The organism is Metabacillus sp. GQ13 (assembly GCF_059758525.1).
Map to the genome: position 1 here is coordinate 57672 of NZ_JCAXET010000012.1, position 57671 is coordinate 115342.

A 57671-nucleotide genomic window follows, 5' to 3' on the forward strand; every position below is an offset into this window, starting at 1 on the left:
CTATGTTTTATCCTGTACAGTTTGTAGATTCGCTTGGGGATTCGCTACGAGATGAGCCTGTCGCAGCAACAAAAATTGATGTTCATTTTTCTAGTGAAGATGAAAAGGAAGAAGCTGCGGAATTAATAAAAGATGCATTTGAAGCAATAAATGTGAAAATAGAAGCGAAAAAATTAGAAATCGTTCGAAATGGTGTCTCAAAAGAAAATGGGTTACGAGCTTTAGTTAACCATTTAAATATTCCATTGGAAAAAGCAGTAGCTATAGGTGATGCAGAAGATGATGCGGGAATGATATCGGCCGCAGGTTTAGGCGTAGCGATGTGGAATGCTCCTTTTGAAGTGAAGCGAAAAGCTGATTGGGTGACACGATCGAACAACCTAGAAGGCGTTGCCTACATGGTAAAAGAGCATTTCCGTAAGCAACAAAGAGAAGAATTTCTACGTGAAATAAAAGTAAATACAGCAGCTTCTAAGTTATCAGATCGATAAACTAATGGAATAAGATCAATAGAAAAATAACCAATCAAATTGATAAATGAATTGGTTATTTTTCTTATGCATTTTTACCTTCTGAGTTTTTAATGAGTGTGATGGCAAATGAGATAACTGCATAAAATTGCTTCTGGTTGAAGTAAGAGTTTTAGAGAGTTTAGTAAATAGAGTTGTTATCCATGCGCTTAGCTCTTTTTAATAGGTTCGTATTCTACTAATTTTCCTTCATAAACCAATGTCATCTGTTCGCTTTTTCTAAAATCATCTGGCGTAACTAAAGCCGGCAATTTATCCCATAGCTTAATACCTGAGCGGTGGAATACTTCAGCAACAAACTGCGAACAAAAGTAAGAATTGCTAAATTCAACTGGCTCATTTAAGGAGACACCAAGGACACCGATTAGATTATATAAAAACTTCTTTTGATTTTTTTTAAATACGTTTAGAACCCGTTTCATTTTTTCTACATCTCGTTTTGATACCTCAAGCTTATAGATGACACAGGTTGTTCCAGGGTATTTACTATATGTGCCCTTTAAGATATCTTCCTTTACAAATCCGCCAATTAGCGGGTTGTTTGGATGCTTTCTCCCAAAGCTATACATATCGGTTAATTCTGCATTAAAAGAGATCGATGCATGATTATAAGGTGCTCTTGTATATTTCTTGATTGACTTTGTGAAAAGAGTTCCTGTATCAGTAAGAATGATATAAACATAGGTTTTAAGTATCATTGAAATTCCCTCTTTATTATTCTTCCATTATATTCTATTCTAAGTATACATTACTCTTCATGTGTCGACATACTCTATTTTACCAAGAGTCTAAAAAGAGCCTAACTAAAGGAGGTGTGAAATTTGGTTACAACACTGTGGACCCTTTTTATTATATTTTCAAGTCTAACTTTCGTCACGATTTCCTTTTATATTGTGAAGAAAAAAGAGCCAAATAAAGACTTTTCAGCTGTTCTATTTAAGGTGAAAACCTGGTGGGGTATGTTCGTGGTGTTTTGTTTGGCTACATTATTTAATCCAATTGTCTCATTATTATCATTAATGGTTTTATGCTTTTTTGGTTTAAAAGAATATTTTTCAATGATGAAAACGAGGAAAGCAGATCGTCGAATTTTCCTTTGGTCTTACCTTGCAATTCCGGTCCAATTTTATTGGATCTATATAGGATGGTACGGCATGTTTATTGTCTTTATTCCTGTTTATGTTTTTCTGTTTCTGCCGATACCAAGACTATTAGGAAAAGGAACCAGTGGCTTTCTACGATCTGTTAGTTCAACACAATGGGGACTTATGTTAATGGTGTTTGGTCTAAGTCATTTGGCTTTCTTTCAAATTGCATCACCCGAATATGGTGCTAACCTAGTGTTATTCCTTGTTCTATTAACACAAATCAATGATGTCGTTCATCACTTGATCTCCATTTATCTTGGAAAGAGGAAGGTTGTTCCTTCTGCCAATCCTCATATTACATGGGAGGGTTTTCTTGGAGCAACAGTGGTTACAACAGTTGTCTCTTACTTTATTTATTCTTATTTAACACCTTTTGATGTAACATTTGGAATTCTTTCAGGCGTGATGATTAGCATAACCGGCTACTTTGGTAGTTTAACAATATCTGTATTGAAAAGAGACTTATTGATGGGTGCTAATGAAAAATTTAATGCATTGAAAGATAGTTATTTAAATCGTGTTGATAGTTTAACATATACTGCTCCTGTGTTTTTACATGTGATAAGGTACTTTTTTGACTTTATGTAGTTTCAACGGATTTATAAAAGACTGTTTTCGCAAAGATTGTTGTTTTTCGTACAAGTACTATTGTACATGTTTAAAATATATCATCGTGTTCTTTTCGCAAAATCACTTTGATAAGCCTTTAGAGATCGCTTTAATTTACATCATAAATATCGAAAAGCCGATTTTTATTTGTACTAGAGCAACAATCTTTTAGAAATGAGCCTAATAAAAAGAGGCTGATCATGTATCAGCCTCTTTACTACTTTATTCCTTGTATCGTAAGTATTGATAATTTTCTGTTGGAATACGCTCAATAATCTCGCCTTCGTCATCTTTATATACTTCGAATTCACGGTATACCTCAACAACATAACCTGCATCTTCTGTGACATCAACAAGCTTAGTCTCAAGGATAGGAAGTTGCTTAGGCTGCTCACTTTCTTGATCACTAGTGGCATTTGCAGATGTTGTCACTTCTGTCGGTAACGAAAAACTAGTAATTGCTGCTTCTTTCTCAGCAAATTGAGAGGAATCGAAGTATCCAATGATTGCAATAACTGCAACGATCAAAAAAATAGGAGTGAATTTTTTCAATGGTACTGCCTCCTAATATAAGTTAAGTTACTTTTATTGTATGTTTGTCCTATGAGGGAATATGACAAACATTCTGCATTGAGTGTGGGAAGCTACTATTTTCTAACATTGACCGATATGGAGATTTTTCTGTACACTAGAGAAAGTCAAAATAGAAGTTAAGGTGGATCTAATGAAAATATATATTAAAGGTATAGAGGATGAGCGTTTCCATAGACCGCTTCGTTTAATTGGTAATTTATTTTTTGAAGAGACTGAGCTTTGCTTTGCGGAAGGCGATGCGGGCCTTAAAGCAGAGTTTATCATGGAAGAAGAGAATGAGAGTATTTTCTTTAAAGGTACTTTGTATACGCAAGATGGGAAGGAATACGTTGCAAGCAAAAAACAAACTATCGCTTCACATATTGAAGGAAAGGATCGCCTAAGATTTATTAAAAATACACTATCCTTTGTGTATTTGACGATTCTTCAAGATTATACAGGAATGGTTCAAAAGTGGGGAATTCTCACAGGGATACGACCTACAAAGTTATATCATAAAAAGCGACAAGAAGGAATGTCAGAGCAAGATATTCATCGAATGTTTAGAGAAGAATACTTACTCTCTGAAGAAAAGATTCAGCTTATGCAACAAATTGTGGAAAGACAATTACAAGTGATTCCAGACTTGGATTCTCTTGCAAATGAAGTCAGCATCTATATTGGCATTCCGTTTTGTCCGACAAAATGTGCCTACTGTACATTCCCTGCGTATGCAATAAACAACCGCAATGGAGCTGTCGATTCATTTCTCGGTGGATTGCATTTTGAAATGAGGGAAATTGGTCGTTGGTTAAAGGAAAAGGGAATCAAGATTACCACAGTTTATTATGGTGGAGGAACACCAACTAGCATTTCTGCTGAAGAGATGGATATGCTTTATGAAGAAATGGTTGAGTCCTTTCCAAATGTTAAAAGCATCAGGGAAATAACAGTTGAGGCTGGACGTCCTGATACGATTACCAAGGAAAAACTAGAAGTTTTAAATAAATGGAAAATTGATCGGATAAGCATTAACCCACAATCTTACACACAAGAGACGTTAAAGGCAATTGGTCGTCATCACACAGTAGAGGAAACAATTGATAAGTTCCATCTCGCTAGAAGTATGGGTATGAATAATATTAATATGGATTTAATTATCGGTTTACCAGGTGAAGGTATTGAGGAATTTGATTACTCTCTCGAAGAATCAGCTAAGTTAATGCCAGAATCATTAACAGTTCATACTCTTTCTTTTAAACGTGCCTCTGAGATGACCCTGAATAAACATAAATACAAGGTTGCAAATCGGGAAGAAATCACGACGATGATGGATCATGCTATTTCATGGACAGCAGATCACGGCTATGCTCCTTATTACTTATATCGCCAAAAAAACATTCTAGGAAATCTAGAAAATGTCGGCTACTCCCTTAAAGGACAGGACAGTCTATATAATATTATGATCATGGAAGAGCAACAAACGATTATTGGAATTGGTTGTGGTGCAGCAAGTAAATTTGTTCATCCTGAGACAAGGAAAATTACTCACTTTGCTAATCCGAAAGATCCTAAATCATATAATGATGGCTTTAAGCATTACACGGATGAGAAAATTAACATGTTAGAAGAGTTATTTATAAATGAATAAATGAGTTAGTTAAACGAATATGCGATTGTTACCAAGACTAGTAGAGATACTGGTCTTTTTTGACGTGTTGACCACTATACAAGAAGTAAGCGACAATTTTTAGAAAAATAGAGGATTCTGTAACCGTCCTTCCGAAATGGTCTTTAAACAAGGCTTTTCTCTAAAAGTTTGTTGCTCTAGTGCCTATAAAAATCAGCTTTTGGATTTTTATGAGTAAATTAAGGTTATCTCTAGAGGAATAACAGTGAGATTTAACGAAAAGAGCAAGAAGATATACTAGAAAGTGTATATTTGTACTTTGTGGAAAAAAACAACCTTTGCAAAAACAGCTTTAAACATGAATAAGGGGTGAAGAGGATGAGTTATCAAACAGTCGAATTAGTTAAAGAGGGAAACACTGCTACTTTATATTTGAACAGAGTAGAATCATTAAATGCAATGAATGTGCCGATGTTAGCGGAATTAGCACATAGTTTAAAGGAAATCGCAGAATCAGACGTAAAGTTATTGTTCATTACGGGTAAGGGGCGAGCGTTTTCAGCCGGTGGTGACCTAAAAACTATGGTATCAAATAAAGATGAAACTGGCTTTCATTCTGTAATGGAGAATATTAAAAATATGATTGTTACTTTATATACGATGCCTGCAGTAACGATTAGTCTTCTTAATGGTCCTGCAGCAGGGTTAGGACTGAGTTTTGCATTAGCATCTGACATGGTGATCGCACAAACAGAAGCAAGGGTAGCGATGAATTTTATCAATATAGGACTTGTGCCAGATGGTGGCGGTCATTTCTTCTTAAAGAAGAGACTGGGTGAACATATGGCAAAACAAGTTATTTGGGAAGGGAAATCGATGAATGCAACTGAAGCACTAAAATTAGGGCTCATCGATGAACTATATAAAGAGGATACTGCAGAGCAAATCGATGTAATGAAAAAAAGGATGGAAGCAAGACCACTTTTAGCTATGATTGCCTCTAAATTAATTTATAGTAAGCAAGAGACTTCTTTATTAATAGATACACTAAATGCGGAAACAACAAAACAGCTTGAGATGAGAAGCACTAAAGATCATCACGAAGGAGTTCATGCTTTCTTAGAAAAGCGGTTGCCACAGTTTAGAGGCCATTGAAATTTAATAAGCTTAATGTCTAGAGTTATGTATAATTAAGGGATATTACATATCTAGGAGGACATTTAAATGGAGTGGGATCTAATTTGGATTGGCTTAGGAATTGCCGCTGCAGGCTACTGTATTGGTGACGGACTTAAGAACTTTAAAAATCCATATGCAAAAAATCTAATCGATTCATTAGATGATGATGATGAACATGAACTTATAAAAGAAAACGCAGTACATCATTTTATAGGTATTTCTAAAGAAGATGCAAAATCACTAATTCAAGAACATCCGGGTATTCCTCATATTGTTATAAATGGCAAGGTTTATTATCCAAAAGCAAAACTTAAGGTATGGCTATTAAATTTAGGGAGTTAGCTTACTTTTTCAGGTAGCGGATGCTATAGGGAAAGAAGCAACTATCAAGGATTGGATCCTGTACTCAACAGGGCCCAATCCTTTTAGTTTATCCTTATACGCTTGTGATTGTAACACTTGATATATTTTTCTAATTCTATTATAAAATGCTTTCAAACTCTTCTAGATAAAGAAATTCAGACTTTAATAAGTCAAAGAAGTTGTCCATAACTAAGTTATCTAATAATTAACTAAAATCAGCTTTCCAGAAGCTGACGTACAACGATAGATTTTATCAGAGTAATTTTTATCAAGTAGCTTCTGTTGACTAATTTCTTTTGCCTCTAGTTCAGAATGTGCTTGAAACCCTTCATCTAGTAATTTTTCCCCATCAGTCTCAAATACGGTTAAATAATAGATGGTCAATTCTTGATTCCTCCTTAATAGTGTATTCCTATTCATATAGGATTCGTATTTCGTTTTGGTATTCCTGCATAAAGATGAAACCTTCTCTTGCGTTATCCGTATTACTAAACTGGAAGGGAGTGGGAGTATGAGTCTTGACATTAATAATGTAACAAAGCGTTTTGGAACACATGCAGCTGTTGACCAGTTAACAATAACAATTCCAGACCAAGAGATTTTTGGATTTCTAGGAGCGAATGGTGCAGGGAAAACAACAACCTTTAGAATGATCTTAGGTTTGTTAAATCCAACCGATGGCTCAATTAAATGGAATGGGAAGAAAATTTCATATGATGATAGTGATCAAATCGGTTATTTACCTGAGGAAAGAGGTCTGTATCCCAAGCTTAAGGTGCGGGATCAATTAATTTATTTAGGTAGATTAAAAGGAATGTCGAAACAAGAAGTTTTAAAAGAAATGGATTATTGGCTTGAGCGGTTCAAAGTCCCGGAGTATGCAAACAAAAAAGTGGAGGAACTCTCTAAAGGAAACCAGCAAAAAATTCAATTTATCACAGCTGTGCTTCATAAACCAAAATTACTCATTTTGGATGAGCCTTTTAGTGGATTAGACCCACTGAATGTTGAATTATTAAAACAGGCTGTTGTTGATCTAAAAGAATCGGGTACATCTATTGTATTTGCAAGTCATCGAATGGAGCATGTTGAGGAGCTTTGCCAGAATTTATGTATAATGCATCAAGGAAAGCCTGTTTTACATGGATCACTTAGAGAGATTAAGCAGTCATTTGGCAAGAAGAATGTATTTGTTCAAGGTGATTTTGATATGGGCTTTTTAGAAGGAATACAAGGAGTAACGAAGTTCAAGAAAACATCTGAGGGTGTAGAGTTACAAATTAAGAATGAGGATGTTGCCAAGGTTATTTTTCAAGAGTTGCAAGGTAAAGGTTTTGTCCGTAAATTCGCATTAGAAGAGCCATCATTAAATGATATTTTTATAGAAAAGGTTGGTGCATCCTATGAGTAAATTCTGGATTATGGTTGCACATACGTATCTAAATAAAATTAAAACGAAATCATTTATTATTACCACATTGTTAACTGTTTTAATTCTATTTGGTCTCTCAAATATAGCAACAATCATGGAAACCTTTAATAAAGATGAGGAAGCGAAAACATTTGCAGTACTAGATGAAACGAATGAACTCTATACGCTGTTTGAAAAAAATCTTGAAATTAGTGAAGTTCCAATTACAATCGAAAAATCAACCAAATCAGAAACTGAGGTAGATAAACAAGTAGTTGGAGAAGAAATAGATGGATTAATTGTCTTAGCAGTTGATCAAAATCAATTGCCAACAGCAACGGTAAAAACGCTGTCAATGACAGATAGTCAAACCTTTACACAAATTCAGCAAGTACTACAAGCAACAAAACAAGAGATTGGCAGAGAAATGTTAGGTTTAGAATCAGATGAGTTAAATCAATTGTTTACTCCTGTTGAAATAAATAAAGTAGCACTTGAGGATAATGCGAAAACAGAGGAAGAACTAAATCAGGCAAGAGGGCTTGTCTATGTCTTGTTATTTGTCATTTACTTTTCTGTGATCTTTTATGCTAGCATGATTGCTACAGAAGTAGCGACAGAAAAGGCTTCAAGGGTTATGGAAATTTTAATTTCAAGTGTTTCTCCAGTGAAACAAATGTTTGCAAAGTTAATCGGAATCGGATTATTAAGTATCACGCAAATGCTAGTGATACTTGGGTTTGGATTTGTCTCTATTAAGTCTAAAATTGATGAAATAAGTGCGATGACAGGAGGAGCTATCGGGTTTAGTGATATTCCTACTTCAACGTTTATTTATGCAGGAATTTACTTTATTTTAGGATACTTCTTGTTTGCAACACTAGCTGCTTTTCTTGGTTCGCTCGTCAGTAGAATTGAGGATGTCCAGCAATTAATCTCACCAATGATCTTCATCATTGTTGGAGCATTTATGATCGCGATGTTTGGATTAACTAATCCCGACACACCATTTATAACGATAAGCTCGTATATTCCTTTCTTTACACCAATGATTATGTTCCTAAGGGTTGGAATGTTGAATATTCCGGCATGGGAAATTGGTTTATCGATTGCAATCCTGTTAGCTTCGATCATTATTTTGGCTGTGTTTGGGGCCCGAGTTTATAAAGGTGGCGTTCTCATCTATGGGAAGTCTTCATCCTTCAAGGACTTAAAAAAGGCTTTGATGATGTCAAAAGATAAATAAGTTGGTATACACCTTACAGATTTGTAGGACTGAGCGTTACAATGTTTACTAAATAGTGTGAAAAGACTCCGATATGTTCGGAGTCTTTTTGCGCGGATTTTTTTAATAACGATAAAAGGTACTTACTTTGTGAGATCTCCTATATATTTAGCGAGTTACCCGAGTTTTCTTCGATTAATTAGTTTGTCATCTTTACCGATTTGAGAGCAACCGACTTTAGAAACGGGCTTTCTTAATCATCTACTGTTTGAGAACGTGCATTCGCATGTCGATGATGGTAAAATAATGAAAGATAGTTTAATGTAAATGGCTAAAATAAAGGGTGAACATAATGAAAAATACAATTCGCTTTATCCATGCAGCAGATCTACATTTAGATAGTCCGTTTGTCGGTTTAAAGTACTTGCCTTCATGGTTATTTGAAAGATTGAGAGAAAGTACATTTTTAGCGTTTTCTAGGCTGATTTCCTTTGCAATCAAGGAGCAGGTAGATTTTGTATTGCTTTCCGGAGATTTATATGATGGTGAGGAAAGAAGTCTTAAAGCACAGCTCCGATTAAAAAAGGAATTTGAACGATTACAGCAGGCTAGTATTGATGTGTTTGTTATTCATGGAAATCATGATCATATGGGTGGTAAATGGCTAGACTTACAATGGCCAGATAATGTTCATGTGTTTTCTAGTAATCAGGTAGAGATGAAAATTTACCATAAAAACAAGAAACCAGCTGCTTATATTTATGGCTATAGTTACCCAACGCGGTCCGTAGTCGAAAATATGACGGCTAATTATAGAAAGCAGGATAATTCTACTGTCCATCATATTGGAATGCTTCATGGTTCTATTGAGGGGAATAAAGAGCATGATGTTTATTGTCCATTTAAAGTAAATGAGTTGCTAAATAAGGATTTTGATTATTGGGCTTTAGGTCATATCCATAAACGGCAGCTTCTTCATGATAAGGATCCGATCATAGCTTATCCAGGAAATATTCAAGGACGACATCGTAAAGAGTCTGGTGAAAAGGGATTTTATTATGTTGTGATGCAAGAGTCAATTACTAGTAGTGCTACGTTTATAGGTACAGAAGAAGTGATCTGGAAAGAGGCTGAGGTTTCAATTGATGGACTTAGTAACGTTTCGGATTTGCTACAGAAGTGTACTCAGACACTGGCACAAATCAATCACCAAGCTACTTGCCTAACCTTTGTTTTCACTGGAGAAGGTGTGCTTGCAAGTCTCTTACAATCGCAGCAGACGATACAAGATATAATGGATGCGCTAAATGAAGATAAAACGGAAACTGAACACTTTGTTAGGGTCGTGAAACTAGTCAACAAATCATATTTGCCAATTGAGAATAAAAATAATCCAAAGCTTTTATCATTTTTCAATGATTTGCAAACAACAGTTGATGAGTATCAGTCATTCGATGAAGTTGTAGAACCTCTTGCTCAGCACCCAGTTTACCGGAAATACCTAGAAGGATTTACTTTAGAAGAACAGGAACAGCTTTTAAAGGAGGCGGAGAAACTTTTACATAATGAGCTATTGCAGCTGCAAAGTGAGGTGAAGTAGAGATGAAGATAGAAAAACTGATGATTTATGGATACGGAAAGTTTGAACAGCAGGCAATCGAATTAACTGATTCAAAGCTACAGGTTATATATGGTGAAAATGAAGCAGGTAAATCAACGATTATGTCCTTTATTCATAGCATTATATTTGGCTTTCCCTCAAAGCAACAAACGGAAAATCGCTATCAACCTAAAAAAGGAACAGGTTATGGAGGTTATCTTATTCTTCGCACAGAGGATAATAAGATAATAAAGGTGGAGAGGCTCCCAGGAAAGGTAGGGGGTGAGGTAGTAATTGAAGTAGATGATACTGTTCAAGGAGTGGAATATTTACAAACCATCCTTAGTGGAATTGATCGGGATACATATCGCTCAATTTTCTCATTTGATATCCATGGTCTTCAACAAATTCAAAAAATGAACTCTGATCAAATTGGAAAATTTTTATTTCTATCTAGTATTTATGGTGCTGATGCTCTTTTTACAATTGAAAATACACTTATAAAACAGCAGGAATCACTCTTTAAGCCTAGTGGGAAAAGACCAATTATAAATGAGGCACTTTTTAAATTAAAGGAGAGCAATGGGAAACTAGTTGATGCTAAACGGAAAAACAACGAGTATCAATTACTACTAAACATGCGTACGGACCTTGAAAAACAGCTTTCCTCATTCACATTTTCAAAAAAGGAATATTATGCAAAACAAAGAGAACTTGAAAAGATTCAATCGGTATTACCACTCGTACGTGAACAGAATTGGTGTTTAGAGCAATTGAAGCTTCTTCCAGATACATCAAGCTTTCCTGAGGACGGTTTAAAACAACTGGACCAATTAATTGTTACTCTTCAACCACATGAGGCACAACTTCATTCACTGAATAGTAAGCATCACCAAGACCAGTTAGAAGAAGAGGAATTAGTAGTTAATCAAGATGTCCTTCAGCTCTTTCCTTCTATCCAAACTCTTAGAGAGCAGCTGCCTTTATATAAGGAGAAACAGAATCGCCGCAATCAAAAGGAACAGAGGGTCGAACAGCTATACCAGGAAGTAGCAATCTTTAAACAACGATTACTTCCTCACTTAACTGATGAGGAAATTAGCATAATTCCTGCAACTATTCCAATGAAAGAATCAATAAAGAAAGTCTTATCAGAAGATCAACATTTAAAACAACGCAAGAAAATGTTAGATGATCAATTCGATCAAATCAAAAATTTAGTAGAAGAAACGGAATTGAAAATTTCTGTTTTGAATAGTGATCAATTGTCAGATCATGTAAGGAACTCATTAGAAGATGAAATCGCGAATAGAGAAGCGTTAAATCCAACTCTTCAAAAAGCTGAGTATCAGAAGAATGTAACAGAAATTCAAAGTAGAAGAAAAGAACATAAACAAGAGAAAAAACAACGGAGCCTTTTATTTGGAGGGATCGCACTTTTTCTTCTAAGCGGATCAGGTTGGTTTTTTGTTGAACAAAATTGGCTGTTTGTGTTTTTGTTATTCATCGGCTTCGTTCTCGCTCTTCTACAGATCAAACGTGTGCTAACGGTAGAAGACCCCCTTATCGTTCATTTATCGAGTAAAATCGAGACGCTTGAGAAAGATATAGCATCATTGGAGGCAAATGGATCAGATTACCGATCATTGCCTGAGCTCATGCTCCAACTTGAAAAGGACAATAAAACGAAGCAAGCACTACACCATGAACAACTTCTAAATAAGCAACATGAACGGACATATGATAGGATTCTTAAGCTTTATGAAGAATGGGAAGATGATCAATTCCGAAGTAAAGAAGAGACAGTTCGTCTGGCTAAACTTCTACAGGTAGAACAGCAATCATCACCAGAAGCATTATTAGAAGCATATGAATTAATTCAGCATATTCAACAACTTATCTTAAAAAGACAACAGGAATTAAATGAGCTTCAGGTTATCGAACAAGAACAATATCAGTATGAAAAAGTAGTAAACCAAGCAATGGTTGCCTGTACGCTTAAACTAGATTCAATAGAGGAAGCGGTATATGAAATAAATAAACGATATAGCTTAGAAGTTGAGAAACATGATAGGTTACGGAAGGTAAAACAAAGAAAAAAGGAAACAGAAGAAACAATAAACGAATTAACCGATAACATACATTATTTGCAAAATAAGAAAAAACAACTATTGAATCAAGTTGGTGTAGAAAATGAAGAGGATTTCAGAAAGTATGCGAATCTCCACCAACAAAGGCAGGAACTATTGAAACAAAAAATGTGGGTTGAAAAACAATTGGCAACAGGAAATAGCTCTAATCTAGACGATTTGCATTTTGGAGAATACGAGGATATAGAGGAGCAATTAATTGAGCTTGAGAGAAAAGTAAAGCAAGTTGAAATCTGTGAACAGGAGTTACAACATGAGCTCTCTAGCGTAGTTGTAAAGATTCAGGATATTGAACAAAACGGAACTTATTCAAAACTTCTCCACGGTTTTGAAGCTGAAAAAACGGTTGTTAAGGAATTTGCTGAGCAATGGGTTGTAAAAGCTCTTGCAAAGGATTTATTAAATCAAACGGTTGAACGGTATCGTAAAGATAGACTGCCAGCTTTGTTAGCACATATAGAAAAATATTTTAATAAGCTGACATCAAATAAATATAAACGGGTATTTCTACCGGATGACAAGCAATCGTTTATTGTGGAACGAGAAGATGGGATCAATTTCTTTGCAGAAGAGTTAAGTCAAGCAACAGCAGAGCAGCTTTATTTATCGATTCGTTTAGCGCTTGTTAAAACGATCAATGAACAAGTGAATTTACCGATAATTATTGATGATAGCTTTGTCCACTTTGATCATCAACGAACTGCAAATATGTTGCAGGTATTACAGGAGTTAAAGCAAGAAAATCAAGTTATTTACTTTACTTGCCATGAGCATATTGCAAGGAAATTCCAAGTTGAAAATCTAGTTAATTTGTCTGAGTTGTATGTTAGATAGAATGAATAATTTATATGAGGGATTTTACAATACAAGGGAGAAAACGAGACGATTACAGAGTTTGGATCTATGTCTTTTTTTCTGGAACTATTCGGACAACCTCTTAAACAGAAGTACTTAGAATTATGCTATACTTAACTTTACAAAAGGAAGCTTGGCGTATTTAGCTAAACGTTGAAACGCTATTTTCAAAAAAGTGTTGCTACTTAAATTTCTCTAAAGAGATTTATTTTTGGGGGAGGATTCGGCTGGATAAGACGTTTAATATCTCATCAACTTCTTCAATAGCAACACATTTTTTAACATGATAATTTTAAAGATAGAACCTTTATAATTGAGAGGAGCTACGTTAATGGCTAAAGGAATACTTCATTATGATGTTGGAGAACAAGTAGATGTCCATTTACTAATTAAATCTTCTACTAAAGGAATTGCAAGTAACGGAAAGGCATTTTTAACATTAATATTACAGGATACTTCAGGAGAAATTGAAGCAAAGTTGTGGGATGCTTCACAGGATGATGAAGGAACCTATGCACCACAAAATATAGTGAAGGTCTTTGGAGATATCCATCATTATCGTGGGCGGAATCAGTTGAAAATTAGGAATATACGTCCTAAACATGATGAAGAAATGGTTGATATAGCTGATTTTCTTGAAACAGCACCAATTGCTAAAGATGTCATGAATGAAAAGATCACTCAATATATATTTGATATGAAAAATCCAAATATTCAACGCTTGACTAGATATTTGTTGAAAAAACATGGGGCTGCTTTTATTGAGTATCCGGCAGCCACCAAAAATCATCATGAATTTGTCTCAGGACTTGCTTACCATGTGGTATCAATGCTTGATCTAGCAAAATCTATTGCGAATTTATATCCAACTCTAGATACAGACTTGCTTTACTCTGGTGTGATTCTTCATGATTTAGGAAAGGTAATTGAGTTGTCAGGCCCAATTAGTACAACTTACACCGTTGAAGGGAATCTGATCGGTCATATATCTATTATGGTAAACGAAATAGCGAAGGCTGCAGAACACTTGCAAATTGAAGGCGAAGAAGTCGTCGTACTTCAGCATTTAGTACTTAGTCATCATGGTAAAGCAGAATGGGGAAGTCCAAAGCCACCAATGATAAAAGAGGCAGAAATTCTCCATTATATTGATAATCTTGATGCGAAAATGAATATGCTTGATCGTGCGTTGGATCGTGTAAAACCAGGAGACTTTACAGAGCGTGTATTTGCTCTTGATAATCGCTCTTTTTATAAACCAACATTCCATGAATGAGTCAATGCAAGAAAAAGCGTTAAACCGTTAAGCGATCACATATAAAAGCTATACATTGGTACACGTATATTAAAAGTCTGGAATATAATCGAGTCCCTCCACATAAGTTACTGTAAATAGACTTATGTACAAGTTATAAAAGGGGGAAAATTAAATGCTTTTATTACCATGGTGGATCTATATATGTGTTATCGGAATTCTTGTAAGTGGATATATGGCCTTCAAAACATCTCGAGAAGACAAAATTGTTGATGAAGAGTTTATTGAGAAGGAAGGACAAGTATTTATTGATCGTATTGAGCAGGAGAGACAAATGAAACGAGAAAAAATGGAACAACAAGAAATTCAAAATGATCAATCAGCAAGTTAATTGAATCTAACCTAGGGAAATTCCTTATCAATATACAGAAATAGATCTTATGTAAAATAAGAAAGCCAACTCGTTATCTAAAAGAGTTGGCTTTCTTGGTGTTATAGGAAATAATAACATTCTTGTACAGCTGTATCCTGAGCGTGTGTCCTTGTTGAGGCTGATCAAGGTGCTTTTGTAACTTTTATTTATCTTCTGTCTTTTGTTCTTTTTCGTCGGTCCCAGACTCGTTAAACAGGTCTTTTAAGTCGTTGTCCTTCACCTCAACATTTGCCTCTTTAATGGCCTTGTCCAAAGCATTTTGAATTGTGTCAGGCTGCTGGAGTTTTTGATTGCGGATTTCATCTTTTAAGGATTCCTTCATCTCATCAAAAGGTTTGACCGTATTTGTCACTTTAATAATGTGGTATCCAAAATCAGTTTTAACAGGATCACTAACTTCACCTTCTTTTAGTTTGAAGGCAGCATCTTGAAATTCCTGAACCATTGCCCCCTCACCAAACCAACCTAAATCTCCTCCACTTTGAGCAGAACCATCTGTCGAATATTCCTTTGCTAGATCATCGAACTTTTCTCCAGCATCTAGTTTATCCTTTACTGTTTTTGCAGTGGTTTCGTCTGCAACCAAAATATGACTAACACGGATTTTATCTTCTAATGACTCATAATATTCTTTTAATTCATCATTAGTTACGGTCACTTCTTTTTCAGCAGCTTTTTTCCTTAATAAGTCTACCTTAAGAATTTGCTTAACAACGTCCTCACCTTGCATTTCAACCATGCTCGTGAATTGGTCACCCATTTGAGTTTTATATTTATCAAACTCAGCTTGCACTTCCTTATCGGACACTTCATACTTCTCATTTAGAATTTTTTCATGAACTAGTTCTGTAAGAACGTCTTCACCGAAACGGTCCTTCAAGGCTTCGTAAAATTCATCTTTAGTAATGTTGCCAGCTTTCGTTTCGACAACATCCTCGGAATTAGCGTTGTTGCAAGCATTTAAAATAAAAAGACTTGCTGCAGTAACTAGTACAAGGACTACTTTCTTCATCTTGTCATACAACTCCTAATTATGATATTTAGAAAATTTTTCATATCCAATACTATATCATAATGTTAGAAATTCAAAAAATCCTGGAGAAATAGAAGTGATTTCAAGATAAAAACTAGGCTAACGTCCAATCACAAACGTACAAATGACCATAGGATACTTTGAAAAGATAAGGAGGTAATAGATTATGAGTGAAGGATTTTCTAACAACTTTGCGTTACTTGTCGTATTGTTTATTTTGTTAATTATTATTGGAGCAGCTTATCTTTGCTAAGTTAACAAGTCTTATTGACATTGTAGAAACAAAAAATAAGCAAGAGCCTACTCGAAAATAGGCAAAAGAGCATAGAATATCGTATCAAATGTAAAGGAGGTGTACTAATGGGCGGAGCATACTCAGGTGGATTTGCATTAATCGTTGTATTGTTCATCTTGTTAATTATTGTTGGTGCAGCATGGTTATAGTTTAGGAATTGAAAGCGCCTAGATTTACCTCGAAAGGTTAGGGATACTCATAAAGGGTGTTTATTTATTTTTTGAGTGCTAGACCTATAATGAGCTAGGCGCTTTTTCTATCTAGTCAAAAAAATAGCAGGTAGGGAAAGCCCTAGCTGCTGGCAACTAAAAAATAGTTGTTCTTATTCATTTACGTAAATGAGATTTCTATGTATGAAGAAATTAGTAAGATTGTGATAAGAACATTTATCGTTCTAAAAACCTTTGTTTGACGGTCTTCAGGAATCTCACGTACTAAGCATAGAGCATTTGTAAGCTTGTTTATATAAAACAAGATAAAGACTGCAAACAAAATGAAGAAAATTATCATTCGAGATCCCCCTTTCCTCATTATACATATAAGATTACCAAACTATTTATGAAAAAGATAGCATTGACATCTCACAATTTGTAATCAATGTGAGAAAATGACAAGCTAAGAAAACTCATCATTTCAGTCAGAATGACTCTTTTTGAATAAGTACCTCATAACCATCTTCATATTCTTCGATATAAGACATCTTTGGAGCTGTTAGTAAATGTTTAAGGAAAATAAAGTCGCGTACACATAGTCCGATGTTTAAGGCCATGGCAATGCAGAAATAATGCATATAAGCAGGGTATTGGATACTTCCAAATATTATAATAGAAGTGATGATCACGAATGGTACCAGAAGCGATACAATCATATTTACCCTAGAAATACTTCGGCATGCTTTTATTTGAAAAGTAGGAAGCCAGAAAAATTGTTTTAATTTTAGTGAAACCCGGCAGCCACTTAGTAGAATAGGGAGAGCATGTAATAACTTATGAATTGGATTTATGCTAATTAATAACAGGACAAACATTAAAAAATGTCCGTCTTTAAGATGAACATTCGGAAAAAGTAAATTAATAAATAAATAGGATAAAATAAAGACAAAAACCATAGTAATCATCGATAAAAAAAGGATTCTATGTTGACCTACGTCTTTAGTTAGGTTTATGGTTTTCCAACAGTTCATTTTTATCACCGTCCAAACTAGTGTCAAAACTTAATTACTACCATACTTTACGACGGTGTGTTAAAAATTGCAATATGAAATATTAATTGTAAGCGTTTAATTTAAAAAGAATCGAAAAAGGTAATGATCGAACCTTGAATTCTCTCATTCTAGTATAAAACATTTGACTCACTAAGCTTTTCTTACTAAAGGAAATACTATACAATAAAGGTCAATAATGTGTGCGTAGAAAGAAGGGACAGGATGGACTCTTTAGAAAAACGTTTGGATACATTAGAGTATTATCAAACGTTATTATTGCAAATGATCGAGCCTGATCGTTTACCTTTTTATCGTTTAGTGATAGAGAAGGGATTAACGAAAGGGGAGGTTGAAGAGATATATACATTATGTAACGAGCTAAGTGATCTTCATGAAGAGCAAATAGCGCAAGGATTAGTGATTTACACAAATCTCCTTACGCAGTTTGCAGGTCAGTTAAATGCAAAGCTAGAAATTGTTGAAACAGTTCAGGCTTTGTTAAAACAAGGATTGTATCGCCCTCTGATGGAAGACTTTATGGTATTAATAAAATAATCATTTCATAAGTCTTCAGCTTGAGGGTAATAGTTCAGAATTTGGAGACTTTTTTGTCAGAGTTCCGTTATCCTCATAAAGTGAATCTTCAATGCTATTAAAGGACCTCTCAAAAATTTCCATGAAATCATCGCCATAAATGTTTCGGATGATACACATCATCTCAATCATTTCAGGGAATTTACCATATAAATTTTGAAGTGGTAGAGCGCCTTTAAAGACTGAATTTTTGTCTGGATTAAAATCTTCCAAAAGCTGTGCTAAAATATCCTCACCCTGCTCAGTAAGCTTAATATAAGTATTACGCTTATCATTTGCCTTTTTAGAAAACTCTAAATATCCTCTTTCCTCAAGCTTTTTTGAAAAGTTAAACGCAGTTGAAACATGCATGACTCCGAATTTAGCAATCTCAGAAATGGAAGCTCCATTTAAATGATCAGCAATCCATAGAATATGATGCTCGTTGATGTTTAAATCATACGGCTTAATCCATTGTTGCCAATCCTTCTCAATTGTTTTCCACAATGCTTTACTCAGCTGCGCAACTCGTTGACTAAATAATAAGGCCTCTTTAATTGTATAATCCTTTTCATTATGTTTCATCACCGGTCACCCCTGCTCTTCCCAGAATGTATTATTATCTATTATGCCAATAAAATAAAGATTAATAAAGATATAAATTCACGAAATTTTTAAATATTTCTAAAATTCCTTATATATCAACAGTTTTTAATGTGAAAAAAGTGCGAAGGCAACGTTGCCTTCGCACTTTTACTTAAAAACAAACACATTAGGCTCTTTTCTAAAAGCTTGTTTCTCTAAGACTAATAAAAATTGACTTTTGGTTTTTTAATGTTGTATTGAAGCTATTTTCAAATAGAATGATAATGTAGTAAAACGAGCAAGACCACAAGTTTAAAATTCATAATAGGCTAGTTGCGATAAATAACGAAATTTTCGAAAGTAGCCAAACATTATGTTTCATTGTAGTGTTTGTTCAAGTTGCTTAATTTTCCTTTCTACTTCCTCAATTTCCTTTTGTAGATGATTCTTATGTGGTTCGATATCTTGTTGGAATTGACTAATTGATCTTTTTAGATCGGTAGATACATCTTTTACAATCTCTTTTCCTTCTTTAGCTGTTAATACCAATTGATTCTTTAAGGACATACTTTCGGATTTTAGCTTATGTAAAGTCTCTTCAAGTTGCTCACGGTTCAATTGCAATTGCCCGCGTAGATCTCTTCCGGAGCTAGGAGCAACTAATAAAGTTGTAATACCACCGACTAGGCCACCAATTAGTAACCCACAGAACATTGCTTTGTTTTTTGACATATTCATCACTCCAATTATTGTAAGGTATATGGTTAATTTTCTACATTCAACGAAAATATTCCTTCTTCTCAAGTTACCCAAAGTAGCTTTCATTAAACATTATACATAGATAAATACATGTTCGCATAACTATTTATATAGGCTTAAAGGTTTGTTTTTTAAGGATCGGTAAGCAAAACTTATGGACATGTAGGTAGTGAATTTTTTCTTGCTACAATTGGAAAAAAGACGATAATCTTTTTTTAAAAAAGGAAATGTCTGTTAGTAAATGGTAAGGGGGATGAGTATGTCAGGAGTTATCTTTTTATTTTTTGTGATAAGTTTATTACTTTTTATAGGAGCGTTTCATTATTTTAGACTATTACAGCAGTCAACATCTTATCCACCTAAAAAGCTAGTAAAGCAAAAGGTTTTGGTACTAGCTTCAGTTGGTGCTGGGTCATTGTGTATTGGGCTCATTTTATTGTACTTTAAAGGGTAGCCAATTAAAGGTCTGTATTAGGCAATATAAAACCCGATCTAATTTAGATCGGGTAAGTACATTGATAATGCTAAATGATGGTCACCAGTCTTGATCGTTTGAAAATTGCAATGACAATCGGAAGAATGAGGATCATGGCAGCACCATTAAAAATTGTGCCTGGTAGAACAACTGTTACGAACAATGCTGTAAAGGAAGCACCACCTGGTAAACCAACAATCATTAATGCAGTTGATAAGAAAATAGTCCCGGAGACGATTGTTCCAATAACTGTTAGTATGGTTGCAATGACAACATTTTGTGCAATTTTCTTTACCAGTAAGAATAGACCATAAAAGACGAATGCAGTTATCAACTTGTCAATGATATTAGGAATTTGCCCACCTGGAAACGATGTTGTTAAGGCTGATAAAATTCCGGTAACAATACTAAGTAATGTTACATTTTTTAAGCTAGGGAATAAAATAATTCCGATAAACATCATGACCAACATCATATCTGGTTTCATACCTAGATAAAATGGCGGCATGACCATATGAAGCACAGCCCCAATTGCGGCAAATAATGATAGTGAAACTAAAACTTTTGTATTCATTTCTCAGCTCTCCTCTTCTAAACTAGTAGCGTTTTTTCTCCCCAATAATGAACTAATTTCCTATTGCGAGAGAAGTTAGTGTTTATTATAACAGCTTGAATAAAATACGTACAGATTTTTCAGTCAATTGATAATTTGAAATTCCCCTGGAATTCAATATGTATTATTCTATTTTCATCCGTTACAAAGTTATAAAAAAACCCATTTCCAAGGAGAGGAAATGGGTTGTCCAAAATCGAATGATGATTATTTATGTTGGTTTTTAAAGTCGTTCATAAATGCTGCTAATGCAGAGCAAGCCTCTTTTGGAACTGCATTATAGGTAGAAGCTCGACAGCCACCAATTGAACGATGCCCAGCTAGACCAATGAATTGGCGTTCTTTTGCTTCTTGAAGGAATTTCTTTGTCAATTCCTCATTTGGTAAAGTGAAAGTTATGTTCATTAATGAACGGCTATCTTCAGTAGCATGGGCTTTATAGAATCCATCACTATTGTCAATGGCAGAATAGATGAAGCCAGCCTTTTCTTCATTTGTTTTTTGGATGCTTTTTACGCCACCCTGTTCCTTAACCCACTCCAGCACAAGAGAAAGCATGTAAATAGCGAATGTAGGTGGGGTATTGTATAAAGAATTATTTTTTGCGTGTGTTGAGTACTTAAGAATAGTTGGGACATTTGTACGAGCCGTCTCTAGGAAAGCTTTTTTAGCGATCACAACCGTCACACCAGATGGTCCAAGGTTTTTCTGAGCACCAGCATAAATAAGAGAAAATTTCTCAATATCAATTTCTTTACAAAGGATATCACTAGACATATCAGCGATTAAAGGAATTGGACTTGTTGGATATTCTGCCCATTGTGTACCGTATATTGTGTTGTTGGACGTAATATGTAAGTATGCGTCATTTTCAATGTCCTCTAAAGAATAATTTTGAGGGATATTAGTATAGTTAGAATCTTTACTTGAAGCTAATATTCTAGTCTCTCCAAAAGATTCAGCCTCTTTAATCGCTTTTTCAGACCAAGAACCTGACAGAATATAATGGGCTGTTTTGTTATCTTGAAGGAAATTCATCGGAATCATTGAAAATTGTAAACTTGCGCCACCTTGTAAAAATAATACTTCATACGTATCCGGTATGCCTAGAAGTTCTCTTAGTAGGGCATTAGCACGGTTGTGTACTTCTTCGTAATCTTTGCTGCGGTGACTTAGTTCCATAACAGACATGCCCGTATTTTGAAAATTCACTAGTTCCTTTTGTGCTTTTTCTAGCACTGGTAACGGTATAGCCGCAGGACCTGCATTAAAATTAAAAGCTCTCAAATGTATTGCCTCCTTGGTAAAGTTCGTTAAATAATACTCATATCCTAACATGAAAAGGCGTGGAAATATAGACTGAATATTTTCATCTTTGTGAATGATTATTTGGTAAGCGTTATCAGATAAAGGGAGGGGTTAATGGTAAGGTAATCGCGAATAGCTTTTCAAATAGGATATCAGGACAATGGTCGTTTGCGAGGTGAGTAACGATTAGGGTAGGAATTCACTAAGTTAAAAAAGAGCTAAAAAAACCAAAACTGGCAAAGCACAATTTTGGTTTTGTATGATGATCATATTCCGTTTTTAATGCTAGTAGCAATTTCTTGAAGTTGCTCAGCACTATACTCATCACTATGTGTTTTCCAAACAGCACCAAAACCGTCACCTTTTCCATATCTCGGGATAATGTGCATATGATAATGAAAAACAGATTGACCGGCTTTTTCTCCATTATTATTTAATAGGTTGAGACCAATTGGATTTAATTGACTTTTTATTGAATTAGCAATTTGTGGAATAACTTCAAATACCTTGCTTGCAATTTCAGGTGTCAAATCATATATATTCTCTTTATGTACTTTAGGAACGACTAAAGTATGTCCCTTTGTTACTTGACTAATATCAAGGAAGGCGAAAACATGCTCGTTTTCAAATACTTTCATACTTGGAATTTCTCCGTTAATAATCTTACAAAAAATGCAATCACTCATGACTTTCACACTTCTTTCATAAAAAAATTTATCTCCGCAACAATTTTCTACAGCATCTTTATAAACCGCATGGTAGTTTTAAGGAGTTATCCGTATTTTACCATAGATAATATGAAAAGAACAAAAGCGCAAGAGCCCGTTTAGCGACGTATGAACTGGAGCACTCTGAAATGAGATAAAGGAAACACGAAGAGCGCAAGTGATTCGATGTTGACTTATCTTATGGAAGAGGGTGAAGTTCACTAGTCGCTGGGCTCTGGAGCTGGATGAAGGACAAAAGCGCAAGAGCCCGTTTAGCGATGTATGAACTGGAGCACTCTGAAATGAGATAAAGGAAACACAATAAAAAAAGAACAGGGTTAATCGAATGATCACCCTGTTCCTGAAGAAGGGAAGTTATTTACTGATTTTTCGGGAATGTATCTTTGATAAGCACCTCATTTAACACTTATTTAAATGCTATCTGATGTGATAATCACCATTGTTCAAGACTACCATCTCCTTGTTAAGTGTATTTATATAAGACCCTTAACAATACTAGAAATGTCTTTGACAAACACCTCATTCATTAAAATGATGTTAAATGCGAGCTTCTACTACATTAAATAGCGGCCCGTAGACACCTCATTTCGAATGTGAGTTGTTATTTAACAAATGGATACAAAATTCCTTCCTTTTAGAGAAGATAATTATGTTTGATAAACACCTCATTTAACATTAATTTTACATGTTATGATTAGATGTTAATTTTCCATCGACCAAAACGACCATCCCCTAGTTAAGTGTTTTTATATAAGGCTTAACTAAAAAAAGATAACCTGTCTTTAACAAACACCTCATTTGCAAAATGATGTTAAATGCGAGCTTCTACCACAGTGAATAGCGGCCCGTAGACACCTCATTTCGAAATTGTGTTTAACATACAATGGTTTAAGAATAGTAACTCCCTTGAGAAAAATAGTTGTCTGGAACAAACACCTCATTAGTAAGGTTTTTTGTTTTGACACTATCCCTTCCTCACTAATTATCATGTCCAGCAAGGAGAGGTTTATGCGCAATTATTTAGTGAGATACTCATCATTAATGTCTCAACAAAAGCAAATTTAGATATCAGCCATTTCTGAAATATAGATAACGATACCATTATTATTGTTCAATTAAGCACTTCTGGATGTCCTGTGATAAGATAAAAAGAAAAAGGAGAACACCAAAAAAATGACGTTGTTAAAAGTAGATCACTTAACAGGTGGATATACGCGATATCCAGTATTAAAGGATATCTCTTTTGATGTAGATAAAGGGAAGATTGTTGGATTAATTGGGCTAAATGGTGCCGGAAAAAGTACGACAATTAAACATATTATTGGTTTAATGGAGGCTCATAAAGGCCAAATTTCAATTAATGGTACAACATTCGCTGATGACGCTGCTGCTTATCGTTCACAATTTAGCTTTATACCTGAAACACCAATACTTTATGATGAATTAACATTGTATGAACATCTAGAATTAACAGCAATGGCGTATGGATTAGATAAAGAAACATTTGAAATACGACTTCAGCCGCTATTAAAAGAATTTCGGATGGAAAAGAGATTAAAGTGGTTTCCAGCTCATTTCTCAAAAGGAATGAAGCAAAAGGTTATGATTATGTGTGCGTTTTTAATTGAACCTGCTTTATATATTATTGATGAACCATTTGTCGGTTTAGATCCACTTGCTATTAATTCACTTTTAGAAATGATGGAAAAGGTTAAAATGGAAGGTTCATCAATTCTTATGTCTACTCATATTCTCGCAACAGCTGAAAGATATTGTGATTCATTTATTATCTTACATAATGGAGAAATTAAAGCGTTGGGAACATTGGTACAGATACGGGAGAAGTTTGGGATGAAGGATGCAACACTTGATGATCTTTATATCCAGTTAACAAAGGAAGATCAAGATGAAAACCATTGATGAGATTTGGAAGACAAGAGTTAATCATCATATAAATGAAACAAGGTCTTACCTGAAGTATATGTTAAATGACCACCTTCTTTTCGTGTTTATTTTTTTAGCAGCAGGAGGTGCATTATCTTATCAAAAGTGGTTAGATACATTGTCTCCCGATTTCCCGGCAGTATTAATCATGACAGTAACCTTCTCATTAATCGTGATTACTTCTACTGTTAGAACTTTATTAAAACAGGCTGACATGGTTTTTTTGCTTCCAATGGAACATAAGCTAAAAAAATATTTTCAAAAGGCATTTTTGTATAGTTTGATTACCCAAAGCTTTATGATCATCGTTGTCCTAATATTGTTTACACCATTGTATTTTAAGGTCACGACTGCAAATGGGACAATCCTACTTATTAGTTTAATTTTTTTATTCGTTGTAAAATTTTGGAATTTACATGTGAGTTGGAAAATGGAGTACATAACAGATCCATCGGCAAAGTGGATTGATCTGATCGTTCGATTAGCGATCAATTTTTCTGTCATCTTTTTTATCCTATCTGAGCAATATCTATTTGCATTAATCGTCTTTCTCATTATGACAGCCTATGCTTTATATTTCTCAAAGCTTGTCTTACCAAAAGCGGTTAAGTGGGATCAGTTAATCAATAAAGAAGATCAAAGAAAACAATCATTTTATAAAATGGCTAATATGTTCACAGATGTTCCAAAATTGAAGAAGATTGCTAAACGGAGAAAGTATCTTGATTGGATATTAAAACAAGTAAAGTACGATCAAGAAAATGTATACCAGTATTTATTTATCCGGGCATTCCTTCGCTCAGGAGACTATTTTGGCATTGTCCTAAGGCTAACGATTATCGGAAGTGTGTTGTTAATAGTTATCGATAATCAACTTATCGGAAACGTAGTAATTGCTGTCGCATTTACGTTTTTAACTGGAATACAAATAATGAGTTTATTTAAGCACTATGAATTATTAGAATTGCCAAATCTTTATCCACATGCAGAGAAAAAGAAGATGGACGGTTTTATAAAGGTAATCTTTAATGCGCTCATCTTTCAAGCGATTATTTTCTCGATCGTTACATTATGGACCTCAACCATTTATCAATTTATTGTTACCTTAATAATGGGTGCTTTGTTTGTGGGGTTATTCGTTCTTGTTTATATGAAGAATCGATTAAAGAAGAGTGAAAAGGGTGTATAATCATTTGACTTACGAAACTGAAATGGCTGAAGAGGCAAGGCGTTGGAAACAAAAGGTTTTGAGAAGACCATCATTATTAGAACGTACATCTAAAAAGGCACAGGTTCGTATCAATCAGTTTATCCCTGAAAAGGTACATCTGACAATCACAGAAAGTATTAAAAAAATGGTTCAGGCTACATTAGTTGGATCTAACTTAACAACACTGCCTAAAAAAATAGAAGATCTAACTTTTCTAGAACGAGAACAGTTAGTAAAAAAATCAATTGAAACATACAAAAAGACTGCTGCTGTCGAAGGAGCCTCAACTGGAGCGGGAGGATTTTTTCTTGCACTAGCTGACTTTCCTCTGTTTTTGAGCATTAAAATGAAATTTTTATTTGAAGTTTCCAGTATTTATGGATACAGTACGAAGGAATACGAGGAAAGACTATTCCTTTTATACGTTTTTCAGCTAGCATTTTCAGGTGAAACACATAAAGCAGAACTCCTTGAGTTAGTCGAGCATTGGGAGACCAAAAAACATGAAGTAAAGGATCTAGATTGGCGAGTATTTCAGCAAGAGTATCGAGATTATATAGACATCGTGAAGCTTATGCAAATCCTCCCTGGAATTGGGGCAGTTGTCGGCGGGGTTGCTAACTATCATCTTGTTCAACAACTTGGAGATTGTGCAATGAATTGTTATCGGTTACGGATTTTTTCAAAGCCTATTTAATTTCAAAAGCAGGTACCCTGTATAATTTTATACATAGGTACTTGCTTTTTTTGCTTGTTGAAGGTGAGTGGTGATGTCTAATCCGGTGTCGAAGTTTTTCAAATGATAGATTTTTACCAAAAGTTGATAGATTATGAAGTTCAAGTAGATAAATATGTACTCTTCGTCCTAAATTAGATTAGGAAAAGGACGTATATGAATAAAAGCATAATGTGTTGAACAAATGGTCATAAAGAAGTGTAAAATGACCTTTATCCTTCTGAAATTAAAGCTATTTCTGACGAACACGTCCATATAGGTGTTTATTGAACTCTAATAACTTTATAATGAAAGCATCTAATTAACTTGTACTCATAGTGAATGAACTCTGAAAAAAGGAAAAAGGAGAATCTTAATGCATACTATTTTAATTATTGAAGATGACCTAGATATTAGGGAGTTATTAAAAGAGCATTTTGAGAAATATAACTATATTGTACAAGTCATCACAGAGTTTTCTACTGTACTTGAACAGTTTCAAACTATACAGCCACATTTAGTATTGCTAGATGTTAATTTGCCAAAGTTCGATGGCTTTTTCTGGTGTAGGCAGATCCGAACAGTTTCGACTTGTCCGATTCTTTTTATTTCTGCACGTGCTGATAAAATGGATCAAATCATCGCCTTACAAAATGGAGCGGATGATTATATTACAAAGCCATTTTATCCCGAGGTTGTACTAGCTAAGGTCGAAAGTTTGTTGCGTCGTGCATACGGCGATTATGCTGCAACTGCCATCGTTCGAAAAGCAGGAAATTTAAATTTGAATTTGGACACACAGGATCTTTCTTACAATGGTACTACGACCGAACTTAGTTACAAGGAGACCATCTTACTTGGAATATTAATGGAGCATGAAAATCAAGTGATTAGTCGAGTTTTTCTACTTGATGCGTTATGGGATGATCACCGTTATGTCGGTGAAAATACGTTGAATGTCTATGTTACACGGCTCAGAAAAAGCCTTGAAGCATTAGGTCTTGAACAATCTATTGAGACGGTACGAGGAGTAGGGTACAGACTTAAGATAGGTGAGGAAAAATGAAACTCTTTTTTAAGGAACATCTAATGCTCATTGTGGTTAATCTTCTGCAGTTAGTTTTTTTACTTTCAATAATATGGTTGGATGGCTATAAAAAGGAGTCATTACTCATTTATATCTTATTACTAGGAATCGTATTATTAGGTCTTTTTCTAATCATTCGCTATTTACAGAATCGTTCCTACTACAAGCAGTTAGCTGACATCAAAACTGTAAAGGTGTTAGACGATAGTATCCAACTCAAAGGGCAATCACCTTTAGCTTTACAGACAGAACGATTGTTGCAGCAGCAATACCAACTCTATATGAACAAGGTTCATCAATTTGAATCTCATCAAAAACAACATGTATTATTTATGAATCAGTGGGTACATCAGATGAAAACACCACTTTCTGTAGCGAATCTTTATATAAAAGGACGACCAGATCCAATTTTTGCTGATCTACAAGAACAACTAGATCACTTGGAAAAAGGGCTAGATATGGTTTTATATATGTCCCGGCTTGAAAGCTTTGAATTGGATTTCTTTTTAGAACAAACAGATTTACTTGAACTAGTTAATGAAGTGCTCAGCAACCATCGACGTTTATTTATTAAGAATGAACTATATCCAGATGTTCATGCCGAGACAGGATTCATTACAATAACAGATAGGAAATGGCTGTCCTTTATCATTTCGCAAGTATTAACAAATGCTGTTCGCTACTCAAAAGGATCTAGTCAATTAGAAATTCGGATCTATAAACAAGACTATGTCTATGTTCTAGAAATAGAGGATCATGGTGTAGGCATAGTGCAACAGGATCTGCCAAGAATCTTTGATGCGCATTTTACTGGAGAAAATGGGCGGCTTTACAGTGAATCTACCGGGATGGGCCTTTATATGGCGAAAGAAGTTTGTAACCGTCTAAAGCATACAATCGAGGTGGAATCGACACATGGGTTAGGAACAACGATTCGGCTAACATTTGCTATACCAGATGGAAACCTTACATCGATGTAAGAAAACTGTAATGATAGCAAGTGGTTTCTCCTTTTTTTGTACTGTAAGCTATGTATAAAGAAGGGAATGATTATACATGGAAATCGTAAAAGTAAATCAGGTTAGTAAAGTTTTTAACGGAAAAGTATCCTACAAAGCGTTATCAGATATCTCCTTTTCAATACAACAAGGTGAATTTGTTGGGATTATGGGGCCATCTGGTAGTGGGAAAACAACATTATTGAACTTAATCTCAACAATTGATAATCCTACCTCAGGAGAAATTTTAATAAATAATAAAAAGGCGATGGCATTATCAAAAAAAGATCTTTCAAAATTTCGTCGTCGTGAATTTGGGTTAGTATTTCAGGACTTTAATCTGCTTGATACGTTGACAGTAAAGGAAAATATTATCCTGCCTTTAACACTTGATCGATTAAAATTATCTGATATGAATAAACGCGTAGCGGAAGTAGCTGAAAGGATCGGTATCACGGATATATTAAATAAGCGGACCTATGAGATATCAGGAGGACAGAAACAACGAGCAGCTGTAGCTCGTGCAGTCATTCATCAGCCTTCACTACTTCTTGCTGATGAACCGACAGGAAATCTAGATTCGAATTCTTCTCAAAGTGTTATGCAAATGTTTGATTCACTAAATCAAAATGATAAAATGACAACTCTTTTGGTAACACATGACCCAGTTGCGGCAAGTTATTGTCAAAGGATTCTTTTTATAAAAGATGGGCAACTTCATAATGAGCTTCGAAGAGGAGCAAATAAACAGACGTTTTATCAAGAAATTATTAACACATTGTCATTTTTAGGGGGGAATCCCAAGTGACATTTAGTCAATTTGCCTGGAATAATGTAACCCGAAATGCAAGGGCATATGTGGCCTATTTCCTATGTAGTACGTTTTCAGTATCGATTTTCTTTTCGTATGCGATCTTTATGTTTCATCCGGTATTAATGGAGGATGATATTGGGACGTCTGTGAAGGCGGGAATGACAGCGGCAGAGTATGTTATCTTCTTTTTCTCTTTTTTCTTTGTTCTTTACTCGATCAGTACCTTTTTAAAAGCGAGACAAAAAGAATTCGGTATATTAGAGATTTTAGGTGCAGAACAATCGCAAATCTATCGGATTGTGTTTATCGAAAACATAACGATAGGTGCTCTTTCAATTGGTAGTGGATTAGGAATAGGTTTATTATTTTCTAAGCTATTTTTATTACTAAGTACAGAGATTACTGATTTAGAAGGGATGAATTTTTACTTTCCAGTGGAAGCAATCTTATTAACAACAGGAGCTTTTGCGGCACTGTTTGTGATTATTTCCTTTTCGACGATTCTCTATTTACGTAAACAACAAACAACGGACTTGCTGAAAGGGACGAGTAAACCGAAAACAGAACCGAAGGCATCGATTTTCTTGTCTTTGCTATCAGTTGTTTGTATTAGTGGAGCCTTTTTGTTAATGCAAGAAGATATTGGGTGGTATTTATATATTCTTGGTTTGGGGACAATAGGTACGTACTTCTTTTTCACTCAATTAAGTGTGTATTCAATTCGTTTACTAAAAAGGAATCAATTGTTTTTTTACCGCGGAGTCACGCTATTATGGTTATCTGAGATGGCCTATAAAATTAAAGATAGTGCGAGAATTTTCTTCGTAATAACGGTAATAACTGCTATGGCATCTGGGTTTATTAGTATAGTATTGAGTGGAGATAATCAAAACAAACAAGATTTTATGAAGATCCATTTTCCCATTCAGTATGAATCAACAACTCCTGAAGGGGAAAACAATGTAAAAACAATTGATCGACTATTAGCTAGTAAGGATATTGCATTTAACAAAATTCAATTTGAAAGTACTCCAGTTAATTTTGACGGATCATATATTAGCTTCGGACCGATAAGTTTATCCATATATGAACAATTAAATAAGGAATATTCCCTTCCGAAGATTGACGTTCTTGCTGAGGATGAGGTAGTGGTTTTTCATAACATATCTAATACGTATACAGCTACTGGTGAAAGGGAAACGAAAGGTTTCCTTCCAATTTCAACACTGATTTACGAAGACTTTTCTTTTAAAGTTAAAAAGCAAGAAGTAGTCGAGATGCCGGATATTTGGTACGGTAATTTAACAGTTATGAGCGATGATCAATATGAAAAGTTTTTAGAACGTATGAAGCAAAGGACAGAAGGATATATATTTAATACAGTATTGTATCAAATTCCAGAGTGGGCGAATAAGGAATTACCCAAGGAAGGATCAGATGAAGTAAAGACAAGTTCTCAAATAAATTCACAAATAAATGAAGAAGAGGGTCATGTTACTTTCCGTTCCTTGCAATTCTTACAGACTAAACAAGCGTTTAGTATTACAAAATTCGTTTGGATATTTATTGCAGCTATTTTTTCTGTCGCTTCGATAAGTTTCTTATATTTCAAATTGTATAGTGACTTACAGGCAGATCAACGTATGTATCAATCACTTTCTCGGATTGGATTAACAGAAGGAGAGATGAGTCGGTCAGCATCTATTCAGCTTTCTGTTCTATTTTTCTTACCACTATTAATTGCATCATTGGGTTCAGTGATCACAGTAGAACTCCTTCGTCCTTCATTAGGTTTTGAAACGACGATCAATTCATCGCTATTAGCGGTTTCGGGGTATGCAATTGTGCAAATTATTTTCTTTACGATCATTAGAGCTCTTTATGTGAGGAAATTGAAACAGGCTATGTATTAATAGTTGAGGACTGAATAAAAAACTCCCTAGAACTGGAGCTACGTATCAATTAACTAACCTATTAAAAAGAGCCAAAATCACCAAACGACTTTGCTCTTATTAATAGGTTTTATTGATGATTTAATAAAATTGGTGTCGAGTTAGTAAGAGAATGAAAGAGACTGTACAGTATGGATTAGAAATTATCAACTTAACTTATGACCTAAAACATAAAACCTTTTATCAAACGTGTGGTTTTACTCCCTGTTCAGGTGGATTATGGCGTAAGCAGAATAAAAGTAAAGTGTAGTAATAATTAATTGTTTTATCATTTATTCAATATTCCGAATTGTAAAATAGTGTTAAAAAATGTTATAATTTCAAAGAAGATGACAAGGGAGTGATATAAATGATTAGCAAAGTCGGACAAATTATGTTGTATGTAAATAACCAAGATGAGGCATTGAATTTTTGGACGGAAAAAGTAGGATTTAGTGTCATTTCTGAAGAAAATAACGGTCAAGGAATGAGATGGATTGAAATTGCTCCAACAAAGGATAGAGAAACAAGCATCATACTCCATAATAAAGAGTTCGTTGCTAAAATGTCACCGGGATTAAATCTGGGTACACCTTCATTAATGTTTTTCTCGGAAAATCTCGTTCAATTACATAATGACTTATCAAACAAAAATATCACGGTTGGTGAAATTGTAAATATGCCTTCGGGTAGAGTTTTTAACTTTGCAGATAATGAAGAAAATTACTTTGCCGTCATGGAAAAATAAACAACAAACCGATAAAGAAAATAGTTTCACTTACTTGATTTAATAAACGATAATTCAGTTTAAGCACCATCCATTGTTGGATGGTGTTTAATTTTCGAAACGAGTAAAATCATGCACTTTATACTTTTTTTTGAGTAGAGAATCAACCTGCTTAGCCCATAGGGAATCGATGAGTGTTTCAAGAATCAAGCACTTCAATATTTTATTGAGGAGGTCCTAGCATGACAAATCAATACGTAAAAAAGGTCCTTATTGTAGGCGGGGGTATTAGCGGGTTATCAGCAGCTATTGCCCTAAATAAAATAGGGATTAAAGCAGAGATTGCTGAAAAGGAAGTAGATTGGAATGTGTATGGAGTAGGGATTATTCAACCACCTAAGGCTCTTAGAGCACTTAATGAGATCGGTTTGGCTGATGCTTGTTTGGAACAGGGCACTTCTTTTCCAGGATTTGATTATTATAATGGTCAAGGGCACTTCTTGTTTAATGCACCTTCTCCTTCCATCGAAGGGTATCCAGGAGTAAACGGAATCTCAAGAAGGAAATTACAAAATTTACTGTTTGATACTGTACAATCAATCGGAACAAAAATATATATGGGTACAACGATTATAGAGATGACTAACATACCAAATGGTGTATCCGTAGTACTAAGCAATGGAGTTTCTGAAAACTACGATTTAGTACTTGGTTCAGATGGCATCAATTCTAAGGTACGCAAAATGATGTTTGCGGAAATCGAACAACGATATAGCGGACAAGGAGTATGGAGATACAAACTTCCCCGCCCTGAAGAACTTGATAAAGGCCTTTTCTATTATGGAAAAGCGGCTAAGGCAGGATTGGTTCCGATGTCTGAGGACGAAATGTATCTACTAGTGACCACAAGTGAACCAGATAACCCTAAGTTTCCTAATGATCAATTACATGTCCTTTTACAGAATCGGATCTCCGAATTTGGAGGTGTTATTGCTGATGCTGCCAAATGTATAGTTAATCCTGCCCAAGTTGTCTATCGCCCGATATTTACGCACCTTATGCCGAGCCCGTGGTATAAAGGAAATGTTTTACTTGTCGGTGATGCTGCACATGGTACGGCTCCACATCTAGGTCAGGGAGCTGCTATTGCAGTTGAAGATGTGATTGTATTAGCAGATATTCTGAAGCAAAATCTTAGTGTTCAAGAAACACTAAAGACATTTATGGAAAAACGTTTTGAGCGTTGCAAAATGATTGTTGATCATTCAGATCAATTAGTTGAATGGGAATTGTTGACTGCGCTTGGCAAAATGAAAGAAGGAGTTAACATTGGTGAGTATGTGAGAGCAACTCTTGAAAAAATGAATGAACCTTTCTTGTCAGAATTAAATATCTAGTAAATTAGATTGATTATATTCTTTCAATAAAATGGATTTTGTTTGTCTTGCTGCATATTAGAGCTTCCTCCTTTAGATGAGTGCTGTTGTTTGTGTATAATCTCATCATACTGAGGGGTTCTATTTTTTAAAAGACTCGATAATTAACGTTCATAAAAATGCTAACGAGTTCCAGAGTTGAAGAATAAATGGATGGCTTAGCATCCTTCTTTCATTATGTGTCTTCAATTAAATATGCAGGTAGGTGTAAGTTCATTCCTTCACAAACAATATTTGAATTGGTAAGTGGAGGGGATTTTTGGAAGATAAAATCATGAAAACTCATGTTTTGGTGTGTTCCTATACCTTGTGGACGAACTCTTCACTTTTTATCAGCTTTTAATTAACTGATAATTATCATATAATAGTAGATATATTAATCTATAAATAATTGTAATACATTATTATATGTTTATAACTGAGACAGAAAAGGTGTGCAACTAGGTCGCGCGTTAGTTTGGTGTGATGCCCACATCTTCTCTGCAAATTTTAGGGAAAAGGTTGGTAAAAATGATCAACAGAGAAACTAAAACAGACGTCATTTTAATTGGTGCCGGAATCATGAGTGCGACTTTAGGGACAATCTTAAAAGAATTAGTACCGGAATGGGATATTAAAGTATTTGAGAAGCTCTCAAACGCAGGAGAGGAAAGCTCTAACGAATGGAATAATGCGGGAACGGGGCATGCGGCACTGTGCGAACTTAACTACACGGTTGAGAAACCGGATGGATCTGTAGATATTAGTAAAGCTATAAAAATTAATGAACAGTTTCAAGTTTCAATGCAGTTTTGGTCTTATTTGCAAAATAGCAAACTGATTGAAAATCCACAAGACTTTATCAAGTCATTGCCTCATATGAGTATGGTACAAGGGGAAGAAAATGTAGCTTTTTTAAAGAAACGTTTTGAGGCGATGTCTAAAAATCCGCTGTTCAAAGGGATGGAATTTTCCGAAGATCCAGTAAAACTGAAGGAATGGATGCCGCTTATTATGCAGGACCGTCCATCAAATGAGGCTATTGCAGCAACAAAGATAGACTCTGGAACGGATGTCAACTTCGGTGCTTTAACACGTATGTTGTTTGATCACTCAAAGAGGAAAAATGTCGATATCAAATACAATCATAGTGTTGAAAATATGAAACGTACTAGCGATGGCTCGTGGGAATTGAAAGTGAAGAATCTTGATAGCGGTAACGTAGAACACCATTCAGCAAAATTCGTCTTTATCGGAGGCGGAGGTGGAAGCTTGCATTTACTACAAAAATCGGGTATTCCTGAAAGTAAACATATTGGTGGATTCCCAGTAAGCGGTTTCTTTATGGTGTGTAATAATCCCGAGGTTGTAGCGCAGCATCAGGCAAAAGTATACGGAAAAGCTAAGGTTGGTGCACCGCCAATGTCTGTTCCGCATCTTGACACAAGATATATCGAAAATAAAAAATCTCTGCTATTTGGACCATTTGCTGGTTTCTCACCAAAGTTCTTAAAAACTGGTTCAATGTTCGATTTAGTAACTTCCGTAAAACCGAATAATCTCTTAACTATGTTAGCCGCAGGCGCAAAAGAGATGTCATTGACAAAATACCTGATTCAGCAAGTTATGCTATCAAAAGAACAGCGCTTGGAAGAATTACGTGAGTTTATCCCGAACGCGAAAAGCGAAGATTGGGATTTAGTGGTAGCAGGCCAACGTGTACAAGTCATTAAAGATACAGAGGCAGGTGGTAAAGGAACGCTTCAATTTGGTACAGAAGTGATAACTGCCGCTGATGGATCGATTGCAGCATTATTAGGAGCTTCTCCTGGTGCCTCTACTGCGGTTCACGTTATGCTTGAGGTCATCAAAAAATGCTTCCCGCATCATATTGAAGAGTGGGAACCGAAAATCAAAGAAATGATTCCTTCTTATGGCGAGTCACTAATGGAAAATCCAGATCTTCTACACGAAATTCATACGTCAACAGCGCAGACGCTTGGTCTAAGCGAAAAAGAGCTGGTCCATAGTTAATTCTTTGGATGTGGAACTCACGGGATTGAATAAAATAGATTCTATGAAAAAGACAATGAATAAATAAAACAAAGATAGAATACAAAATTCACTTAATTCATTGAGTAAATAATAGAGTATCTTTGAAAATATAACACAGAACTTTTGATCTATCTTTGGATTGAGGGTTCTTTTTTTATTCGCAGATTAAGGGGCTCAGGTGAACCTATCAAAGGAGGTAGTACAATGGAAGACTCTATAGTTATACAAGCAGAACGAATTGCCGGCGATTTTCTGCAAGAACAAGTGAAATCATCATACCAAATCATAGGAAAAGGCATCGTAAATCAGGTTTGCTTAGTAGAGACGGAGAGTGATAAAGTTATTGTCCGTATGAATGATAAAGGTACATATCAAAGCTTTATTAAAGAAAAATGGTGCATCGAACATGCGGCGGCAGTTGGCATTCCTGGTCCTGAGGTGTTGTCCATTGGTATATTTAATGAAACAGCATACATGATTCAAACGTTTGTAGATGGTGATAACGGGTTAGATAGTACTGTTTTTAAGTCAGATATTTGGAGGAAGCTTGGTGAATATGCCAAACGTATCCATTCAACTAACGTGAAAGGATTTGGAGAAAATCTGATTGACCCAATCCATGGTGAGTTTCAGTCACCTTCTCATGCAGGATCTGACGGAAGTTGGCAAGGGTATCTGCAGTATAATATTAATAGTTTGACAGAGAATGATCGGTTGATTGAGTTGGGCGTTATCACAAAAAAGGAATCTAAGAGAATCCGAAATTTGTTCGAGAATTTGCAGAAGGAAAAGTTTCGCTTCGGTCTATGCCATGGAGATATCTCTTTGAAGAACACGATTGTCAATCAGGCAGGCCAAGTTACATTGCTGGATTGGGGCAGTGCAGAAGTAAGTGTGGTACCACATGTAGATATTATTCATTTGATCCGGTGCCAAATCCTCGGCGAAGGGCCTAGTATTGAAGAATTCAAAGCATTTTTAGATGGGTACGGGATAAGTGTAAAAGAGCTGGTTAAAATGAGACATTTAATGCTATTAAGAGCTTTCGATAATCTCAGGTGGGCTATTGACCAAAGTCCTGATCAGATCGAATCCTATGTTAAGTTAGCAAAACAAGTCGTGGATATGGTTATGGATCAGTCGAAGCAAGAGTAAGTCACTAATACGAATAGCTGCGTTTCTACTGAAATTTAGTTTCACATTTATTAGAAAGGCAATATAGTTTACCTATAAGGTTTCTAGTTATTCTATCAAAATGTTTAGAGGGATAATCCTATGGTGGTTAATCTCAAGTTATTTTAGATGCAATGGAAAAACTAGAATTAACTAATAAACCTATATGTATTCAGTCCTCTTTAAATTCATTTGGTTACGTTGCTGGAGGAGCAGATACGATCATTCATCGTTTTCTTCATAAAGGGGTACTCCACGCAGAAAAGGCAACCGTAAAGCGAACGGTTGAAATTCTGGATTTAATAGATTTGAAGGTCGTATATTGTGAATGTCCTTCATGTATAAGGTAAAAGGTAAACACAGGAATGTGTTTACCTCTTTTACAATGTGAAAATAGGATAATTTTGAGATACCTCTTTGCTTATGTTGAAATTTGCATTTTTAATAAGGGGTTTAGTTTATGTTTTAACATTACCATTTGAAATTTTGTTTTAATCATAAAGGTAATTAAATGTAAAACTAAACTGTAAAGTGTACTCAAATTTTATCCCCCCACATTGATATTAGTGTTCGGAAGAACCGACACCAGATCTTATTATTTGTTACATGTTCTCAGTTTATACATTCTCCATTTTTAATTATAATTTCAATCTCCTCTTGTAGTACGTAGAAATAAACATCTTTTGCTAGCAAAAATGTTTTTACAGCTAAATTATTCTTTAAACTAAGAAGCAACCAGTTCAAGCTCCTAAAAGTCCAAATCCATTGAGGATGTTTATACAATGCATCATTAGCTTGTCAGAAAACAGAGGTACTGTTAATGTAGTCTCCGTGGCACTAGAGGTATTTTTTCCAGTGTTTTAACTTATTTCTTTGTGAGTTCTTTACCATTTAGAAGATACTATTTTACTACTTTGTTTTTGCATTGTGCAAAACCTGTAATAAGCTTCAAACCAATATTATTTGCGTCAGGATTATCATGAATACCAATTCAATATCAAGGGTATTTAAAGTTTTATTGTTATCAGTTAGCTTAAAACCTTCCATATACTTTTTACATTTACTATATTGATTATTTATTTTTGAGTATACTCCATCTCCCAACCTTTTGAACTAGAATTTCTACAACCAATAAAATATTCAAAAAATTTAAAGTAGAATGAACAATAAGTGCTTCTAGCTACACTTCTTAGGTTAACCTAAGAAGTGAAACCAAATTAATACTCAACCGTATTCATAAAAGGCTGTTTTCGTTTTTCGTAAGTACATCTTTACGATTTAATCTATTTTCGTGCTTTAAGATTGATACCGACAAACGTGTTGAATAAATCCTAAATAAAAGAGGAGGGATAGCCTTGAAGTATCTTCTAATTGGAACTTTGTTATCAATCATAGGTGTTTTATTATCTATAGTTGTGTGGGGGATTGATCGGGCATATATAATTACGGCAGGAATAGGAATTATTTTTATAGGTTTATCAATAATTATTTCGGGATCAATGGTCACTGGAGACCGAATGAGTGCGAATTTTGCCACTGAATCTGCCATAGATAGGCGTGAACGGATTAATACCACTTTTCGCTTAGGTTTAATAGGTGTACCTAATATTATTTTAGCAATTTTATGCTACCTTTTAATTAACTAACAGGGGAAGAGATGAGTAAAAGTGATATTTATATCAGTTATGGGGGGAAAAGATGAATATAGATAAACAATATCCATTATCAAAGTTTAAGAAGCTAGTATTCCTTTTCCCACTCCTATATTTCGTTCATGATATAGAAGAGATTTTAACCGTAGAGAAATTCCTCGAAGAAAATTCAAATAGGATTCCTTTTAGCGTAACAACACTAGAGTTTTCATTTGCATTTATCCTATTATGGATTTTAAGTTCAATAGGTTGTTATAAAGCCTTTATAGGCGAAAAATTCATTGGAATGAACCCAACTACCTTTCTTTCCCTTTTAGTACCTGGAACACTATTAGCGAACGCGATTGGTCATTTATTACAATTCATTTTCTTCAAAGACTATGTTCCAGGCATCATCACATCTGTCATGATTTTATTTCCTTATTCCTTTTTTACTGCTAAATTTCTAATAACGGAAAGGTCAGTAACAATAAAAAGACTTTTCATTTATTTTCTAGTAGGTTTCGTTTTGCAAGCACCTCTTGCATTAGTCGCACTTACTATTGCAAAATTTATATTTTGATTGTTAGTAAGATTAAGGTAAAGGCTGGTAAAATCACTTGAAAGAGGATCTTTAAAAATCAAAGATCCCTTTTTCATTGGCTATAAATAATATATTTACTAGTTTTGTTCAGATTAATTTGTGATCGTTCACCCTCAGGAATCTGCTCGTCTAATTCATGGAGACAATAGGTTAGTGTCTTTCTCTTATATTAAATTGAAATCGATTTTTTAGATAATGAATTTAATTGATATTGTATTGCTGCATTACATAAGGTCTTTGCAGCAATTAGTATCGCTTTTTCATCAATATCAAATTTTGGATGATGATGTGGATAAGCTAAATCTTGATTAGCAGGCATTGCCCCAGTAAAGAAGAATGTCCCCTTTACATGTTGTAAATAATAAGAGAAATCCTCCCCGCCCATTTGTAATGGACTTTCTTCAACTTCATGAACACCTGGAACTTGAGCGGATATGTTTTTAAGAAATTCTGTTTCCAAAGGGTGGTTAACGAGTGCAGGGTATCCTCTGAAAAAGTGATAATCATAATGAGCACCGTTCATTAAACAAGTCCCTTTTATGACATGATCAATTTCATCTTCAATTTGTTTGCGGACACCTTCATCAAATGTTCGAACCGTCCCAATTAATTTCGCTGAGTTCGCAATAATATTAAAGGCATTTTCAGCAACAAATGATCCGACAGTAACGACGGCAGATTGTATAGGATCGACTTTTCGGCTAACGATTTGTTGAAGATTTGTTACGACCTGAGAACCTATTAAAATCGCATCCTTTGTTTTGTGAGGCTGAGCTCCGTGCCCACCTTTTCCAGAGATTGTGATTTCAAATCGATCTGCAGCGGCCATGAAAGGACCTGTTCGATATTGAATTTTTCCTACAGGCTCGGTAGCCCAAAGGTGGGTGCCAAATATGACATCTACTCCATCAAGACAACCATCTTTTATCATTGGCAAAGCACCACCTGGAGCGTATTCTTCAGCATGTTGATGGATAAGCACAATATTTCCATTTAATTGATGGCGATTGCTGTTCAGCACTTTTGCTAATACAAGTAATGTAGCAGTATGACCATCATGACCACATGCATGCATAACACCAGGGACGGTAGATTTATAGTCAACATCCTTTTCATCATGGATCGGGAGCGCATCAAAATCTGCTCGTAAAGCAACTGTAGGTCCAGGGTTATCCCCTTTAATTGTTGCTACAATTCCGTTTCCACCAACGTTAGATCTTGTTTCTACCTGAAGTTTCTTGTAATATTCTACGATAAACTTAGCTGTTTCCACTTCCTTAAAGGAGACCTCTGGATGCATATGTAAATATCGACGTATCTCAACCATTTCTGAAAAATGTTCATCTAATGTAGCCCATAAATGAGAAAGCATTCTATTTCCTCCTTGTTGATTAAACTTTTTAAGGTTTTTTTACTAAGTTACTATTGAAAACCGAGTAAGTATAAATGAGTACAGTTATCTATACATATGTTAGAGAAATTGTAGTTTAAAAATTCAAAAAATTCAAGAGGTGTTAGTGATTATTAGGAAAAGGGAGTAAGAGTTACTTTAAAGTATATATGTAAAGGAGTAAAAAATGTGAAAAAGGTTTATTTTATCGGATTATTAATATTATCATTTATTGGGCTGTCATCTTAATTAAAATAAATGTACACAACACAATTGACGTATCAAGGTTTTAGCGCGTAATAACGTTTCTAATAAATTTGTAGAAATAATTCATTAGTTTAAACACATTTGGATAAACTAAACGGAGATAAGATCCTAAAAAGGTATCATAACTATATAATTGAAAAGAAAAAACGAGGTTGCTCAGGTGACGTCGTTTTTCGCTGTACAAATCTACAATAGCTTTTTAAAGGAGTCTACCCTGTTATGATGAAGAAATTAAGGTATTCTTCGTTACTATTTGTTTTATCGTTTAATATGGTTGGATATAACACAGCTGAATCAAACAAGGAACTAGGACCGCCGCAGGAAGTAGCAAATGAGAATGACTCAATCGGAATAGATACATATCAAATTGAGGTGCCAGCTTTCGATGCAGAGGAAATTAGTAGAAACCCAACAGTAGACCGAGTGGAAGCTGTTACCTTAGTTCGTAAATATCTTGGTTTACAAGATAATGATCAATTACATGTTGATGTCGACCATGAAGATGAAAAAAAATATGTTATACAAGTGTATGATGTTGTCATGCATGATGATATTTCCCACACTGCAACATACGGTTGGTATTATGTTGACAAGCAATCTGGTGAAATAGTGGATATGTTTCAATAGATATATACCTTACGATCAATAAGTTCTTTATCCTCATTAAACTTTCTATTCTTATCATTCCTATTGCATTATTTTGGAAAACATTATATAGTACATTACATCAGTAATGCACTATATCGATTTAGGTTTTAAAGGGAGGTTAACACTTGATTTTTAATACAAATGGGACAAAACCTATATATGTGCAAGTAGCCGAATGGCTAGAGACAGAGATCTTGAATGGAAACATTAAAGAAGATGGGAAAATCTATTCGCAATACCAGCTTGCAGATATGTTTACGATTAATCCAGCGACTGCAGGTAAAGGGTTAAATATTTTGGCAGATGAAGCAATTTTATATAAAAAGCGAGGACTGGGGATGTTTGTTTCAGCAAATGCAAAAGAAATAATTGTTAGAAAAAGAAAAAGCCATACACTAAAGCAGTTAGTAAATGAAATTGTTTTGGAGGCCAATCGACTGAATGTGGATGAAAATGAAATAATACAGATGATTAAGGAAGCGAATCAAGCTAGGGGGAACTTGTGATGAATGTTGTAGTTTGTACAAAGGTTACAAAGTTGTATGGTCAGAAAAAAGCACTTGATGAATGTTCACTAACAATTGAAGAGAACAAAATAACAGGGCTCATTGGTCGAAATGGAGCCGGAAAAACAACATTGTTAAAAATTATCGCAGGTTTTTTACATCAAACGACTGGGGAGATAGATGTTTTTTCAGACAACCCTTTTAATAGTTTAAAAGTATCAGCAAACAGAATCTATATTGATGAGCATATGAATTTTCCCAATACATTAACCCTAGATGATATTCTTCGAACAGCTGCCTCTTATTATGTGAACTGGGATCAAGAACTGGCAAGAAGACTCTTTGATTACTTTTCATTTCATCCAAAGCAACGACATCAATATCTATCAAAAGGAATGAAAAGTACATTCAATATGATCATTGGATTAGCTGCAAGATGCCCGTTAACGATTCTTGATGAACCGACAACAGGAATGGATTCTTCTGTTAGAAAGGATTTTTATAGAGCCGTTCTAAAGGATTATCTTGATCATCCACGGACGATTATCTTATCTAGTCATCTATTAAATGAAATTGAGGATCTACTGGAAGATGTACTGCTATTAAAGGATGGAAAAAATCACCTCCATATGTCTATTGATGATTTAAAGGAATATGCAATCGGTTTAAATGGTAAAGAAGATCAGGTTATGGAAATTGTACGTACTAGAAATGTTCTTCATAAAAAAAGCATAGGTGTAGATAGTGTCTATGTTGTTGTTGAAAATAATTTCACCGTTTCAGAAAGAGACTTGGCAAGTATTAAGGGCATTGAAATGACAGCAGTTGCTGCAGATGATCTATGTACCTATGTAACGAGTAAAACGAATGGGGGCATTGATGATGTATTTAACAGAGGTTAAGCTTGCTGACATCGTAAAAAAGCAATTTATTTACAAGTTAAAAGCATATATCAGTGTCTTCAATTCACTTTTACTCGTACAGATTATTGCAATGTTCCTATCAATAAATGGTAGTTCGAGTTCATATGGTTCAGGTTCAGACGGAATTTCGTTTTCTTTCAACTTGTATAATGGAGATATGATCATAGTGTTTACCATGATTTGGGCATTTATAAGTGCAATTATCATTACCACCAAGGCAAATCGGAACGATGATTTTGTTTTTATCTCAAATAGGTTAAGCAGTAATCTTTCAAATATGTTCTTTTTAATAGCCGCTAGTATTGTAGCTGGAGTTACAGCAATGCTTTCGGGAATATTGTTTAAGGTCATTATATACATCACATTAGATGATGGTAATGTAATCGGAACTGTGGTTAGTTTTCGTGATTTAGTTGTAGGAATTATTATTAGCATCCTTTACATTTTATTATTCGCTTCATTGGGTTATCTCGTAGGAATGATCGTGCAATTTAGTAAATGGGTTAGTCTAATCCTGCTAATCGGACTTGTTAGTTATTCTATTTTAGGATTAAATCATAATGGTGAAGCACCGATTATAGCTGAGACAGTGAAATTTTACGGAGAGGAAGCTTCCTTATCCTTATTTCTACTAAAGGTTATTGTTTCAGCTTGTTTCTTATTTGGTATTTCTATTATTCTTTCGAATAAGTTGGAGGTTAGGCAATGATGGGACTAGGGCTGATTATATTTGTTTTAATTATTATCATGATCAATATAGTAAAAAGGTCTGCAGTTTTCCAAAAGATTAACACAAAATGGGTATTTGGTTTATATGGAGTGTTGCTACTGATAGCAGTTGTTTTATATTATCTCCTTCCGATTGAGAGCTCTGTTCATAAAATCGTTGACAATAAACAAGAATTAGCAAGAGCTCAAAAATCAAGTGAACAACTAACAATGGCTGCTTCAGAAGGAAAACAAATTGCTAAAGAAAACATAGATGGAGTTATAATTAAGCAACAATGGGACTTTCCTTATGAAGGAGAGAAGCTTGAAATTATAGGTGATAACGAGGAGTCAAGCTTTGTATTTAAATTAATTGAAAGAAAAGATGTAAATGATAAAAAGGTTGAGGTCACCCAATATGCCACAAGAACTATTAAGCAACATATAGATCTTACCGATCAAAATAAACCTTATCGGATTCAATTAGAAAAGAACATATTAAAGTTAGCTGGTCCATCTCCAATTGATATTCAGATAGGTAAATTTAACAACGAATTTACAATAACCCAAATCACTGAAGGCTGGAGTATGGATGATCCATTTTTTCATGAGGATGATGTCTGGGGTGAAACTGTCCTTTATATTCGTGTTCCAAAGGATGTAGAGATAAAGGGAGAAGTCGAGTTTGTAACACAATAGAGACTTGTATAGATTCGTGAATTTACTCCTAAGGGGCTTATTTTCTTTATTGATTTAAAGGAATACAAGATAAAACATCGAATATACAAAATTGGACAAATAGAATATGAAGGAGCGAAATAATGGAATACAAAACATTAGGCAAAAGCGGATTATTAGTTTCTGAGCTTTGTTTAGGCACAATGACCTTTGGCAATGAGATGAAAGAAGCAGATTCGATTAATATGGTTCATCGGTTTCTTGATCATGGAGGCAACTTTATCGATACTGCCGACGTTTATGTTGGTGGAGAGTCTGAAAAAATTGTTGGAAAGGCAATCCAAGAGCGCCGTTCTGAAGTAGTCTTAGCTACGAAAGTTAGAATGCGAGTAGGTCCTCATCCAAATGATTTCGGCTATTCAAGACGAAGAATTATAGAAGGAATTGACCAAAGCTTAAAACGATTAAATACCGATTATATTGATTTATATCAGCTACATGTATGGGATCATTTAACTCCTATTGAAGAAACAATACGAACATTAGATGACTTAGTTAGCTCAGGTAAAGTTCGATACATAGGCTGTTCAAATTTCTTAGCATGGCAAATGATGAAGGCATTATCTTATAGTGATTTCAACAACCTTGTTAGATTTATCTCGATTCAACCACAATATAGTTTAATTAACAGAGAAATGGATCGGGAAGTTCTGCCACTGTGTAAAGAGGAAAATGTTGGAGTAATTCCTTGGGCGCCAATTGGTGGTGGATTCTTATCAGGGAAATATCAACCAGGGGAAAACCCTACTAGCGGAAGACTATCCAAGGGAGTTGGGGAATCTAGCTGGGAGTATAGATCAGCAGAAAGAAATTTTGATATTTTACAAGCAGTTCGGGAAATTACCAAGGAAATAGATAAAACGCCTGCACAAATAGCATTAAACTGGTTAATAAATAAGGAAGAAATTACATCACCAATTTTCGGGGCAACAAGTATAGAACAATTTGAAGAAAATATTGGTAGTGTGGGTTGGAAATTAACGAAAGAGCAATGGAATAAGTTAGACGAAGTTAGTAAATTACCTAGTGAGTATCCAACAAGATTTATTGAAAAGTTTAGAAGATAAGTTGTAGACAATATAAGAAATCGTTAAGACGAATAGAGAGGTCTCATTGAAATAACTGAGGACTCTCTATTGGTCTGTTTTCGCTGTTTTAAAAAAGGAGAAAATAAATAGTTATTTATAATAGTAGTGGTTGCTAGTGAAAATAGGGTATTGTCATGTAGAAACAAGTTGTCATTTCCAAGGAAATATTGTCAAAAGTGCATATGCTGTCAAATGTATCTATCAAGTTCAGTCATACTATCAGAAGTTCTGCAAAATAGAAAAGGTCCAACTAGCTCGGTTTATATGAACTGGTTGAACCAAATAGGATTAAATATTTATTCAATAGTCGGTTGTAAACAAATTGAAAATCGTTGTATCAAAGTATGATAAAACGATTTTTACTAGTCCTCGATATCAACAGCTGAGTACTTTGTAGAATAGTTAGGCGAAGCTAATGGTTGGCCAATCGCAGCTTTTGACTTCGAATTATCAAAAACATTGTCATAATTCTTAGATTCATGCCAAGCATTGAAGTATTGTTCATTATCCCAAAATGATAAAATAATATATGTGTCTCCTTTTGCAGGGCGTAATACACGGATCGAGGAAAATCCTGGTTCGTTCTCGAGTATATGTTTTCGATTACTAAATTGTTTTTCAAAAAGGAGTTTACCTTCATCTGAAACAGGGATATGGTTACATACTGCAAATGCTCCATTTTGTAGTTCGCCGGAGGATTCGACTACTTCATATGCTTTTGGTTGACTAAAAAAGGATTTTTCATTCGTTTCATGAAATAAGATGCCTGTATCGTTATTAGCCATCAATCTCAATACTTGTTCAGGATGTTTTCGCACTAAACTAGTTAAGTAGTCAACAGTTCCGTAGGTTATGTAAATCTTCATTAATCAATCACCTCGTCATTAAATTTGTGTATTTACTCTTAGTATATCAGCTACTTTTAAAACCTTTCCCACTTTTACGATCTTTAACACATATACCTGCCTATTATTAACAATACTAAAGACATAATGAGGTGATCATATATGAAAAAGAAACTTATTCTGTCAATAATAATTATTATCTCAACTTTCATATTAGCGTTACTTGGGTATTTATTTATCCTTTTTATGGGTGATTATGTTATTGATGAAGAAAAGTTAGTGATGAATACAGCATCTAAACTTGTCGATGAAAGTGGTAATGAAATAACGAAACTTTTCATAGAGAACAGAGAACTTGTCGATATTAACGAGGTTCCGGAATATGTTCAGCAGGCATTTATTTCCGTTGAAGATCAGCGATTTTATGAGCATCACGGTGTTGATATCCGCGCGATTGGAAGGGCTCTTTATAAAGATATACTTGCAGGGGGAAAAGTAGAAGGTGGTAGCACAATTACACAGCAATTAGCTAAAAATCTTTTTCTAACAAATGATAAAACAGTGTTAAGGAAAACAAAAGAAGCGATTATCGCAATAAACTTGGAGAATCGTTATAGTAAATCGAAATTATTAGAGATGTATTTAAACCAGGTGTACTTTGGACATGGTGCCTATGGGATTGAATCTGCAGCAAAACTGTACTTTAATAAAAATGTCACAGAGTTAACACTTGAAGAAGGAGCATTATTAGCAGGTATACCTAAAGCACCCTCGAATTATTCACCAATTGAACATGAAGATAAAAGTAAAGAACGCCGTAATGTCATTTTAAGTTTAATGGGTGATCAAAAATATATAACCTATGAAGAAGTGGTTAGGACGCAAGGGAAAACAGTGAAACTTCAATTAAATAAAAAAGAGGATAGACCTTGGTTGTCTACCTATATTGATATGGTTATGGATGAAGCAAAGGAAAAGTACGCGTTGTCGAATGAAGAATTATTACGAGGAGGTTATACGATTAAGGTCCCTCTTAAGACCAATATCCAAAAAGCTACTTATGACTTGTTTCAAAAGAAAGATTATTTTCCGGGTACAGATGATTTTGCACAAGGTGCATTCATTCTTATTGATAATCAAACAGGTGGAGTGTTAGCTGCAATGGGTGGTCGAGATTATGTTCCTAAGGGATTAAACCGTTTAAATGTATCGAGACAACCGGGGTCAACATTTAAGCCAATTGCTGTCTATGCACCAGCGATCGAATCAAAGTTATTTAAACCATATTCTTTATTAGTAGATGAAAAACGTAAATATGGGGACTACGAACCGAGTAATAGTGATCAACAGTATGCTGGTAAGATATCAATGTTTGAAGCGATTGGTGTTTCAAAAAATGCAGCGGCAGTTTGGACCTTATCTGAATTAGGTATTAAGAAAAGTAAAGAATACCTAGGGAATGTGGGTATCTCCATAAAAGACGAGGGATTAGCAATTGCTTTAGGTGGGTTATCTGAAGGTGTAACACCAATTCAAATGACGAACGCCTATCGCACCTTCACAGCAAACGGCAATTATAGTGAACATTACCTTATAAATAAAATAACAGATAAAGAAGGAGAGATCATTGCCCAAAATCAAGCAAATATAAAGAAAGTCTACTCACCACAAACGGCATGGGATATGACGAGAATGCTGCAATATGTTGTAGAAGAAGGTACAGCAAAAAATGGTGAATTTCATGGTGAACTAGCAGGTAAAACAGGAACTACCTCCTATACGAATGTCGCTGGCGCAGCAAAGGATGCATGGTTTGTAGGTTTTACAGAAAATGTCGTTGGCGCACTATGGATGGGCTATGATAAAACAGATGATCAGCATTATTTAAAAAGTGGTAGTTCGTATCCAACAAAGTTGTTTAAAGATATTTTAATGGAAGCTGATTGGGATCAAAATGTGGCATTTTCTTTACCAAAGGGAGTCAAGGACATAGAAGAGCCAATAAAAATAGAGGACATTGATCAGGTAGATGCTAGATATACCTTTAAGCCACAGGGATTAATTACCTTAACGCTAGAGTGGGAACCACAAAAGGATGATCGTGTAGAATATCGAATTTATGAAAAAGAGAAAAATGAACAGAAACTTGTTGGAACAGTGACAGGCGAAAATCATTTTGATATCCCATATGTAAATGTCTTTGCAAATCGTACATATATGGTTGCGCCTTATAATGTCCAAACAAAAGAAGAAGGTATGGCTACTAAAGTTATTAAGCCAGATTTATTTAGTGTGAATTAACGCTAAATAGCATTATATCAATGATTTCGTCTATTTTTCGACATTTCTTCTGCAAATCTATACATCTTTCGTTGAAAACGTTATAGTTGAAAGAGGTAAAGATATAATATAGAATGAGTATTACATTATAATTAATATTATTTAATAAAGACGATACTCTTATCCTTTTTTTATGTGTAATAATATAAATAAAAAATGTTACTAATTTGCTAACGTATTACTTTAAGTGCTTCTCGTATCAGACACACATGTCTTCATAGGTGTCTTGTATCTTAGGAGTACTAGCTTATTTCCTACTAGGAAGGTGGACTTTTTAGATGTCTGAAAAGAAATTCAATGATACATTTTTAAAAGCATGTCGTGGTGAAAAAACGAACCATGTACCAGTTTGGTATATGAGACAAGCAGGGCGATCACAGCCTGAATATCGTAAAATCAAGGAGAAATATAGTCTTTTTGAAATCACACATCAGCCTGAGCTATGTGCATATGTAACCAGGTTACCTGTGGAACAATATAACGTTGACGCTGCGATACTTTACAAAGATATTATGACTCCTTTACCAGCAATTGGGGTAAACGTTGAAATCAAATCTGGTATTGGTCCAGTAATAGATGATCCGATCCGTTCATTATCAGACGTTGAAAAGCTAGGAGAAATAGATCCTGAAAGTGATGTTCCATATGTATTAGATACAATAAAGCTCCTAACACAGGAACAGCTTGAAGTACCTCTAATAGGATTTACTGGAGCTCCATTTACACTTGCGAGCTATATGATTGAAGGTGGTCCTTCGAAAAATTACAACAAAACAAAGGCTTTTATGTACTCAGAACCACAAGCATGGTTTGCTTTAATGGAAAAACTAGCGAATATGTGTATTACATATGCAAAATCTCAAATCAATGCAGGTGCAAAAGCGATACAAGTGTTTGATTCTTGGGTTGGTGCACTTAATGTAGCAGACTATCGCTATTATATTAAGCCGACAATGGAAAAGATATTTAGTGAGTTAAAAAAGGAAAATGTACCTTTAATCATGTTTGGTGTCGGAGCTAGTCATTTAGCACAGGAATGGCATGATCTTCCACTAGATGTAGTAGGTCTTGATTGGAGAATGCAAATACAAGAAGCGCGTTCGATCGGACTAACAAAAACACTTCAAGGGAATCTTGATCCTGCGATATTACTTTCCCCTTGGAATGTGATCGAAGATAGAGCTAAAGCGATATTGGATCAGGGAATGCAACAGGATGGCTATATCTTTAATCTTGGTCATGGCGTTTTTCCAGAAGTTAATCCAGAAACATTAACGAGATTAACGACATTTATCCATGACTATTCTAAAAAGGCAAAGGTTATTCTCTAAGGCTCTTTTCTAAAAGTTTGTTGCTTTAAAGCTGACAAGCTATTTGCTTAAAGTAATCGAGTATGAAAAACGAAAAAACTTGCTCCACAACAAGACAAAATCACTAAAGATAAAAACTAGAGGTGAATCATTTTGAGTAAGAAGAAAATGGGTTTATTGGTTATGGCATATGGTACTCCTTATAAAGAAGAGGATATTGAACGCTATTATACACATATTCGCCATGGACGTAAGCCAGAGCCTGAAATGCTTCAGGACTTAAAGAATCGCTATGAAGCAATTGGAGGAATTTCTCCATTAGCAAAAATTACAGCTGAGCAAGGTGAGAAACTAGAGCAGCACTTAAATCAAGTACAAGAAGATATCGAATTTAAATTGTATATCGGTCTAAAACATATTGAGCCATTTATCGAAGATGCTATTTCCCAAATGCATGATGAGGGTATCACAGAAGCAGTAACTATTGTACTAGCTCCACATTTCTCAACGTTTAGTGTGAAATCTTACAATGGTCGTGCAAAAGAAGAAGCCGATAAATATGGCATTAAGATAACTTCAGTCGAGAGCTGGTATACAGAACCTAAATTTATCACATATTGGGCAGATCGGATAAAAGAAACGTATACGAGTATGACTGCGGAGGAAAAGGCAACTGCTGTATTAGTTGTATCAGCACATAGTCTACCCGAAAAAATTAAAGCTATGGGTGACCCATATCCACAGCAATTACAAGAAACAGCTGACTTAATTGCAGAAGCTGCAGGGGTAAATGAGTATGTTATTGGTTGGCAAAGTGCTGGTAATACACCAGATCCATGGCTAGGACCTGATGTTCAAGATCTGACAAGAGATTTATTCAAAAAGGGTCACAAAACCTTTGTTTATACACCAGTAGGATTTGTCGCGGATCACCTTGAAGTCTTATTTGACAATGATTATGAGTGTAAGGTTGTAACAGAGGAGCTGGGAGCAAGTTATTACCGACCTGAAATGCCTAATGCGAAGCCAGAATTCATTGATTGTCTGGCAACGGTGGTTCTTAAACAACTGAAGAAGAGCTAAGTGAAAGACAAAAAGCAGGGTTCCCATCAAGGGTTCTCTGCTTTTTGTTATTACTATAGGCTCTTTTCTAAAAGTTTGTTGCTCTAGTACTAATAAAAATCGGCTTTTGGATTTTTATTGTGTAAATTGAAGAGATATCCAAAGGGATATCAGAGTAATTTAACGAAAAGAGTACGAAGATAGGCTGAATTCGTAAAGATTTACTTTTACGAAAAACAAACAACAATCCTTGCGAAAACAGCCTTACTATAAAATTCTTGAACTGTGGATAAGAGCTTTAATATCTTAGTTCCTGCAGTTTGATCTTAAAAAGCTGGATAATTAGCTTATGAGTATTTGCATTTTTTACAGTTATCGATTTTTACCTTTGTCTAACTTGGATGGACTGGAAATCTATTGAAACCTTTTGAACGAACTTACGTATACATAGATGTGATGGTTAACCAATATTTCCTATATCAATATTCGGTTCACGAGGTTTTTTCAAAGGAGGTTGAGAAGATTGAAGATATCGATCTTTTTTATCATTCTATTCATTATAGGAGTTTATTATTTAATACGCTATCAGCTACATTTAAGGAAAGCGTTGCTGGCTTCAAGCGGTGCGATCTATCCTAAACATGAAGATGAGTTTCGGAATATTCTCCTACCAAATGAGTGGAAAGAGATGCAACCACTAACAAAAAATACGAAGTCTTATCAGTATGTAAAATGGGGTACAGTTGTTGCAATTATTTTATTAATGGTATTGTTAGTCATTGTCCTCTCAACAGATTGGTTTGGATCCTCTATTTTTAGTGTCGTATACTTGTTTCTAGCAATCATAAGTGCGATTAGACATCGTGGTAATTTTTATATTTGTTCAAATGGGATTATCCTAAATAATAAGTTGTATGCTTCTAATCAGATTCAAAGCTATCAAACTGAAAAAATAATCAGATGGCACGAGTTATACGGTCTTAATCCACGTTTGAATAATGCTTTTAAATTAACACTATTTAGGAAGAACGGTCTATTTAAGCAAAATTATGTTGTAATAGAAGAGAGTGAATATCTAGAGGTAATTATCCGTTTATTAGAAGAGCAAGGGATTTCTGGCACCCATAAAAATCAGGCAAGCTAAAACGCTTAGGCTTCATTACATAAAAAGAACTTAGATAAAAACGATAGATGTTTTTGTTAATGAGGATAAAAACCTTAATAGTAAGCAAAGAAACAGTCCAATTAGCAAATAGAATTGGACTGTTTCTTTTTTTATAACTTTAATGGCTAGAATGAGCACATGAGGAAAAGCAAGCACAAACAATTTACACAAAATCGTAGATAACTAGCTGGGAAGGTGTATATATAAATTTGCATAATTGGTTCATATAAACAATTATTCTTGGGGATAAACAGAATAGATATTTACGGCCCATTCTATCATTTGTGCACGTCGTGGAAGAATGGACGATTGTTCTAATGTTTGATTGGTAGCTATAATAAGTTTGGTAGAATTGAAAATTTTAAGGGAGGAGTTTGTTAAGCAAAGTAACTCTATGACTACATATTTTGTAAGCGTTACCATTCAATCGTACTAATTGGAATTAAGTACTACTTCTTATTCTTCATTAAGGATAATGTAAGGAGGTGATGAATATGAGAGGAACAATATGTTTCGAGTAGAAAGACGATAAGTGTTAATAGAAAGAGATAATGAGAGTTACACTTATTTCAGGGCAAGTTTATTGCCTAGAGAGGAATAGGAAACGGCTTAGTAACTTCTATATTATAAGAGTTGACAGAAGCACGTTTCATCCTTCTTTCTTGACTTTTAAACCTCAAGAATACCACTCAATAGTATTAAAAAAATATCTAAGCGGAGGTACAAAATGAAGAGGTTTTTGGCGGTGTTTTTGTGCGTGATTTTATGTTTTTCTTTACTCCCAACGGTAGCTCCTTTAGTAAAAGCAGATACGACATTACTTCCTGCATTTCCAGGAGCGGAAGGCTTCGGTTATGCGACAGTTGGTGGGCGAGGTGGTGAGGTTTATCATGTTTCAAGCTATGACCTTAAAGGTCCTGGTACTTTCCATGATGCACTTACAACAGCTGGAGAGACCCCTCGTACAATTGTATTTGATATATCCGGTGAAATTACTATTCCCCAGATTGTTTTGAGAGATAAATCAAATATCACGATAGCTGGTCAGACTGCATCAGGGGATGGAGTGACTATTCGAGGAAATAATATACGTTTCATTGATTGTAACGATATCATTATTAGGTATGTACGCTTCCGTCTGGGGGATCAAAGCTTTAATGATGATTCTATGTATTTTGAAGATAGTCAGAATGTAATCATAGATCATTCGACATTTTCATGGGCAACAGATGAGGTATTGTCGATTAAGAGCAAGGATTATGACAATCCAAAATCAAAAAATATTACTGTTCAATGGTCCATTATGTCCGAAGGTCTTCTTACCCACTCAATGGGTGGTTTGATTGAGATGAATACGATCAGTATGCATCATAATCTTTATGCTCATAACAACGACAGAAATCCTAAAACCAAAGGACAGATCGATTTTGTTAACAATATCGTGTATAACTGGGGCGGTTTTCCTTATGTGGCCGGTGGTGAATCTGGTACAAAAGGTTATGGGAATGTTGTAGGGAATTATTTTATTGCAGGGAAAAACTCTGCTGATCCAGAGTATGCAATCGTACGAGGAAATGAGAACTATCGTGTATATATTGAGAACAACCATATTGATAGCAATAAAAACGGTATACTTGATGGGACTGATACAGGAACGGATATAATAGAGGCTGAAAAACCTAGTGTTGTGGTTGCAGATCGGTTTGAATACCCACCAGTTCACACGCAAGATCCAGAAGTTGCGTATAATTATGTTCTGGATTATGTCGGTGCGTCTTTAGTTCGGGATGCAGTGGACAAACGTGTTATTAATAGTGTGAGAAATCAAACAGGAGTAATTATAGGACATGAGAATGATGTCGGAGGTTTCCCACTGTTGAAAGAAGGTAAGGCTTCTGAAGATACTGACCGTGACGGAATGCCTGATGACTGGGAACAGATGAATGGATTTGATCCGAGAGATCCGGAAGACAGAAATGAAGATAACAATGGGAATGGTTATACAAACCTCGAAGAATACTTAAATGAATTGGCGGCTCCTGGCTACCCGTCGAATTATCCTAAAACACCACCTGCATGGTCCGGGCCACCATTTACTCCACCGGTAGAACCAGAACCGGAGACTACTCCAGAGCCGGTTCAAAGTATGGACGGAGAAATAACTAGGAATATTTTAATCAACGATAATAGTAGCAACGGAAGCGAAAATGCCTCTAAATGGTCGGTTCAAGAGAATCTACAAATTGGAGACTTCGTGGCTGGTGATCGAGTTTCGGGAAGTAAGGTTTATAGATTCAAATCGATACCTGATGAATTAATCGGCATGGAATGGATTAGATCTGCGATAGGCTCAAGAAGTGCCTCGAGTGAGGATTTAGTTTCCTTTTATTTGACTGCTGATACGGATGTTTATGTAGCACATGATTCTAGGATTACTGATAAGCCAGCGTGGTTGTCGTCCTCCTATGAAGATACAGGGGTTATGATCAAAGATGATCAACCGGTGGATTACAATCTTTACAAAAAGCATTATTCTGCAGGTTCATTTGTCGTTATGGGAGCGAATAATAATACGTCAAAAATGAACTATTCAGTTATCTTTAAACCAACAAATACGGAAGAAGTTCCTCTTTTGGAAAGCCCTTCAGGATTGACAGGTAATTTAACAGAGGATACCTCTATTAAATTAAATTGGTCATCGGTAACTGCGGCAGATGCGTATCTCATTTACCGGTCTTCGTCCAAGGATCCTATGTTTAGAGCGATGGCAAGTTCCGAAACGGCAGATTTTGAGGATACGACTGTAGAACAAGGAGTAACCTATCAGTACAAGCTATCTGCACTTAATGCTGGAGGTGAATCGCCTTTATCTGATGTTGTGGAAGTGTTCACCTTTGATTCTACACAGCCAATCCCTTCTGTACCAACAGGATTGAGTGTACCCGTAACAAAGAGTATTTCTGTTAAGCTAGATTGGACACAAGTGGAGGATGCAATTAGTTATAGTATTTTTAGAGCAACCGAACAAAATGGCAGCTACAAGAAGATAGGAAGCACATCAACTGCAGAATACACTGACACTACCGTCATTCCTTCTACAACGTATTACTATAAGGTAACGACGACAGCTATTGGTGGTGAATCTGAGAAATCAGACATGGTCACAACAACAACTAAGTCACCTGTAACATTACCTGATATTCCAACAGGCCTAGTTTCAGGTAAAGTAACCACATCTGCTTTCGAAATCGATTGGACTTCAGTAGATGGTGCTGAAAGTTATAACATATACAAAAAAGCAAGCGGAGACAGTGTCTTTGCTAAGGTAGATAGTACGGAATCTCCCACATATATCGATGATAGCATTAGTGTAAGTAAAACAAGTTACACCTATAGAATATCAGCGGTAAACGAAATGGGTGAGACTGAGCATTCAGATGAACTTACTGTTACAATGCCAAAACCCTCCACACCATCCGATCTTACTGTTGGCCTTGTCGGAGAATTATTTGTAGGACTAATATGGACATCACATGGTGGAGAAAATCAAGTAAATATCTATCGGGAAGCAAATGGTGAAGTGGAATTCCTGGGTTATGCAAAAGTAAATACGTATTACGATCGAACCGTAGAACCTGGTGTTGAGTACACCTATTACATTAAGGCAGAAAATGCAAGTGGAGAATCAGTAATGTCCAATACCGTAAAGGTTAAACCAGGGTTCATAACAGTTTTAGAGAATTATATGGAACAATTTGAGGCAACTAGTGATTTGAAGGGTCCAATTGTATCCCAGTTATCAAATACGCTTAAGCAAGCGGAACATCACTCAGAAAAGGGCTCAAAAAAGAAAGCAATTACATTTATGAGAAAATATATCGATCTACTTAACCAAAAGAAACAGCACAATCAAATTTCTCCTGATGCAAAAATGTTACTTTCTTATTATGCACAATTATACATTGATAAAATGGAAAAGTAGAATTTGTATCATTTAAAAGTTTAGTAGAAAACTAGAAATTAATTTCTAGTTACAAAGAGTCGTCTGAAAGTCATGGTCACTTTCAGATGGCCTCTACTATTAGGGGAAATTGGGGCTATTACACTATCCAATTAAAGGTTTAGCTAGAATGAGCATATCTTACATCCAACAAACAATTTGTACAAAAGCGTTCAAAACAGTATAGAAAACGCTTACATAAAATAAAAAACTAACGATGGTCCATTAACTTGTATTAGCAGAGATACCAAACATAATTAGATCCTAAATCTACAATTTGTGTATTTCATGTAAAAATGGATGGTTGAATGAGTTTGATTGGGCTAGTTATAATCAATTTGTAATAGTAAAAAAAGAAGGGGAGGTAGGGATATGGGTGACTCATCGGTAAAACAGCAAAGGGAATCTAACCTTTCAATTAATACAAATGTATTTAATAAGAAGAAAAGTCTTATTAGTATCTATTTAGATAATATTAAAAAAAACTGGATGCTTTATCTAATGATCGTTCCTGGGCTGTTATATTATATTATCTTTAAGTATATCCCATTGTTTGGAAGCGTTATTGCATTTCAAGATTATCAAATTTTTAGAGGGATTTTTGATAGTCCTTGGGTTTGGTTGGATAATTTTAAATATATATTTTCCTATCAAGATTTCTATCAAGTTTTAAGGAACACTGCGATAATTGCCTTTTATCAGCTGATTTTTGGGTTCCCAGCCCCAATTATTTTAGCATTGTTATTTAATGAAATACGATTAATGTTTTTTAAAAGAACAGTTCAAAGCTTGTTTTATCTCCCTCATTTTTTATCTTGGGTAGTTGTCGGAGGAATTGTTTTTGAATTGTTGGCATTAGAAGGAATTGTTAATGCCATTCGCGAGTTATTTGGTGCAGCACCAATTCTGTTTATGCAGGAAGAGAGTTATTTTCGTACAATTGTCGTCATTTCAGGTATATGGAAAAGTGTTGGATGGGGAACAATCATCTATTTAGCTGCAATTACCGGAATTAACCCGAGTTTATATGAAGCAGCAGTAATTGACGGTGCAAACCGTTGGAAACAAATAAGATATATCACCTTACCATTGTTATTCCCAACTATTTTAATTCTATTTTTACTGAATATAGGTAATTTCTTAGAGCTTGGATTTGATCAAATTTTTAACTTACTAACTCCGATGACGTATTCAGTAGGGGATATCATTGAAACATATGTTTATCGAGCAGGTGTACTTCAAGGACAATTTAGTGTAACAACGGCAATTGGTTTATTCCAATCAGTTATTGGCTTTATGTTGCTTTGGATTTTTAATAGGCTTGCTAGAAAATCAGAACAGGGGTTATGGTAATGAAAAAATCATTGGGGGAAAAAAGCTTTCAATTCTTTAACTATACTTTTCTTATTGTCATTTCAGCAACAATGATTCTGCCTTTGCTACAACTGTTAGCAGTGTCGTTTAGTTCTCCAATCGCTGCCGAATCAAAAAAGGTATTCCTGTTCCCAGTGGAATTTACCTTAGGTACATGGAAACATATCCTTCAGAATGATGTGCTTTGGAGATCTTTTGGAGTGACAATTTTCATTACAGTTGTTGGGACAATTTTAAGTATGTTATTTACAGTCTTAACAGCATTTCCATTGTCTAGAAAAGAATTCCTTCCAAAAAAGCCGATCATGCTTGCGATTGTCATCACGATGATTTTTAATGCACCAATGATTCCATATTTCCTAACTGTTAGAGAACTCGGATTGATGGATTCTATATGGGCACTAATTATTCCAGGATTAATTAGTACCTTTAATATGATCATCGTAAGGACCTTTTTCATGGGAATACC

55 protein-coding genes and 1 pseudogene (2 of these 56 cut by a window edge) are annotated in these 57671 nt (G+C 35.0%); 42 read left to right on the forward strand and 14 right to left on the reverse strand.

Annotation, left to right across the window (positions count from 1 at the left end; genetic code table 11):
- Positions 1 to 491: the 3' portion of a Cof-type HAD-IIB family hydrolase gene (locus AC6CHR_RS15715; protein ID WP_498250055.1), read on the forward strand. It extends 397 nt beyond the left edge of the window; 491 of the gene's 888 nt are visible here — the last part of the coding sequence; its start codon lies beyond the left edge, outside the window; it ends in the stop codon at positions 489 to 491.
- Between the two features lie 188 nt (positions 492 to 679).
- Here the strand turns inward: AC6CHR_RS15715 and AC6CHR_RS15720 are convergent, their stop codons facing one another.
- The gene (locus tag AC6CHR_RS15720; RefSeq protein WP_498249946.1) at positions 680 to 1228 is read right to left on the reverse strand and encodes a hypothetical protein; all 549 of its coding nucleotides are present in this window, start codon (positions 1226 to 1228) and stop codon (positions 680 to 682) included.
- Positions 1229 to 1351: 123 nt separating this feature from the next.
- On the opposite strand from AC6CHR_RS15720, the gene AC6CHR_RS15725 reads away from it, so the two are divergent.
- A complete protein-coding gene (locus AC6CHR_RS15725) occupies positions 1352 to 2266 on the forward strand; it encodes a phosphatidate cytidylyltransferase (protein ID WP_498249947.1) in 915 nt (304 codons plus the stop codon).
- 243 nt (positions 2267 to 2509) lie between these two features.
- On the opposite strand, the gene AC6CHR_RS15730 is transcribed toward AC6CHR_RS15725, so the two are convergent.
- Positions 2510 to 2839: a hypothetical protein gene (locus AC6CHR_RS15730; RefSeq protein ID WP_498249948.1), complete on the reverse strand. Its 330-nt coding sequence runs from the start codon at positions 2837 to 2839 to the stop codon at positions 2510 to 2512.
- Positions 2840 to 3011: 172 nt separating this feature from the next.
- On the opposite strand from AC6CHR_RS15730, the gene AC6CHR_RS15735 reads away from it, so the two are divergent.
- From AC6CHR_RS15735 to AC6CHR_RS15745, 3 genes are all read left to right on the forward strand, one after another.
- Positions 3012 to 4511, forward strand: coding sequence for a coproporphyrinogen III oxidase (locus AC6CHR_RS15735; RefSeq protein ID WP_498249949.1), 1500 nt, complete (start codon positions 3012 to 3014; stop codon positions 4509 to 4511).
- A gap of 357 nt (positions 4512 to 4868) precedes the next feature.
- On the forward strand, positions 4869 to 5645 hold the full coding sequence (locus tag AC6CHR_RS15740) for an enoyl-CoA hydratase (protein ID WP_498249950.1): 777 nt from the start codon (positions 4869 to 4871) through the stop codon (positions 5643 to 5645).
- 69 nt (positions 5646 to 5714) lie between these two features.
- Positions 5715 to 6011, forward strand: coding sequence for a DNA-binding protein (locus AC6CHR_RS15745; RefSeq protein ID WP_498249951.1), 297 nt, complete (start codon positions 5715 to 5717; stop codon positions 6009 to 6011).
- A 9-nt stretch (positions 6012 to 6020) separates the two neighbouring features.
- On the opposite strand, the pseudogene AC6CHR_RS15750 reads toward AC6CHR_RS15745, so the two are convergent.
- Both AC6CHR_RS15750 and AC6CHR_RS15755 read right to left on the reverse strand, forming a co-directional pair.
- A pseudogene (locus AC6CHR_RS15750) lies at positions 6021 to 6231 on the reverse strand (IS3 family transposase); the annotation flags it as partial.
- Positions 6231 to 6416, reverse strand: coding sequence for a YhzD family protein (locus AC6CHR_RS15755; RefSeq protein WP_498249952.1), 186 nt, complete (start codon positions 6414 to 6416; stop codon positions 6231 to 6233). The gene AC6CHR_RS15755 and the pseudogene AC6CHR_RS15750, both read right to left, overlap by 1 nt.
- Positions 6417 to 6543: 127 nt before the next feature.
- Here AC6CHR_RS15755 and AC6CHR_RS15760 point away from each other — a divergent pair, with 127 nt between their 5' ends.
- The 6 genes from AC6CHR_RS15760 (at position 6544) to AC6CHR_RS15785 (ending at position 14919) form a co-directional block, all read left to right on the forward strand.
- Positions 6544 to 7443, forward strand: a complete 900-nt coding sequence (locus AC6CHR_RS15760) for an ABC transporter ATP-binding protein (RefSeq protein ID WP_498249953.1) — start codon at positions 6544 to 6546, stop codon at positions 7441 to 7443.
- The gene (locus tag AC6CHR_RS15765) at positions 7436 to 8689 is read left to right on the forward strand and encodes an ABC transporter permease (RefSeq protein ID WP_498249954.1); all 1254 of its coding nucleotides are present in this window, start codon (positions 7436 to 7438) and stop codon (positions 8687 to 8689) included. Before AC6CHR_RS15760 ends, AC6CHR_RS15765 begins: the two co-directional genes overlap by 8 nt.
- Before the next feature lie 331 nt (positions 8690 to 9020).
- The gene (locus tag AC6CHR_RS15770) at positions 9021 to 10268 is read left to right on the forward strand and encodes a metallophosphoesterase family protein (RefSeq protein WP_498249955.1); all 1248 of its coding nucleotides are present in this window, start codon (positions 9021 to 9023) and stop codon (positions 10266 to 10268) included.
- 2 nt (positions 10269 to 10270) lie between these two features.
- The gene (locus AC6CHR_RS15775) at positions 10271 to 13252 is read left to right on the forward strand and encodes an ATP-binding protein (protein WP_498249956.1); all 2982 of its coding nucleotides are present in this window, start codon (positions 10271 to 10273) and stop codon (positions 13250 to 13252) included.
- Positions 13253 to 13604: 352 nt separating this feature from the next.
- Positions 13605 to 14549 (forward strand): 3'-5' exoribonuclease YhaM, encoded by a 945-nt coding sequence (gene yhaM / locus AC6CHR_RS15780; protein WP_498249957.1) that lies wholly within the window; start codon positions 13605 to 13607, stop codon positions 14547 to 14549.
- A gap of 154 nt (positions 14550 to 14703) precedes the next feature.
- Positions 14704 to 14919 (forward strand): sporulation YhaL family protein, encoded by a 216-nt coding sequence (locus AC6CHR_RS15785; protein ID WP_498249958.1) that lies wholly within the window; start codon positions 14704 to 14706, stop codon positions 14917 to 14919.
- Positions 14920 to 15103: 184 nt separating this feature from the next.
- On the opposite strand, the gene AC6CHR_RS15790 is transcribed toward AC6CHR_RS15785, so the two are convergent.
- On the reverse strand, positions 15104 to 15973 hold the full coding sequence (locus AC6CHR_RS15790; RefSeq protein WP_498249959.1) for a peptidylprolyl isomerase: 870 nt from the start codon (positions 15971 to 15973) through the stop codon (positions 15104 to 15106).
- A gap of 187 nt (positions 15974 to 16160) precedes the next feature.
- Between AC6CHR_RS15790 and AC6CHR_RS15795 the strand changes: the two genes are divergently transcribed.
- Together AC6CHR_RS15795 and AC6CHR_RS15800 are read left to right on the forward strand one after the other, a co-directional pair.
- A complete protein-coding gene (locus AC6CHR_RS15795; protein ID WP_498250056.1) occupies positions 16161 to 16247 on the forward strand; it encodes a YjcZ family sporulation protein in 87 nt (28 codons plus the stop codon).
- Positions 16248 to 16354: 107 nt separating this feature from the next.
- Positions 16355 to 16438, forward strand: a complete 84-nt coding sequence (locus AC6CHR_RS15800) for a YjcZ family sporulation protein (protein ID WP_207979527.1) — start codon at positions 16355 to 16357, stop codon at positions 16436 to 16438.
- Positions 16439 to 16619: 181 nt separating this feature from the next.
- Here the strand turns inward: AC6CHR_RS15800 and AC6CHR_RS15805 are convergent, their stop codons facing one another.
- Together AC6CHR_RS15805 and AC6CHR_RS15810 are read right to left on the reverse strand one after the other, a co-directional pair.
- Positions 16620 to 16799 (reverse strand): hypothetical protein, encoded by a 180-nt coding sequence (locus AC6CHR_RS15805; protein ID WP_498249960.1) that lies wholly within the window; start codon positions 16797 to 16799, stop codon positions 16620 to 16622.
- 127 nt (positions 16800 to 16926) lie between these two features.
- Entirely contained in the window at positions 16927 to 17406 is a 480-nt protein-coding gene (locus AC6CHR_RS15810) for a DUF3267 domain-containing protein (protein WP_498249961.1), read from the reverse strand.
- Between the two features lie 309 nt (positions 17407 to 17715).
- On the opposite strand from AC6CHR_RS15810, the gene AC6CHR_RS15815 reads away from it, so the two are divergent.
- Entirely contained in the window at positions 17716 to 18048 is a 333-nt protein-coding gene (locus tag AC6CHR_RS15815) for a DUF1878 family protein (RefSeq protein WP_498249962.1), read from the forward strand.
- Between the two features lie 15 nt (positions 18049 to 18063).
- Here the strand turns inward: AC6CHR_RS15815 and AC6CHR_RS15820 are convergent, their stop codons facing one another.
- Both AC6CHR_RS15820 and AC6CHR_RS15825 read right to left on the reverse strand, forming a co-directional pair.
- A complete protein-coding gene (locus AC6CHR_RS15820) occupies positions 18064 to 18651 on the reverse strand; it encodes an HTH-type transcriptional regulator Hpr (RefSeq protein ID WP_498249963.1) in 588 nt (195 codons plus the stop codon).
- Between the two features lie 378 nt (positions 18652 to 19029).
- Positions 19030 to 19383, reverse strand: coding sequence for a YtxH domain-containing protein (locus AC6CHR_RS15825; RefSeq protein WP_498249964.1), 354 nt, complete (start codon positions 19381 to 19383; stop codon positions 19030 to 19032).
- Between the two features lie 286 nt (positions 19384 to 19669).
- Between AC6CHR_RS15825 and yhzF the strand changes: the two genes are divergently transcribed.
- A complete protein-coding gene (gene yhzF, locus AC6CHR_RS15830) occupies positions 19670 to 19864 on the forward strand; it encodes a membrane protein YhzF (RefSeq protein WP_498249965.1) in 195 nt (64 codons plus the stop codon).
- A gap of 70 nt (positions 19865 to 19934) precedes the next feature.
- Here yhzF and AC6CHR_RS15835 read toward each other — a convergent pair whose 3' ends face one another.
- The 3 genes from AC6CHR_RS15835 to AC6CHR_RS15845 form a co-directional block, all read right to left on the reverse strand.
- Entirely contained in the window at positions 19935 to 20459 is a 525-nt protein-coding gene (locus AC6CHR_RS15835) for a tryptophan transporter (protein WP_498249966.1), read from the reverse strand.
- 246 nt (positions 20460 to 20705) lie between these two features.
- Positions 20706 to 21836, reverse strand: a complete 1131-nt coding sequence (gene serC / locus AC6CHR_RS15840; protein WP_498249967.1) for a 3-phosphoserine/phosphohydroxythreonine transaminase — start codon at positions 21834 to 21836, stop codon at positions 20706 to 20708.
- A 236-nt stretch (positions 21837 to 22072) separates the two neighbouring features.
- Positions 22073 to 22492: an HIT family protein gene (locus AC6CHR_RS15845; RefSeq protein WP_498249968.1), complete on the reverse strand. Its 420-nt coding sequence runs from the start codon at positions 22490 to 22492 to the stop codon at positions 22073 to 22075.
- Positions 22493 to 23707: 1215 nt separating this feature from the next.
- On the opposite strand from AC6CHR_RS15845, the gene AC6CHR_RS15850 reads away from it, so the two are divergent.
- The 14 genes from AC6CHR_RS15850 (at position 23708) to AC6CHR_RS15915 (ending at position 38817) form a co-directional block, all read left to right on the forward strand.
- A complete protein-coding gene (locus tag AC6CHR_RS15850) occupies positions 23708 to 24454 on the forward strand; it encodes an ABC transporter ATP-binding protein (RefSeq protein ID WP_498249969.1) in 747 nt (248 codons plus the stop codon).
- Entirely contained in the window at positions 24441 to 25667 is a 1227-nt protein-coding gene (locus AC6CHR_RS15855; protein WP_498249970.1) for an ABC transporter permease, read from the forward strand. The genes AC6CHR_RS15850 and AC6CHR_RS15855 overlap by 14 nt, the downstream gene beginning before the upstream one ends.
- A gap of 22 nt (positions 25668 to 25689) precedes the next feature.
- Positions 25690 to 26385 (forward strand): EcsC family protein, encoded by a 696-nt coding sequence (locus AC6CHR_RS15860; protein WP_498250057.1) that lies wholly within the window; start codon positions 25690 to 25692, stop codon positions 26383 to 26385.
- 394 nt (positions 26386 to 26779) lie between these two features.
- On the forward strand, positions 26780 to 27469 hold the full coding sequence (locus AC6CHR_RS15865; protein ID WP_498249971.1) for a response regulator transcription factor: 690 nt from the start codon (positions 26780 to 26782) through the stop codon (positions 27467 to 27469).
- Positions 27466 to 28470: a sensor histidine kinase gene (locus AC6CHR_RS15870; RefSeq protein WP_498249972.1), complete on the forward strand. Its 1005-nt coding sequence runs from the start codon at positions 27466 to 27468 to the stop codon at positions 28468 to 28470. Before AC6CHR_RS15865 ends, AC6CHR_RS15870 begins: the two co-directional genes overlap by 4 nt.
- Before the next feature lie 76 nt (positions 28471 to 28546).
- Entirely contained in the window at positions 28547 to 29296 is a 750-nt protein-coding gene (locus AC6CHR_RS15875) for an ABC transporter ATP-binding protein (protein ID WP_498249973.1), read from the forward strand.
- Entirely contained in the window at positions 29293 to 31215 is a 1923-nt protein-coding gene (locus tag AC6CHR_RS15880; RefSeq protein WP_498249974.1) for an ABC transporter permease, read from the forward strand. Before AC6CHR_RS15875 ends, AC6CHR_RS15880 begins: the two co-directional genes overlap by 4 nt.
- Positions 31216 to 31603: 388 nt before the next feature.
- Positions 31604 to 31981 carry a VOC family protein gene (locus AC6CHR_RS15885; protein ID WP_498249975.1) on the forward strand — a complete coding sequence of 126 codons (378 nt, stop codon included), beginning with the start codon at positions 31604 to 31606 and terminating at the stop codon, positions 31979 to 31981.
- 221 nt (positions 31982 to 32202) lie between these two features.
- The gene (locus AC6CHR_RS15890) at positions 32203 to 33357 is read left to right on the forward strand and encodes an FAD-dependent monooxygenase (RefSeq protein ID WP_498249976.1); all 1155 of its coding nucleotides are present in this window, start codon (positions 32203 to 32205) and stop codon (positions 33355 to 33357) included.
- Positions 33358 to 33906: 549 nt separating this feature from the next.
- Positions 33907 to 35409, forward strand: coding sequence for a malate:quinone oxidoreductase (locus AC6CHR_RS15895; RefSeq protein ID WP_498249977.1), 1503 nt, complete (start codon positions 33907 to 33909; stop codon positions 35407 to 35409).
- Positions 35410 to 35634: 225 nt separating this feature from the next.
- Positions 35635 to 36585, forward strand: a complete 951-nt coding sequence (locus tag AC6CHR_RS15900) for an aminoglycoside phosphotransferase family protein (protein ID WP_498249978.1) — start codon at positions 35635 to 35637, stop codon at positions 36583 to 36585.
- Positions 36586 to 36737: 152 nt separating this feature from the next.
- A complete protein-coding gene (locus AC6CHR_RS15905; RefSeq protein WP_498249979.1) occupies positions 36738 to 36953 on the forward strand; it encodes a hypothetical protein in 216 nt (71 codons plus the stop codon).
- A 1005-nt stretch (positions 36954 to 37958) separates the two neighbouring features.
- Positions 37959 to 38249, forward strand: a complete 291-nt coding sequence (locus AC6CHR_RS15910) for a DUF5316 family protein (protein WP_498249980.1) — start codon at positions 37959 to 37961, stop codon at positions 38247 to 38249.
- A gap of 52 nt (positions 38250 to 38301) precedes the next feature.
- Positions 38302 to 38817 carry an HXXEE domain-containing protein gene (locus AC6CHR_RS15915; protein WP_498249981.1) on the forward strand — a complete coding sequence of 172 codons (516 nt, stop codon included), beginning with the start codon at positions 38302 to 38304 and terminating at the stop codon, positions 38815 to 38817.
- Between the two features lie 190 nt (positions 38818 to 39007).
- Here AC6CHR_RS15915 and AC6CHR_RS15920 read toward each other — a convergent pair whose 3' ends face one another.
- Positions 39008 to 40210, reverse strand: coding sequence for a M20 family metallopeptidase (locus AC6CHR_RS15920; RefSeq protein ID WP_498249982.1), 1203 nt, complete (start codon positions 40208 to 40210; stop codon positions 39008 to 39010).
- Positions 40211 to 40714: 504 nt separating this feature from the next.
- Between AC6CHR_RS15920 and AC6CHR_RS15925 the strand changes: the two genes are divergently transcribed.
- The 6 genes from AC6CHR_RS15925 to AC6CHR_RS15950 all read left to right on the forward strand — a co-directional run bounded on the left by AC6CHR_RS15925 (position 40715) and on the right by AC6CHR_RS15950 (position 45085).
- Positions 40715 to 41122, forward strand: a complete 408-nt coding sequence (locus AC6CHR_RS15925; RefSeq protein WP_498249983.1) for a hypothetical protein — start codon at positions 40715 to 40717, stop codon at positions 41120 to 41122.
- 146 nt (positions 41123 to 41268) lie between these two features.
- On the forward strand, positions 41269 to 41649 hold the full coding sequence (locus tag AC6CHR_RS15930; protein ID WP_498249984.1) for a GntR family transcriptional regulator: 381 nt from the start codon (positions 41269 to 41271) through the stop codon (positions 41647 to 41649).
- The gene (locus tag AC6CHR_RS15935; RefSeq protein WP_498249985.1) at positions 41649 to 42551 is read left to right on the forward strand and encodes an ATP-binding cassette domain-containing protein; all 903 of its coding nucleotides are present in this window, start codon (positions 41649 to 41651) and stop codon (positions 42549 to 42551) included. The genes AC6CHR_RS15930 and AC6CHR_RS15935 overlap by 1 nt, the downstream gene beginning before the upstream one ends.
- Positions 42532 to 43281 carry a hypothetical protein gene (locus tag AC6CHR_RS15940; protein WP_498249986.1) on the forward strand — a complete coding sequence of 250 codons (750 nt, stop codon included), beginning with the start codon at positions 42532 to 42534 and terminating at the stop codon, positions 43279 to 43281. The genes AC6CHR_RS15935 and AC6CHR_RS15940 overlap by 20 nt, the downstream gene beginning before the upstream one ends.
- On the forward strand, positions 43278 to 43979 hold the full coding sequence (locus AC6CHR_RS15945) for a hypothetical protein (protein ID WP_498249987.1): 702 nt from the start codon (positions 43278 to 43280) through the stop codon (positions 43977 to 43979). The genes AC6CHR_RS15940 and AC6CHR_RS15945 overlap by 4 nt, the downstream gene beginning before the upstream one ends.
- Before the next feature lie 122 nt (positions 43980 to 44101).
- Complete coding sequence (locus AC6CHR_RS15950) at positions 44102 to 45085, forward strand: aldo/keto reductase (RefSeq protein WP_498249988.1); 984 nt, start codon at positions 44102 to 44104, stop codon at positions 45083 to 45085.
- 383 nt (positions 45086 to 45468) lie between these two features.
- On the opposite strand, the gene AC6CHR_RS15955 is transcribed toward AC6CHR_RS15950, so the two are convergent.
- Entirely contained in the window at positions 45469 to 45972 is a 504-nt protein-coding gene (locus AC6CHR_RS15955; RefSeq protein ID WP_498249989.1) for an antibiotic biosynthesis monooxygenase family protein, read from the reverse strand.
- Positions 45973 to 46113: 141 nt separating this feature from the next.
- Between AC6CHR_RS15955 and AC6CHR_RS15960 the strand changes: the two genes are divergently transcribed.
- The 7 genes from AC6CHR_RS15960 to AC6CHR_RS15990 all read left to right on the forward strand — a co-directional run.
- A complete protein-coding gene (locus AC6CHR_RS15960) occupies positions 46114 to 48252 on the forward strand; it encodes a transglycosylase domain-containing protein (protein ID WP_498249990.1) in 2139 nt (712 codons plus the stop codon).
- Between the two features lie 317 nt (positions 48253 to 48569).
- Positions 48570 to 49622, forward strand: a complete 1053-nt coding sequence (gene hemE, locus AC6CHR_RS15965; RefSeq protein ID WP_498249991.1) for a uroporphyrinogen decarboxylase — start codon at positions 48570 to 48572, stop codon at positions 49620 to 49622.
- A gap of 132 nt (positions 49623 to 49754) precedes the next feature.
- Positions 49755 to 50684 carry a ferrochelatase gene (gene hemH, locus AC6CHR_RS15970; RefSeq protein ID WP_498249992.1) on the forward strand — a complete coding sequence of 310 codons (930 nt, stop codon included), beginning with the start codon at positions 49755 to 49757 and terminating at the stop codon, positions 50682 to 50684.
- A gap of 502 nt (positions 50685 to 51186) precedes the next feature.
- Positions 51187 to 51807, forward strand: a complete 621-nt coding sequence (locus AC6CHR_RS15975) for a hypothetical protein (protein WP_498249993.1) — start codon at positions 51187 to 51189, stop codon at positions 51805 to 51807.
- 748 nt (positions 51808 to 52555) lie between these two features.
- A complete protein-coding gene (locus AC6CHR_RS15980) occupies positions 52556 to 55810 on the forward strand; it encodes an FIMAH domain-containing protein (protein ID WP_498249994.1) in 3255 nt (1084 codons plus the stop codon).
- Positions 55811 to 56317: 507 nt separating this feature from the next.
- The gene (locus tag AC6CHR_RS15985) at positions 56318 to 57181 is read left to right on the forward strand and encodes an ABC transporter permease (RefSeq protein WP_498250058.1); all 864 of its coding nucleotides are present in this window, start codon (positions 56318 to 56320) and stop codon (positions 57179 to 57181) included.
- A protein-coding gene (locus tag AC6CHR_RS15990) for a carbohydrate ABC transporter permease (RefSeq protein ID WP_498249995.1) crosses the window boundary here: on the forward strand, positions 57181 to 57671 show its 5' portion. Its footprint extends 379 nt past the window's final position; 491 of the gene's 870 nt are visible here — the first part of the coding sequence; the start codon lies at positions 57181 to 57183; the stop codon falls past the right edge of the window. The genes AC6CHR_RS15985 and AC6CHR_RS15990 overlap by 1 nt, the downstream gene beginning before the upstream one ends.

Coding starts and splice junctions, on each gene's coding strand:
- AC6CHR_RS15805 (WP_498249960.1), bottom strand. CDS start 16,799: ATGATAATTTTCTTCATTTTGTTTGCAGTCTTTATCTTGTTTTATATA.
- AC6CHR_RS15865 (WP_498249971.1), top strand. CDS start 26,780: ATGCATACTATTTTAATTATTGAAGATGACCTAGATATTAGGGAGTTA.
- AC6CHR_RS15875 (WP_498249973.1), top strand. CDS start 28,547: ATGGAAATCGTAAAAGTAAATCAGGTTAGTAAAGTTTTTAACGGAAAA.
- AC6CHR_RS15795 (WP_498250056.1), top strand. CDS start 16,161: ATGAGTGAAGGATTTTCTAACAACTTTGCGTTACTTGTCGTATTGTTT.
- AC6CHR_RS15885 (WP_498249975.1), top strand. CDS start 31,604: ATGATTAGCAAAGTCGGACAAATTATGTTGTATGTAAATAACCAAGAT.
- AC6CHR_RS15800 (WP_207979527.1), top strand. CDS start 16,355: ATGGGCGGAGCATACTCAGGTGGATTTGCATTAATCGTTGTATTGTTC.
- AC6CHR_RS15940 (WP_498249986.1), top strand. CDS start 42,532: ATGTATTTAACAGAGGTTAAGCTTGCTGACATCGTAAAAAAGCAATTT.
- hemE (WP_498249991.1), top strand. CDS start 48,570: ATGTCTGAAAAGAAATTCAATGATACATTTTTAAAAGCATGTCGTGGT.
- AC6CHR_RS15825 (WP_498249964.1), bottom strand. CDS start 19,383: ATGTCAAAAAACAAAGCAATGTTCTGTGGGTTACTAATTGGTGGCCTA.
- AC6CHR_RS15745 (WP_498249951.1), top strand. CDS start 5,715: ATGGAGTGGGATCTAATTTGGATTGGCTTAGGAATTGCCGCTGCAGGC.
- AC6CHR_RS15740 (WP_498249950.1), top strand. CDS start 4,869: ATGAGTTATCAAACAGTCGAATTAGTTAAAGAGGGAAACACTGCTACT.
- AC6CHR_RS15835 (WP_498249966.1), bottom strand. CDS start 20,459: ATGAATACAAAAGTTTTAGTTTCACTATCATTATTTGCCGCAATTGGG.
- AC6CHR_RS15765 (WP_498249954.1), top strand. CDS start 7,436: ATGAGTAAATTCTGGATTATGGTTGCACATACGTATCTAAATAAAATT.
- AC6CHR_RS15925 (WP_498249983.1), top strand. CDS start 40,715: ATGATGAAGAAATTAAGGTATTCTTCGTTACTATTTGTTTTATCGTTT.
- yhzF (WP_498249965.1), top strand. CDS start 19,670: ATGTCAGGAGTTATCTTTTTATTTTTTGTGATAAGTTTATTACTTTTT.
- serC (WP_498249967.1), bottom strand. CDS start 21,836: ATGTTAGGATATGAGTATTATTTAACGAACTTTACCAAGGAGGCAATA.
- AC6CHR_RS15935 (WP_498249985.1), top strand. CDS start 41,649: ATGAATGTTGTAGTTTGTACAAAGGTTACAAAGTTGTATGGTCAGAAA.
- AC6CHR_RS15720 (WP_498249946.1), bottom strand. CDS start 1,228: ATGATACTTAAAACCTATGTTTATATCATTCTTACTGATACAGGAACT.
- AC6CHR_RS15860 (WP_498250057.1), top strand. CDS start 25,690: ATGGCTGAAGAGGCAAGGCGTTGGAAACAAAAGGTTTTGAGAAGACCA.
- AC6CHR_RS15905 (WP_498249979.1), top strand. CDS start 36,738: ATGGAAAAACTAGAATTAACTAATAAACCTATATGTATTCAGTCCTCT.
- AC6CHR_RS15985 (WP_498250058.1), top strand. CDS start 56,318: ATGCTTTATCTAATGATCGTTCCTGGGCTGTTATATTATATTATCTTT.
- AC6CHR_RS15735 (WP_498249949.1), top strand. CDS start 3,012: ATGAAAATATATATTAAAGGTATAGAGGATGAGCGTTTCCATAGACCG.
- AC6CHR_RS15845 (WP_498249968.1), bottom strand. CDS start 22,492: ATGAGTGATTGCATTTTTTGTAAGATTATTAACGGAGAAATTCCAAGT.
- AC6CHR_RS15760 (WP_498249953.1), top strand. CDS start 6,544: ATGAGTCTTGACATTAATAATGTAACAAAGCGTTTTGGAACACATGCA.
- AC6CHR_RS15775 (WP_498249956.1), top strand. CDS start 10,271: ATGAAGATAGAAAAACTGATGATTTATGGATACGGAAAGTTTGAACAG.
- AC6CHR_RS15900 (WP_498249978.1), top strand. CDS start 35,635: ATGGAAGACTCTATAGTTATACAAGCAGAACGAATTGCCGGCGATTTT.
- AC6CHR_RS15785 (WP_498249958.1), top strand. CDS start 14,704: ATGCTTTTATTACCATGGTGGATCTATATATGTGTTATCGGAATTCTT.
- yhaM (WP_498249957.1), top strand. CDS start 13,605: ATGGCTAAAGGAATACTTCATTATGATGTTGGAGAACAAGTAGATGTC.
- AC6CHR_RS15850 (WP_498249969.1), top strand. CDS start 23,708: ATGACGTTGTTAAAAGTAGATCACTTAACAGGTGGATATACGCGATAT.
- AC6CHR_RS15945 (WP_498249987.1), top strand. CDS start 43,278: ATGATGGGACTAGGGCTGATTATATTTGTTTTAATTATTATCATGATC.
- AC6CHR_RS15980 (WP_498249994.1), top strand. CDS start 52,556: ATGAAGAGGTTTTTGGCGGTGTTTTTGTGCGTGATTTTATGTTTTTCT.
- AC6CHR_RS15790 (WP_498249959.1), bottom strand. CDS start 15,973: ATGAAGAAAGTAGTCCTTGTACTAGTTACTGCAGCAAGTCTTTTTATT.
- AC6CHR_RS15770 (WP_498249955.1), top strand. CDS start 9,021: ATGAAAAATACAATTCGCTTTATCCATGCAGCAGATCTACATTTAGAT.
- AC6CHR_RS15950 (WP_498249988.1), top strand. CDS start 44,102: ATGGAATACAAAACATTAGGCAAAAGCGGATTATTAGTTTCTGAGCTT.
- AC6CHR_RS15895 (WP_498249977.1), top strand. CDS start 33,907: ATGATCAACAGAGAAACTAAAACAGACGTCATTTTAATTGGTGCCGGA.
- AC6CHR_RS15890 (WP_498249976.1), top strand. CDS start 32,203: ATGACAAATCAATACGTAAAAAAGGTCCTTATTGTAGGCGGGGGTATT.
- AC6CHR_RS15920 (WP_498249982.1), bottom strand. CDS start 40,210: ATGCTTTCTCATTTATGGGCTACATTAGATGAACATTTTTCAGAAATG.
- AC6CHR_RS15855 (WP_498249970.1), top strand. CDS start 24,441: ATGAAAACCATTGATGAGATTTGGAAGACAAGAGTTAATCATCATATA.
- AC6CHR_RS15955 (WP_498249989.1), bottom strand. CDS start 45,972: ATGAAGATTTACATAACCTACGGAACTGTTGACTACTTAACTAGTTTA.
- AC6CHR_RS15815 (WP_498249962.1), top strand. CDS start 17,716: ATGGACTCTTTAGAAAAACGTTTGGATACATTAGAGTATTATCAAACG.
- AC6CHR_RS15915 (WP_498249981.1), top strand. CDS start 38,302: ATGAATATAGATAAACAATATCCATTATCAAAGTTTAAGAAGCTAGTA.
- AC6CHR_RS15870 (WP_498249972.1), top strand. CDS start 27,466: ATGAAACTCTTTTTTAAGGAACATCTAATGCTCATTGTGGTTAATCTT.
- AC6CHR_RS15960 (WP_498249990.1), top strand. CDS start 46,114: ATGAAAAAGAAACTTATTCTGTCAATAATAATTATTATCTCAACTTTC.
- AC6CHR_RS15810 (WP_498249961.1), bottom strand. CDS start 17,406: ATGATTACTATGGTTTTTGTCTTTATTTTATCCTATTTATTTATTAAT.
- AC6CHR_RS15820 (WP_498249963.1), bottom strand. CDS start 18,651: ATGAAACATAATGAAAAGGATTATACAATTAAAGAGGCCTTATTATTT.